This is a genomic window from Salinicola sp. RZ23, assembly GCF_003206675.1.
Classification (GTDB): domain Bacteria; phylum Pseudomonadota; class Gammaproteobacteria; order Pseudomonadales; family Halomonadaceae; genus Salinicola; species Salinicola endophyticus.
The window spans coordinates 1-56,198 of record NZ_PZJK01000012.1 but is presented as its reverse complement, the minus strand read 5'-3'; the positions used below and the strand labels follow the sequence as shown (position 1 = coordinate 56,198).

Below are 56,198 nucleotides of genomic sequence, written 5' to 3'. Positions count from 1 at the left end.
AGACGACTGCGGGGAAATGCAAGCACCGCCGCTCCCTGGCGGTGATCGGCCGGAGACGCGGCGGGGTCAGAGGGTAGCTTCGTCCTTGAGCTTGGCGACCGTGGTGGCGCCGATGCCGTCGACGCGGGTGAGCTCGTCGAGGGACTGGTAGGGGCCATTGGCCTTGCGGTCCTCGACGATCGCCTGCGCCCTGACCTTGCCGATCCCCGGCAGTGTCGCCAGGGTCTCGGCATCGGCCTGGTTGAGGTCAACCGGCTCGGCGAGGGCCGGCAGGCTGGTGGCCATGAACAGCGACAGCAGGGCGATACCGAACAGCTTTTTCATGTCGATCTCCTCTTCTGTGTCGATCTTGTCGTGACGATCTCTCGCGTGATGACGATGCCGGCTGGCCAGTGCGGTGTGGCGTGCCGACGTGGTGGGGCGGCAGGGTGGCCTACCCACCTATCAGCTATCGACGCGATGGCGCCTCCCTTGACGTCGAATTCGCCCTCGATTGACGTAAGCGATCGCCTACGACTTGAGGCTGCCGCCGCTGGCCGCTGAGTCGCGGCAGCGGGGTGGCAACTCCGGTATACTCCGGCGCGAATTCACAATGCCGGAGATTCCGCCCATGGCCGCCACCCAGTCGCCGCTCATCATCGCCCTGGACTACCCGGATCTGGCCTCGGCCACGGCGCTTGCCGATGCGCTCGACCCGGCGCGCTGCCGGGTCAAGATCGGCAAGGAGCTGTTCACTCGGGTCGGGCCACAGGCCATCGAGGCCATGCACCGGCGCGGCTTCGAGGTGTTTCTGGATCTCAAGTTTCATGACATCCCCAACACCGTCGCCGGTGCGGTCGAAGCGGCGGCGGATCAGGGGGTGTGGATGGTCAACGTCCACGCCGCCGGCGGGCGTCGGATGATGGAGGCGAGTGCCGAGCGGCTGCGCCAGCGTGGGCTGTCGACACGGCTGATCGCGGTCACCGTGCTGACCAGCATGGCTGACGACGAACTCCAGGAGATCGGAGTGGCGGGGGACGCCATGAGCCAGGTCGAACGCCTGGCGCGGCTGACCCAGCAGAGTGGGCTCGACGGGGTGGTGTGCTCGGCACGCGAGAGCGAGCGGCTGCGCGCGATCTGTGGCGAGGGGTTTCTCAAGGTGACCCCGGGCATCCGGCCGGCCACCGCGGCGACGGGGGATCAGCGTCGAGTCATGACACCGGAGGCGGCCATGGCGGCGGGTAGTACCCACTTGGTCATCGGTCGCGCGGTGACCCAGGCCGCCGAGCCGATGGTGGCGCTGGCCGAGATCGAACGCGCGCTGGACGCGGGTTGATCACTCGCCTTCGAGACCCGTGATCGGTTTGCTGGTGCCCCAGCTGTGGCAGCTGGGGCACTGCCAGTTGAGCTGCTCGGCAGCAAAGCCGCAGCGCTGGCAGCGGTAGCGCGGGCGGATGCTGAGCAGCTGGTGGGTGTGCTGCTTGAGCAGCTCCAGGCGGTCGCGTTCGCCGGGGTCGCTATCGGCCAGATAGAGATCCATCAGATAGTCGACGCCGCGCAGGCTGGGGTGGTCACGCAGCTGATCGCTGACGAAGGCGCAGGCGATCTCCGCCCCCTGGCGACGGTGCAGTGCGTCGGCGGCCATGATCACCACGCTGGTGGGCGGCGTGCGCTGCAGCTGCTGCTCGAGAAATTGCCACCAGCCGTCATCGTCGTCGAGCAGGCGGTAGGCGTCGCGCAATGGTTCCAGGACCAGCGTGGTGAAGCTCGGGTCCTGTTCGGGCACGCGCTGCCAATAGCGGATCGCGCTGCGGTACTGGCCGATATCCCACTCCAGCTGGCCCAGAATCCAGTTGGCGCGTACGCAGGCCGTGTCGATGTGCAGCGCCTGGCGCAACGCCTTGCGTGCCAGCGACGGGCTGGCGTTGCGGCGGTGCTGGAGCGCCAGCTCGCACAGCCAGTGCGCGGCGGCGCGGCGCATGTCGGGGTCCTGGCGCACCAGCTGCGGCTGGGCGATCTCGAGCGCTTGGCTCCACTCCTTCTCGCGCTGGAACAGATCCACCAGCAGGCGCTTGGCAGCGAGCTTCTGCTCATCGTCGACGTTGGCCTTGTGCAGCGAGAGCAGCAGCCGCTCGGCGCGGTCGAGCAGGCCCAGATTGAGAAAGTCGCGGGAGAGTTCCAGCTGGACCTGGCCGCTCTGGGCGGCGGTCAGTGCTGGACGGGCGAGCAGATTCTGGTGGATGCGCACGGCGCGGTCGGCTTCGCCGCGAGAGCGATAGAGGTTGCCCAGCGCGATATGCGTCTCGACCGTCTCACTGTTGACCTCGAGGGCCTGGGTGAAGGTCTCGATGGCCCGGTCGGGCTGCTCGTTGAGCAGATAGTTGAGCCCCACGAAGTAGTCGCGGGGCAGGGGGGGAGAGGGCGGGGCGCGCTGCGTGCGTTGGCGACTGCCCTCCCAGCGCCCCAGCCACCAGCCAATGGCGATGGCTGCCACCAGCAATGCCAGTAGCAGAACGTTCGCCATATCAGGTGCTTTCCTTGAACTCCTGCGTGCGCAGGCGATCGAGTTCCTTGCGCTGTTGCTGGTTGTGGCGCTGAGCCCGGGTCAGCAGCGTGCGCAGGCGCAGGTACATGCCGGTCATCGCCAGCATGCCGAGGATCACGCCGCTGGCCAGGGCCACCAGCAGCCATAGCGAGAGCGATGCAGGGGGCAGCTCGACCCAGATGAGGTCCAGCGGCAGCGGCTGCTGATTGTTGACGGCGAAGAGAATGCCGAGCAGCAGCACGACGATCAGAACGATGGCGAGGAAGACGCCTTTGAACCAGCGCATAGTGATTTCCAATGACGAGCCGCGATGTCACCTTTGCCCACGGGGGCGGTAGGCGGCGTCACGACGCGGTGACTGATCGATCAATAGCCCAGCGCCCGGCTGGCATTGACCTGCTCGCGCAACTCCTTGCCCGGCTTGAAATGCGGGACGTACTTGCCGTCGAGATCGACGGGGTCGCCGGTCTTGGGGTTGCGGCCGGTGCGTGGCTCCCGGAAGTGAAGCGAAAAACTGCCGAAACCACGAATCTCTACGCGCCCGCCCTCGGCCAGCGCGTGGGTGATATCGTCGAGTATGACGCGCACCGCCGCCTCGACTTCCTTGGCCGATAGTTCGGGTCGGCGAGAAGCAATCTGCTCGATCAATTCAGACTTGGTCATCGACACTCTCCGTGAGCCGTCTGCCCGGCGGTGACGGACGCTGCCCCAAGGGGCATCCGACCTCTATTGTTGTCGCTTCAGCATACTGCGCAAGTTTCGAGAAAACAACGCATTACGCGGCGCAAAAAGCGTATGTCGGCAGCGCCAGAGCAAAAGCCCCGGAGTCCACGGTGGGCAGGGCCTGGCCGCTACCCGCACGGGCCCCGGCGCGGGGCAGAGGTCCGCCAAGGCGTCTACTCACTGGCAGTCGCTCGGTGGCGGTCTCGCTAGTGGCTCGGTGGCGAGCATAGTGGGCGCGCAGCGCCTCGGCTATAATGGCCCTCGACCCCGTCGCCCAGGGCGCCAGATCGTATTGCGGTAGGGTGGCTTCGGCGTGGCAGGCAATTTCAGCAGTAAGGAGCGTTCGTGGCCGATAACGATGAAGACATTGCGCGCAAGCGTCTCTACTGGCACTCGCGTCGCGGCATGTGGGAGCTCGATCTTCTGCTGGTGCCGTTTCTCGAAGCGCGCTACGACGCGCTGAGTGCCGAGGATCAGACCCGCTATCGCGAGCTGATCGCCGAGGAGGATCAGGACCTGTTCGTATGGCTGATGCGTCGCGAGTGGCCCAGCGACCCGGAGCTGCGGCGCATCGTGCAGATGATCGTCGAGCATGCCGAGAACACTGACCGCGATCGGCGTCAGGCGCTCTAGACTGGCGCTGGCACTCGGCGCTGGGTGGGTCGTGGCGCTGACGCTGTTTGCCGTGCGCTTCCTTGCCCCGGAAGTGGCACTGAGCTTGGGGCTCGCCGGGCTGGCGGGATTGGTCTGGGAGTGGCTGCGCCAGCCGCCGTTGTACTATTTACGCTGTCGCGAAGAGTATGGTCGGCAGCAGTGGGAGCTATCGACCGATGCGCGGGAGTGGCGCAGCGTGCATTGTCGCCCGCTGCGGGTGGCCCCTTGGGTGTGTGGTCTGGCGCTCGATGGTCGACACTGCTGGCTATGGCCGGACGCCTGCGATGGCGCAGCGCTGCGCGCCCTGCGTCTGTGTCTGATCGCGGCTTCAGACGCGCGCGACGAGAGCCCGTCGACGACACCGTGACCGCGTTAGCCGCGCCATGCCCTGACACGCTGTCGGCCGCTGTTCGCGGCCGACGTGGGTTCTTGGGTTGCCCTTCGGGCGATACCTGTTGGCCTGCAGGGCTAAGGCGGCCCGGCGACGCTCGTCGCCGGGCCGCGGAGGGCTCAGCGACGGCCGACAAAGAAGCCGATCGCGAAACCGGCCAGCGCAGCGACCCCGATACCGCTCCAGGCGTTGCGGTGAACGTAGTCATCGGTATCCCGCCACGCCTCTCCGGCGTGTTCCATCAGGTCCTGGCTCATGTCGTCGGCGCGCTGGCGCGCGCGCTGCACGCCGGCACGTCCGCGTTGCTTGGCGTCACGGTAGTAGTGACGGGCGTCGTCTCGATAGTGTCTGCTCATGGATCTTCCTTAATCGAAGTGGGTGACTCGCGGGCGAGAGCGTCGCGTTTTCAGTGTAGTTGCAGTTTCATGACGCGCTAGGGGCGAAGCGAATCAGGGCGCGGCGAACACGATGTGGCGAAAAGGGCTCGGCATGGCGTCGCCTGCCGATTCGCCCACGCCGCCGGGCGAATCGGCGTTTCCCTGTTAGAATGCGCGCCCACTCAATGCCGCCGGGAGCCGTCAAGCCATGCCATCTTACGACGTCATCGTGATCGGTGCCGGCGCCGCCGGGCTGATGTGCGCACTCACCGCGGGCTATCGTGGGCAGCGGGTTCGGGTCATCGACCACGCCAACAAGGCCGGCAAGAAGATCCTGATGTCCGGTGGCGGGCGCTGCAATTTCACCAATCTGGCCACCGCGCCACGGCACTTCTTCTCGGGCAATCCGCACTTCGCGATCTCGGCGCTCAAGCGCTATACCCCGCAGCACTTCGTCGAGCTGGTCGAGCGCCACGGCATCGAGTATGTCGAGAAGGCGCCGGGGCAGCTCTTCTGCGCCGACTCGGCCAAGGCGATCGTCGAGATGCTGCTCACCGAGTGCGCCTGGGCGGGGGTCGAGGTCTCGCTCTCGACCACGGTCGAGCGGGTCGAGCGCCTGGGTGAGGGCGTACGCCTGAAGAGCTCCGCCGGCACGTTCGACGCCGGTGCCGTGGTGATCGCCAGCGGTGGGCTGTCGATTCCGACCCTGGGTGCCAGCGGTTTCGGCTACGATCTGGCGCGCCAGTTCGGGCTGGAGGTGACAGCGACCCGGGCGGCGCTGGTGCCGTTCACCGTGACGTCTCAATGGAAGACGGCGCTCGCCGCGCTCTCCGGGCTCTCCTGCCCGGTGGCGGTGAGCTGTGGCGATGGCCACTATCGCGAGCCGCTGCTGTTCACCCATCGCGGACTCTCCGGGCCAGCGATGCTGCAGGCCTCCAGTCACTGGGAGCCGGGCATGGCGCTGACGATCGATTGGCTGCCGCAGCTCGACGTGGCGGAGGCCTTGCGACAGGGTCGGCGCGAATCGCCGCGCAAGCGTCTCGCCGGTTGGCTCGGCGAGCAGTTGCCGCGCCGTCTGGCCCAGGCGCTGGGCGAGTGGCAAGGGTGGCCGGATACATCCCTGGCCGATCTCTCCAACGCTCAGATCGACGCCATCGCCGAGGCGCTGGCGCGGTGGCAGTTCAAGCCCGCCGGTACCGAGGGGTGGCGCACGGCAGAGGTCACATTGGGGGGTGTCGATACCCGTGCGATCTCGTCGAAGACCTTTGCGGTGGAGGGGCTGCCGCAACTGCGCTTCATTGGCGAGGTACTGGATGTCACCGGCCAGCTGGGTGGCTTCAACTTCCAGTGGGCGTGGGCTTCGGGGGTGGCCTGCGGTCAGGCGGTGTGAATCCGGGGATGTGGCACAAGAGACGACGGCCGCCGGAGAGGGGGCCGTCTAAAAACGTGTAGGTGCCGGCGCTGGCCGCGGCTCAGCGTCGGCGCCCACGGGTGGCGCGGTAGAGCGCCTTGCCGCGGTTGTACATCATCAGCCCGGTCAGCGCGCGCCGAAGCATACGGCCGGTCGCGCGTGGCTTGCGCGCGCTGCGCAGGGCGAACAGGCTGCCGGCCGCCATCAGCGGCACCCGCCAGCTCATCAGCTTGTCCCAGGCGTTGTCGATCGGCGCGGTGGCATCGCGCCATTCGCGCATGGCGGCAGTCATCTCCAGGCGCTGCTGCAGAATCTCGTGCTCGAGCGCCTCGATCCGCTGGCGGTGGCTGCGTTCACTCATGATCCGGCCTCAGTGCATCACGGTCGTGTTCGAGGTGTCGCAGCGTCGCCGCCATCAGCTTGCGCCGGCGGGCCACACGACGGGCGGCAAGGATCAACCCGGCGGCAATCACGAACAGAGCGCCGGCGCAGATCGCGATCGCCTGCAGACGATTCTCGTCCCAGTACATCACCACGATCAGCAGCAGCAGCATGCCGATGGCGAAGGAGAGCATGATCAGCCCCGCGCCGGCCAGCAGCAGCAGCGTGAGCAGACGCTCGCGCTCGGCTTCCCACTCGACCACGGCGAGACGCAGGCGCGTCTCGCCGGTATCGATCAGGTTGGCGATCAGTCGCCGCGCCGCACCGATCACATTCTCGGCGGGCCCCGCCATCAACGCCGCCCCAGCAGCAGCCCCAATACGACGCCGGCAGCCGCACCGATCCCGATGCTGGTCCACGGGTTGTCGTGCACATAGCGATCGGTGGCGTCGATCTGCTCCCGGGCGCTGTCATAGAGCGCCTCGCCGCGCGCTTCGAGCCGCTCGCGCGTATCCTGCAGGCGCTGCTGGGCGCGCTCGCGCAGCTCGGCGATATTGCTGCGCGAGTCATCGGCGGTGGCGTGGATCAGCTCCTCGACCGTCTGCGACAGGTGGCGCAGATCTTCCTTGAGCTGTTCGGTGGAGGCTTCGCGCTCACGTCCGGAGTGCTGGCCACCGGTGGGTTGCATGGTCATGGGTGTCTTCCTTTGACGATCGATTGGCGTGGTTATGACGAACAGCAGTCAGCATAGTCAGCCCGACGCCAGGCATCAACGCGTGCCGGGAATTCCGGCGAGGAAGGTGTTGATGCTGAAGCCCAGCCCGAAACGCTGCACGTCATGGTCGTAGTCGATCAGACTCTCGCCGTAGCCGCGGTAGTACTGCACGTAGCCGCGCACCTTGCCGAACAGCGGGAAAGAGTAGTCGAGCTGGCCGCCGTAGTGGGCTTGGCCCGGGTTGCCGCGCACCATCAGTGACACTTCCTGATCGCCGATCGCGCGCACCAGGGTGAAGTCGCCGTAGCCGATGTAGTCCTCGAGATCCGGGTTGTCATCGTCGCGCGCCTTCTCGGGAATGCGCCAGTGAGGCGCCAGGCTGAAGGCCCAGTCGCCGCGCTGGAAGATCGTCTCCGCGTAGAGGCGGTTCCAGCTACGCGACAGCGGGTCGGAGCGGCCATTGGACTGGTGAGCGAAACCGACCCGGTTGATGGTGTTGGTCCAGCCGAGCACGGTCCAGCTGTTGTCGAAGCTCATGAAGGCTTCCGGCTCGTAGTTGGTCTCGCGGAACGGTGATGAGGCCTCGGAGTTGTAGGCCTGCCACCAGCTGCGCTGGGTATAGGCGAAGTAGAGATCGCCATTGTGGCCGAGCACGTCGTCGAGCAGCTTGACCTTGAAGCTGAGCTGGAACTTCACCTCCGAGTGGTCGACGCCGCCATCGGTGGAGATCTCGCGGAAGTCCGCTTCGTCCGGGTTGGTGTTGTAGGTCCACGGCATGACGTAGTTGCGCCGGTAGGCAGTGATGGCCAGCGGATTGTCGGCCGTCTCCGCTTCCAGGTCGCGACGAATCTCCGCCTTCTCGCTCGCCTGCTGGACCGGGTTGGGGGTTGCCTCCGGGGTCTGTGCCAGCGCCAGGGGTGCCATCAGCGTGCCCATGACTACAAGGCTTGAGAAGGAGAGTGAGCGGATTGGCGTCATGAGACTGTCCTGTCGATAGAGTCCTGGTCGCGAAGGTCGGCCATGGCGAGTGCCGAGGCGCTTCGTGGGTCGTCGCGATATCCGGCGGCTGCGGCCCCGGAGTGCCATCGGTGGCGAGCCGGGGCGATCCGCGCATGCATATGATGCGCCACGCCCGGGCTGATGATAGAGCCAAGCGGGTCGGTGTGGCGAGCGGCGCTGGCGATCGTCGCTGAAACCCTGGAAAATCGCCCCGACGATTCCAGGGACGTTTCCCCGGGGGACGGTGTTTACAAGGAGTTGGCATGTCGGATCATCCGCTCGGGTCGCTCGCCGGGCGTGCGGCCCCTGGCGCCGCGCAGCTTATCATGCGCACGCTGCTGGCAGTGTGCCTATTGCTGGCCAGCGTGGTGGCGCTGGCGCAGCAGCCGACGGATCTGCCGTCGCGGCAGCGACTCGAGGCCGAGCTCGATAAGCTCAAGCAGATCGAGACACCGGACGAGCAGCAGAAGGCCGACCTGGAGCAGCTGCGGGCGGCATTGCAGGCGCTCGATGGGCTGGAGGCGACGCGCAAGGATCTCGATACGCTCGAGCGCAACGTGCGCCAGGCGCCCAAGGAGCGGAGCGAACTCCAGCGTCAACTCTCGGCGCTGAGCGATGATCGGCCACCGGATGCTGCGGCGCTCGACAAGCTCTCGGTGGATACGCTGGTCGAGCGCACCACCGGCGCCCTCGACCAGCTCGAGACGCTGCAGAACCAGCTGGCCACGGTCAACGCCCGCTTGATCAGCGCCGAGACGCTGCCGGAGCGGGCGCAGTCGGCGATGGCCGAGGCCATGGACCGGGCCGAGAAGGCGCGGGGCGAGGTGCGGACGCGCAGCGATGACGAGGACGCTGCCTTCGATCCTACCCAGGCGCGCTATCGGCTGGCGCTGGCCCTGGCTGAGCAGCAGACCGAGTACCACCGTCGCGAGCTGGCCAACAACACCCAACTGCGCGAGCTCGACGTGCTGCGCCGGGACCTGCTGGCGCGCCAGGTGGCGGGGGAGGAGGCGCGCCTCGACGCGCTGCAGGCGGCGCTCGACCGCGCCCGTCGGGCACAGTCCGAGCAGGCGGTGGCGGATGTCAGCGAAGAGGACGCCAGCACCATTGCCGAGCATCCGGTGCTGAGCGAGATCCAAGCCACCAATCGCGACCTCAGCGATCGCCTGCTGACGGTGACCGACCGCACCAACCAGCTGATTCGGCGGGCGATCGACGTGCGTTCGCAGCTCGATCGCGTGCGTCAGGTGCGGCGCACCCTCAACGAGCAGATCGAGGCGATTCGCGGCAGCCCCTTGCTCTCGCGCATTCTCAACGAGCAGCGCCACGCGCTGCCCGAGCTGGATACCCTGGGCGGGCTGCAGCAGGAGATCGCGCAGACGCGGCTCAGCCAGTTCGATCTCGTCGATCAGCGTGACGCGCTGCGCCAGCCCGAGGCGCTGGCGAAGAAGAGCCTGGAGGACGCCGGGATCACGGTGACGCCGTCACTGGTCGAGGCGCTGGTCAAGCTGTTCCGCTCGCGCAGCGAGATCCTCAAGCAGCTCGATGCCGAGTACGGCAACCTGCTCACCGTGGCGATCGATCTGCAGCTCAATCAGGAGCAGTTGGCGGGCATCACCACCTCGCTGCGCGGGATCATCGAGGAGCAACTGTTCTGGGTCGCCAGCGCACGCCCGTTGACGCTCTCCTGGTGGCGCGAAATGCCCGTCGACATGGCGCGCCAGGTGAGCCGCGGCGAATGGCAGCAGGCTCTGAAGAGTCTGTGGCAGGTGCCCGATCTGCGCGCCCTGGCGGTGATCCCGGTGGTGCTGATCACCGGCGTGCTGCTGCTGCTGCGCCGGCGCATCAAGGTGCGCCTGCTCAACCTCCATGAGCAGATCGGGCGGCTCAAGCGCGACACCCAGATGCACACCCCGCGGGCGATCTTCTACAACGCCCTGCTGGCGGCCCACGGCCCGCTGCTGCTGGCGGCGGTCGGCGGTCTGCTGCGTCTCGGCGGAGACGATTTCGCCGAACGCCTGGGCAGCACGCTGCTGCAGCTGGCGCTGGCCTGGGGCGTGCTCGGCTGGGCGCGCCGGCTGCTGGTCGCTGATGGCGTCGCCACGCGTCACTTCCACTGGGCCTCGGGCTATGTGGCGCGATTGCGTCGGCTGCTGCTGTGGCTGGGGTTCTCGCTGATCCCGGTGATTCTGATCAGCGGCATCTCGCCGGGCAGTCAGGCCGAGCTCTCGAGCCGTCCGCTGTCGCTGCTGCTGCTGCTCGCTGGACTGCTGGCCATGAGCGCGATTCTGGTGCGCCTGATCCTGGCCCACGTGCCCTATTTCGGGCTCAAGCTGTTCCGCCTGCTGCTGGGGTTGGGGCTGGCGCTGGTGCCGCTGATCCTGGCCGGGATGATCGCGCTCGGCTACGAGTACGCGGCGCTGCGGCTGATCGGACGCTTCATCAATTCACTCTATCTCTTCGGGCTGTGGATTCTGGTCGAGGCGACGGTGGTGCGCGGGCTGGCGGTGGCGCAGCGGCGGCTGGCCTATCGGCGTGCGGTGGCGCGGCGGCGGGCGCAGATCCAGGAGGGCGCCGAAGGCGGGCTCGAGGTGGTCGAGGAGCCGCCGCTGGACATGGAGCAGGTCAACCAGCAGTCGCTGCGACTCTCCAAGCTGATCCTGTTCATCGGCTTCACCTTCGCCTTCTATCTGATCTGGTCGGATCTGCTCGAGGTGTTCTCCTATCTCGATCACGTGCGGGTGTGGGAGATCCAGCACGGCCAGGGCGAGGCGATGACGGTCGATCCGATCACCTTCGCCGATGTGATCATCGCCCTGATCACGCTGGCGCTGACGATGATGATGGCGCGTAACCTGCCGGGGTTGCTCGAGGTGATGGTGCTGTCGCGGCTGAGCCTCAAGCAGGGCAGCGCCTATGCCATCTCGTCGCTGCTCTCCTACACCATCGTCGGCACCGGGGTGGTTGCGGCGCTGGGGACGCTCGGGGTGTCGTGGGACAAACTTCAGTGGCTGGTGGCGGCACTCGGCGTGGGTCTCGGCTTCGGTCTGCAGGAGATCTTCGCCAACTTCATCTCCGGCCTGATCATCCTGTTCGAACGCCCGATGCGGATCGGCGACACCATCACCCTGGGGCAGCTTCACGGCTCGGTCAGCCGGATTCGCATCCGTGCCACCACGGTGACCGACTTCGACCGCAAGGAGATCATCATCCCCAACAAGACCTTCGTCACCGACCAGCTGATCAACTGGTCGCTGTCGGACAACGTTACTCGGGTGGTGCTGACCTATGGGGTCGCCCATGGCTCGGATCTGGACACGGTGCACCAATTGCTGCGCCAGGCGGCCGAGGCCAACCGTCGGGTACTCAAGGACCCCGAGCCGCAGGTGTTCTGTATCAGCTACGGGCCGACCGCGTTCAACTTCGAGCTGCGTATCTTCGTCAATGATCTGCTCGACCGGCTCTACGCCAGCGACGAGATCAACCGCGAGCTCGACCGGCTGTTCCGCGAGCACGGCATTCGCGTCGCCTTCAACCAGATGGATGTGTGGCTGCACGGCGACAACGGCCAGGCGGCCAAGGTCCAGACCCGCCGCCCCGACGAGACGGTGGCGCTGGGCGAGCCCAGCCGGCGCCAGGCGCGCAGCGGCGACGATGGCCACCTGGGTGACGCCGACGTGGGCGGCGCCGGCCCGGATGGCGGGGATGGCGGACGCTGACGCGAGCGCCTGACAGGTGCCATCAGGGCGCGGGTCCGGGCGCCTATGAACAGGGCGCGGGGTCGGGCGCCCAAGTCAAGCGCCCGGCGTTCAGGCGCGCCGGGCGTGGAGCAGGAACTCGCGATTGCCGTCGCCACCCTGGATCGGGCTCTCGCACCAGTGGGTCAACTGCAGCCCGACGGCGCGGCAGTGGGTCTGCAGGGTCTCGGCGACCTGCTCGAAGAGCGCGGCGTCGCGCACGATGCCGCGGTCGTCGACCCGCCCCGGGCCGACCTCGAATTGCGGCTTGACCAACGAGAAGAGCTCGCCGCCCGGCGCCAGCACCTGGGCGATCTGCGGCAGGATCAGCGTCTGCGAGATGAACGAGACATCCATGACCACGGCATCGATGCCGCCGGGCGCCAGCTCGGCGAGCGCAGCGTGGGGCAGGGCGCGGGCATTGACTCCCTCCAGGCAGGTGACCCGCGAATCCTCGCGCAGGCTGGCGTCGAGCTGGCCGTGACCGACCTCGATACCGATCACCCGAGCGGCGCCGAAGCGCAGCGCGCAGTCGCTGAAGCCGCCGGTGGACTGGCCGATGTCGAGCACGCAGAGGCCGTCGAGGCGACGCTCGAGGGCGCTCAGCAGCGCCTCCAGCTTGAGCCCGGCGCGCGAGACATAGCGCTCCTCAGGAGCGGACTCGATCTTCAGTGCGGTCTCCTCGGGGAGCTTCTCGCCGGGCTTGTCGGCGACCCGCCAGCCGCGGCCATCGTCGATGCTGACGTAGCCCTGGCGGATCAGCCGCTGGGCACGGGTGCGTGACCGCAGCTGGGCGGCCACCAGTTGGTCGAGACGTTTCATGGAGAGGGGGATTCCTTGTCGGCGTCAGGCAGTGGCGCGGGGTCGGCCAGCGGCCCGTCGGAAAAGGTGGTGCGGTTGGCAAAGGCCTGCTGCCACTGTTCGAGCAGGGTCTGGCGCTTGAGCGTATCCAGGGTGGCGAGCAGGCCGGGGCCGATCTGGACCGGCCGGATGGCGTCGCCGAGACGTTCGCGCAGGGCGCTGGCGGTGCCGGGACCGCTGACCCCGGGGTCTACCGCACCCAGCGTGGTGCGGGTCGCCAGCAGTGTCTGCGCCGGGCGCCCGAGCAGGAAGTCGATGAAGCGAGCGGCGGCTTCCGGATGCGGCGCGCCACGCTGGCGCATGACCAGGCGCTGCAGTACCAGGGCATAGTCGCGCGGGATCACCATCTCGAGTTCCGGGTGATTCGCCACGTAAGCCTGGGCGTAGGAGCCTATCAGGTTGTAGCCGATCCAGTAGCGGCCCGCGCTCAGCCCCTCGAGCATCGCCGACGTGGTCGCCTCGAGCGCGGTGTGGCTGCGGCCGAGAGCCGCCACCAGGTCCCAGTAGCGCGCCGAGATGCGCGCATCCTCGATGGCATAGGTGTAGCCGGCGCCGCTCAGTCGCGGGTCGTAGGTGACCACCCGACCCTTGAGCAGATCGGTATGCGCGTCCAGCCGCGCCAGCAGTTCGGCGTGGCTCTCGGGCGGCGGCATGTGCGCGGCGAGATCGCGCCGATAGACCATCACGATCGGCTCGAAGGTAAAGCCGAACAGCTCGTGGCGCCAGCGTGCCCAGCGCGGCCAGGCGGCGGTGATGGGGGAGTCGAGCGGGCTGGAGAGGCCGGCGTTGGCCAACTGGTACTGCCACGGCATGGCCGGCGACATGATCACGTCGGCCTGGGGGGTGTCCTGTTCGGCTAGCACCCGCTGATGCAGCGCCAGGGTGTCCATATGGTGATAGACCAGCGCGATCTCCGGATGGCGCTGCTTGAACGCCGCCAGCAGCGGACGCGCCTGGGGCGGATCGAGGACGCCATAGATCGTCAGCGGAGTTGCCGGTGTGGTGCTGGCAGCGAACTCCAGGGTGCCGGCCAAGGCCGGCCCGCCCAGGGCGGCGGTACCCGCCAGGCCCAGCAGAGCGCCGGTCAGGCGGCGTCGGGAAAGGTCAGGGTGATGCATAGGCCAGGGCGTTCCGGGTGAGCGGGGTCGCTGTCCGCGAGGATGAGGCGGCAGCCGTGGGCGCGGGCGATGCTGTCGACGATGGCGAGTCCCAGGCCGGTGCCGCTGCCCCCCTCGCGGCCGCGATGGAAGGGGCGCAGCACCAGCAGGCGCTGCGACTCGGGGATCCCGGGGCCATCGTCTTCGACGCGCAGTCGCGGCGGACCGGCGAGCACGCTGACGGTGACGCGCCGGGCGCCGTAGAGGGCGGCGTTCTCGAGCAGATTGGCTAGTGCTTCCTCGAGCTGCCAGGCGGTGGCGGCGACCACCACCGCCTGGGCCGGTGTCTCCACCCCCAGATCGACCCCGCGCCGGTCGAAGCTGGCGAAACCGCTGCGCACCGCGCGCTGGGCCAAGGCACAGAGGTCGACCGGGGTGTGTGCCGGGGCGGCCTCGGGGTTGTTGAGGCGGGTCAGCGACAGCAGCTGGCCGGCCAGGCGGGCGGTCTGGGCGGCGGCGGCGTGCATGCTGTCGAGGGCGCTGCGCCACTGTGCCGGATCGGTCTGGCGCAGTGCCAGCTCGGCGCGGGCGGAGAGCCCCGCCAGCGGTGTGCGCAGCTGATGCGAAGCGTCGCCGATGAAGCGCTCCTGGTTGGCTCGCACGCGGCGCATGCGGGCCAGCAGCTCGTTCAGGGTCTGGCGCAGTTCGTCGAGCTCTCGCGGTAGCTCGAGCGACAGCGGTGCCAGCGTGCGCGGGTCGCGCTGGCGGATCGCCCGGCGCAGCCGTGTCAGCGGTTCCAGTGCAAAGCGCGCCGAGAGCAGGACCACCACCATCGCCAGCAGCGCGATCAGCGCCACGTTGAGCAGGCTCGCCAGGAACAGGCGGTTGGCCAGCGCCGTGCGCCCCTCCTGAGAGTGGGCCACGCGTACCTCGAAGCGGTCGCTGCGATCCCATCCTTCCAGACGCGAGCGGCGCACGCCCAGGCGCAGTGCCAGGCCGCCAACGTCGACATCGGCGTAGCTCATCTGGCCGCTGGGCGGGGGCGGCAGCGCGGGCAGGGTGCGGTTACCGGTGACGAAATGCCCCTGGGCGTCGTAGAGGGCGTAGAAGACCCGCTCTTCGGCATCCGTCGCCAGCATCTCCAGCGCCGACGGGGGCAGGTCCATCCACAGGCGGCTCTGCTGCCAGCGCACCTGCTCGGCGATCGACAGTGAGGCGGCATCGAGCAGCCGATCGAAGGCGCGGTCGGCGGCGGCCCGCGAGGCGAACCAGCTCTGCCCCAGGATCAGCGCCGCGACCAGCGCCAGCGGACAGAGCAGCAGCACCGTCAGGCGGCGGTAAAGGCTAAGGTGCGCCAGACGAAAAGGCGTGCCGGCGGTCACTGGGTCTCCAGCAGATAGCCGATGCCGCGCACCGTGCGCAGGCCGATGCCCGAGTCGGCCAGACGCCGACGCAGGCGGTGCACATAGACCTCGATGGCGTTGTCGCCCACGGCCTCGCCGGCGAACGCCTCGTCGATCAGGCGCGCCTTGTCCACCGGCTCGCCGGCGTAGCGCAGCAGACAGGCGAGCAGGCGGTGCTCGCGGGGCGGCAGGGGCAGCGGCGTCTCGCCCAGGCTGAAGCGCTGACGCTGCGGATCGAGGCGCAGCGCGCCCAGGCTCGGTGGCTCGTCCGCGCTGCGCCGGCGCAGCAGCGCACGCACGCGCGCCTCCAGCTCGTCGAGTGCGAAGGGCTTGGCCAGATAGTCGTCGGCGCCGAGATCGAGCCCCTTGACCCGGTCCTCGATCGCCGCGCGGGCGGTGAGAATCAGCACCGGTGTATGGCGATCCACCGCGCGCAGGGTGGCCAGCACCTCCAGGCCGCTGCGCGTGGGCAGATTGAGATCGAGCAGCACCAGCGCATAGGTGTGGGGCTCGCCGAGGCGCGCCGCAGCGACCCCGCCGTCAGCGATGTGCTCGACCTGCTGTTCGGGCGTGGCGAGGGTCGCGACGAGGGTGTCGGCGAGCAGCGGATCGTCCTCGACCAGCAGCAATGTCGGCGGCATGGCAGCGGCTCCTGCAGGGCTGTGGCGGTGAGTCTCGGGGCGGCCAGGCGATTGTAAACGATCGTGATGGGTACGCATTCAACTTTAGTTGGCATTTGCCGCTACGCCGTTGACCGGGTGAAAGCGGGGCGCCTAAATTCCGCCTACGGGAACAGGGTTCTGCCTTACAGAATTGTAAGGTTCGCTCGCTCCGCGTCGGGCGTCACGCTGGATGTGCTGCTTCAACGGCAGCGCGGCCTGTGGCATGACGACGTTCGCTCAAGGACAACATTTGCTTCATCACAATGCTTGCTTCATGAAAACAAAGGAGAAGCCATGATTTCCTCCAAACCCTTGAAATGGGTCGCCGCCGCCGCCCTCACTCTGGTCGCCTCCAGCGCCATGGCCTTCCAGCCCTCGGGCAAGGTCGAGTGTATCGCGCCGTCCGATCCAGGTGGCGGCTGGGACTTTACCTGCCGCAGCGTGGGTAACGTGCTCGAAGAGCTCAAGCTGGTGCCGGCCAGCGTCCAGACCATCAACATGGCGGGCGCCGGCGGCGGCGTGGCGTTCGCCCACACCGTGAGCAAGCGCAAGGGCGACGACCAGCTGCTGGTGGCCGCATCCACCGCTACCACCACACGTCTCGCCCAGGGCCAGTTCCCGGGCATGAACGCCGACATGGTCAACTGGATCGGGGCCGTGGGTGCCGACTACGGGGTGATCGCGGTCTCCAAGGATTCGCCTTATCACAACCTCAACGAGCTGATGGACGCGATCAAGAAGGACCCGCGGGCGGTCAAGTTTGCCGGCGGTAGCGCCAACGGCGGCTGGGATCACCTCAAGGTGCTGATCGCAGCCAAGGCGGCCGGGGTCAAGAACCTGCCGCGGATTCCCTATCTCTCCTACAACAACGGCGGCGAAGCGATGACCCAGGTCATCGGCGGCCACGTCGACGCCTTCACCGGTGACGTCACCGAGACCCAGGGCTTCCTGAAGTCCGGCGACCTGCGCGTGCTGGCGGTGCTCTCCGACGAGCGTCTGCCGGGCGATCTGTCCAACATCCCCACTGCCAAGGAGCAGGGCATCGACGCGGTCGGCCCCAACTGGCGCGGTTTCTACATGCCTGCCGGGATCGACGACGACGCCAAGCAGTACTGGGTCGATGCCATGGACAAGCTCTATGCCAGCGATCAGTGGAAAAAGGTCATGGCCAGCAACGGTCTGATGCCGTTCCACCCCAAGGCGGATGAGTTCCAGGCCTTCGTCAAGCAGCAGATCCAGGACATCAAGGCGCTCTCCAAGGAAATCGGGCTGATTCAATGAGCAAACTCAATGACCGTGTCTTCGGCCTGGTCATGCTGGTCGTCGCCGTGGCCTATTTCTACGGCGCTACCCAGTTTCCGGTCCCCTTCGGGGGATCGGAAGCCGTTGGGCCCGAGACGTTTCCCAAGATCCTGGGGGTGGTGCTGGCGATCTGCAGTCTCTACATGATCGTCAAGCCCGATCCCGATAACCACTGGCCCGCGCTGCGTACCTTTGCCGAGCTGTGCATCGCCGTGGTGGTCCTCATCGTCTATGCGCTGCTGCTGGAGCCCCTCGGCTTCATCCTCGCCACCACGCTGGCGGTGGGTACCCTGTGCTGGCGCATGGGCGCCAAGCCGCTCAAGGCCTATCTCACCGGGCTGATCAGTGGCGCCGTGGTCTTCGTGCTGTTCACCTACGGCCTCGAACTGCCGCTGCCGCTGGGCTTGCTGGAGTTGAACTGATGGAAACGCTGCACTATCTGTCGCTTGGCTTCGGTGTCGCGCTGCAGCCAGAGAATTTGATGTTCGCGCTGATGGGGTGCTTCATCGGCACCCTGATCGGCGCGCTCCCCGGGCTCGGCCCGGCCAACGGCGTGGCGATCCTGATCCCGCTCGCCTTCACGCTGGGGCTCAAGCCCGAAACCGCACTGATCATGCTCACCGCGGTCTACGCCGGGGCGATGTACGGCGGACGTATCTCATCGATCCTGCTCAATATCCCCGGTGACGAGCCGGCGATGATGACCTGTCTCGACGGCTATCCGATGGCGCGCAAGGGCAAGGCCGCCGAGGCCCTGGCGATCTCAGCCATCGCCTCCTTCATGGGCAGCCTGATCGCCACTGTCGGTTTGATCCTGCTGGCCCCGATGCTGGCACGCTTTGCGCTCACCTTCGGTCCGGCGGAGTACTTCGCGCTGTTCGTGCTGGCTTTCGCCACCCTGGGTGGGATTACCGGCAAGAACCCGATGAAGACGCTGATGGCCGCGGCCATCGGGCTGATCATCGCCACCGTGGGGATCGACCTCTCCACCGGCACCCAGCGCTACACCTTCGGCGTGCTCGAGCTCTACGAGGGGGTCGATTTCATCATCGCCATCGTGGGTCTGTTCGCGGTTTCCGAGCTGCTGTTCTTCATCGAGGAGAAGGCCGGCAAGGGGCGCGAGATGATCAAGATCAATCCGCTCAAGCTCAACTGGCGCGACATCGCCTCGATCTTTCCGACCACTCTGCGTGGCGGGGTGCTGGGCTTTATCGCCGGGGTGCTGCCGGGGGCCGGGGCGTCGCTGGGCAGCTTCATCACCTACACCCTGGAAAAGAAGATCCTGGGCAAGAAGGGCTACTTCGGCGAGGGGGACCCGCGCGGCGTGGCGGCGCCCGAGGCGGGTAACAACGGTGCCTCCAGCGGTGCACTGGTGCCCATGCTGACCCTGGGCGTGCCGGGCAGCGGCACCACCGCGGTGCTGCTGGCGATGCTGGTGTCGCTCAACATCACGCCCGGGCCAATGATGTTCACCCAGAACGCCGACCTGGTGTGGGGTGTCATCGCCGCGCTGCTGGTGGGCAACTTCATGCTGCTGTTGCTCAACATTCCGCTGGTCGGGGTGTTCGTGAAGATCCTCTCGGTGCCGCCGATGTATCTGCTGCCGATCGTGACCATGGTCGCGTTCGTGGGCATCTACTCGATCAGCCACTCGACCTTCGATCTCTACTTCATGATCGCCTTTGGCGTTGCCGGCTATATCCTGCGCAAGCTGGAGATTCCGCTGGTGCCGGTGATCCTGGGGCTGCTGCTGGGGCCAGAAATGGAGAAGAACCTGCGCCACGCGATGCAGATCTCCGATGGTGACTGGTCGATCCTGTGGAGCAGCGGGCTCTCGATCGGGCTATGGCTGGTGGCGATCCTGGGGCTGCTGTTGCCGGTGATCGTCGGTCCGATCCTGCGCAAGCGCATGCAGGCAGCCAAGACGCAGATCGGCGACTGATGCCGCTGGCCGCACGTCAATCACGCCCCGGTGCTGGTCACCGGGGCCTTTGCGTGGGGGCCGATGAGGCGGGATTTATCCTCACCGGTTGCTGGCGCGCGGATACGCTGATATAGTTTGCGCCGCTCGACAACGCCTCGGCGTTGTCGGCAACGATGCAAGGTGGCGATGGCTGTTCGATCGCGTCGCGATCGGCACCTTCAAGCGCCCAGCATCGCGTTTATGGTGGCCCTTACCGGTCCTCCCGCAACGCTAAACCGCAAACCCCGCCAGGCCCGGAAGGGAGCAACGGTAGTGGTGGCCGCGTGTGCCGGGATGTGGCTGGTCGGGGCCGCCTCCATTTCTGGCCTGTGTTTCACGCCAGTCTGCGTTCTTCTCCCCCGCGTTGATCTAGCCTCTATTTCTCCTGCCCAAGTCTCTCGGGCTCGTCGGTCTGTCTCGAACGTCACTGATCCTCTGCGCACCTCTGTTTCGGCCTTTGCTGCCTGGGCGGGCGTTGTCGCACCGGTTGGCTGTGTTTGCCCGGGTTTTTTGGCTTTCTGAGCGCTGGCACGACCTGCATCGCGTCTCGGGCCGGGTGTTCCCACTGCGCTGGCGCGTGCTTGCGTATGTGTCGGCGCTCGGCGGGGGTGGTCGCCTCGTCACCCTTCGCTCGATCCTGCTAGAATGGCGCGATCATCGCCGCTCCCTGACGCTGGCCGTGCCACCCTCTGCGTGGCCGGGTCGCCGGGAGAGGGTCTCGCCCAGCCCCAAGGAATTTCGCGTCGCATGAGTTATCAGGTTTTGGCCCGCAAATGGCGTCCTCGCACCTTCCACGAGCTGGTGGGGCAGGATCATGTCAGTCGGGCGCTGGTCAACGCACTCGACCAGGGGCGGCTGCACCACGCCTATCTGTTCACCGGGACGCGAGGGGTCGGCAAGACGACCCTGGCGCGTATTCTCGCCAAGTGCCTCAACTGCGAGCAGGGCGTAGGATCGACGCCCTGCGGCGTGTGCCAGACCTGCCGGGATATCGACGATGGCCGCTTCGTCGATCTGATCGAGGTCGATGCCGCCTCGCGGACCAAGGTCGAAGACACCCGCGAACTGCTCGACAACGTGCAGTACGCGCCGACCCAGGGCCGCTTCAAGGTCTATCTGATCGACGAAGTGCACATGCTCTCCACCCACAGCTTCAACGCCCTGTTGAAGACGCTGGAAGAGCCGCCGCCGCACGTGAAGTTCCTGCTCGCCACCACCGATCCGCAGAAACTGCCGGTCACGGTGCTGTCGCGCTGTCTACAGTTCACGCTCAAGAACATGCCACCGGAGCGGGTGGTCGAGCATCTGACCCGGGTACTCGAGGCGGAGCAGGTGGCCTTCGAACCGCCGGCGCTGTGGCTGCTGGGCAAGGCCGCCGATGGCTCGATGCGCGATGCCCTGAGTCTCACCGATCAGGCGATCGCCTTCGGCCAGGGTGAGATCCGTCGCGGCGACGTCGCGGCGATGCTGGGAACGCTCGATCATGCGCACCTGCTGGCACTGGCCGAGGCGCTGGCGGAGGTGGATGCCGAGCGGCTGCTGGCGGAGGTCGCAGCGCTGGCCGAGCAGGGGCCCGATTTCGCCGGGATTCTCGACGAGATCGCCGGGCTGATGCATCGCCTCGCCATCGCCCAGATGGTGCCCAGCGCCCTCGACAACGGCCATGGCGATCGTGATCAGCTGTTGGCCATGGCCTCGCGCTTCACCGCCGAAGATGTCCAGCTCTATTACCAGATCGCGCTGCAGGGTCGCGGCGATATCGACAACGCGCCGGATACCCGCACGGCCCTGGAGATGACCCTGCTGCGGATGCTGGCCTTCCGCCCCCAGGGGGTGCCGACGCCGCCGCAGACCGATCTGCCGCTGCGCGGCGAACAGCCTTCGAGCCAGTCTGGAAGCGCCCCGGCAGCGCCTGCCGCTGCGCCATCGGCTCCTGCCTCGACGGCCAGCTCTCCGGCGCCGACGCCGGCTGTCGATGCATCGGCCCCGACGCCGGCCGTGGAGTCGACGCCCGAGACATCGGCAGCGCCATCTACGCGTGTCGCGCCTCCGGCGCAGACACTCGCCCACGCCGAGCCCGCTGCGGCGTCGCCCCAGCCGGCCCCGGCGGCGGACTCGCCGCCCTGGGCGGTCGAGCAATCGGAAACTGGCGCGCCATCTGCCACGACGCAGGCCGTGGATTCATCGGCCCCGACACCGGCCGTCGATTCACCGGCCCCGATGCCGGCCGTGGATGCAACACCCGAGACCCCGGCGGCGGCGCCGTCTCGAGCCGCCGCACCCCAGGCGCAGGTGCCGGCGTCCGCCGCAACCGCCGCTCCGGCGCCCGGGCAGGCAGGGGATACGCCGCCCTGGGCGGTCGAGCCAGCGTCAGCGGGTGCTTCATCGGACCCAGCACCGGCCGCAGCGTTATCTGCCGCGACGCCGGCTGTGGACTCGTCGGCCTCGACACCAGCTGCAGGGGGAGAGCCGTCGATGTCGTCGGCCGCCCATGAGCCCGCGGTGCCGATCGCCGCGGATGCCGAGCCCGCATCCGAGGGGGCCTGGGATGCCGACCCCGACTTCGACGACGCCGATCTGGCCCAGGACCAGGCCGCCGCCGAAGCCGCCTATGCCGACTGGCAGGCGACGCCTGAGCCAACAGCGGTGGAAGCTGAGGAGGAGCGCCAGCCGGCGGCGGCAAGTGCCACTGCGGCCATGGCGCCCGCCGCGGCGGGGGAGCATCTGACGCATGCGGCCTGGCTCGAGCGCTTCGATACGCTGGAGATCGGCGGTCTGACCCGTAATCTCGCAGCGCACTGCGTGGTGACCCACGACGATGGCAAGACCCTGGCGCTGACACTCGATCCGGGGCAGTCGGCGATTCTCTCCGAGATGCATGTCGAACGCATCACCAAGGCGCTCGCGGCCCAGGGCTTCGCGCGTCGTGTGGCGATCGAGGTGGGGCCGCTCGATGGTCGCCTGGAGACCGCCCGCGACAAGCGCGACCGTGAAGCGCGCGAGCGTCATGCGCAAGCGGTTGAAGCGCTGCGCGGCGACCCGCACGTTCATGAGCTGGAGTCGCGCTTCGGCGCCCGTCTGCTGGAAGAGAGTGTGACCAGCGACCGGGTCTGAACTGATGAGTGGCCGCCGCAACTGCCGGTGTGGCCCGAAGTTTCCCATTTCAATCGATCCCAACGTCGTTCCAAGGAGTGCGAGATGTTCAAAGGTGGCATGGGCAACCTGATGAAGCAGGCTCAGGAAATGCAGGAAAAGATGCAGCAGGTGCAGGAAGAGATCGCCCAGATGGAAGTCTCGGGCGAAGCTGGTGCCGGCATGATCAAGGTCACCATGAATGGTCGGCATGACGTCAGCCGGGTCGAGATCGATCCCTCGCTGATGCAGGAAGACAAGGAGCTGCTCGAGGACCTGCTCGCCGCCGCGGTCAATGACGCGTCGCGCAAGGTGGAGAGCCAGTCCAAGTCACGCATGGAAGAGGTCTCCTCCGGCCTCAATCTGCCGCCGGGCATGAAGCTGCCGTTCTGATGAGCTTTTCGCCGCTGGTCGAACAGCTGCTGGAGAGCCTGCGCGTGCTGCCGGGAGTCGGACCCAAGACTGCCCAGCGTATGGCGCTGCATCTGCTCGAACGTGACCGTGACGGTGGCCGCCGGCTGGCCGAGGCCCTGGTGCAGGCGGTGGAGTCGGTCGGCTACTGCGAGCGCTGCCGCACCCTGACCGAAGAGACGCTGTGCGGCGTGTGTCAGGACGCGCGACGCGACCCGCGGCTGCTGTGCGTGGTCGAGTCGCCGGCCGACATGCTGGCGATCGAACAGGCTGGCGGCTATCGCGGCCAGTACTTCGTGCTGCATGGCCACCTTTCGCCGCTCGACGGTATCGGTCCCGACGACATCGGTCTCGATCAACTGGAGGCACGGTTGGCGGCAGAGACGGTCGATGAGGTGATTCTCGCCACCAACCCCACGGTCGAGGGCGAGGCAACCGCGCACTATATCGCCGAACATCTGGTGGGGCAGGCGGCCAAGCTCTCGCGCCTGGCCTACGGGGTGCCCATGGGCGGGGAGCTCGAGTATGTCGATGGCGGCACGCTCAGTCGCGCCTTCCTCGGGCGCCAGCCCTTCGCCCGCGAGTGAGTCGGGCCCCGTGCGACCCCTCCGCGGGTGCCGCCTGGATGGCGGCGGGGCTTTGCGCCACGCCGCATCTTGCCGTATCCAGCGTCTTCACACGTAACGCGGCCGCGGCCGTGACGCGCTCAACCATGAAAGAGTCCGAATGACTGTCGACACTCCCATTGAATGGATCGATACGCCGGCGGGTCTCGCCGCCGCCTGTGCCGCCCTGGCCGACGCCGAGGTGCTGGCGCTGGACACCGAGTTCTTCCGCGAGACCAGTTTCTACCCGGTGCCGGCGCTGGTGCAGCTCAGCGCCGGCGAGCGTATCTATCTCATCGATCCCCAGGCGGTGGCGGCGGACGAGGCGCTGCGTGCGCTGCTCGCCGGCGGTGCGCCCAAGCTGATCCACGCCTGCAGCGAGGATCTCGAGGTGCTGGCGCTGTGGGCCGGGGTCGAGGTCGCGCCGCTCATCGACACCCAGGTCGCCGAGTCGCTGCTGGGTGAGTCGGCGGCGATCGGCTATCGCGGGCTGGTACAGGCGCGCTGTGGGGTCGATCTGCCCAAGGAGGAGACCCGCTCCAACTGGCTCGAGCGTCCGCTGAGTGCGGCGCAGCTCGACTACGCGGCGCTCGACGTCTATTTCCTGCCCGAGATCTGGTCGCAGCAGCGCCAGGCGCTGGAGGCGCAGGGGCGGCTGGCGTGGCTTTACGAGGAGTGCGCTGCGCTCGGCGCCGGGCGCGACGTCAATGCCGGCGAGCGCTGGTATCTGCGTCAGCGTCAGCTGTGGCGGCTGACGCCGCGTCAGGTCGAGGCCTACCGTCTGATGACGCGCTGGCGCGAGGCGGAGGTGCGCCGTCGCGATACGCCGCGGGGGTGGCTGGCCAAGGATGGACTGCTGTTGGCGATCGCCGAGGCGATGCCCGCCAACCGTTTTGAGCTGGCCGCGGCCGACGGTGTGACGCCGGCGCTGGTCAAGCGTGAAGGGGATGCGCTGCTGGCGCTGGTCAAACAGGCGCAGCACGCCGACGAGGAGACGCTGCCGACACCGCCCCCGGTACCCACCGCGCCGGCCTTCAAGCGGCGCATGAAGGCGCTCAAGCAGGTGGTCGGCGAGCGTGCCGCGGCGCTGGGACTGGCGCCGGAGCGGCTCTCCAATCGCGCCGAGATGGAGGCGATCGCGGCGGCGCACCTCGGTGGCCAGGCGCTGCCGCTGCCCGGCGGCTGGCGGGGTGAATGCCTGGCGGCCCCCTGGCGCACCGCGCTGGCCGAGCTGGAGGGGGCGGCATGAGCGACAGCGAGCGGCATCTGCTGTGTGAAGTGGTCAAGAGCGCCCGCCTCGACGAGATGTATCTTTATCTCGACAAGGCGCAGGGCATGGCGGCGGTGCCGGAGGCGCTGCGCGAGCGCTTCGGCCGCCCGCTGCCGGTGATGACCCTGCTGCTGCGCGCCGAGCGGCCGCTGGCTCGGGTCGATGTCCACCAAGTGATGGCGGCGATCCGCGCTCAGGGTTTCTATCTGCAGATGCCTCCGGCCAAGGAGGGCTATCTGCTCGATCTGTTCACTCCCCGCGATAGGGATGAGCCGCCCCATGCGTGAGCGATTCTGGGAACGGTTCACGCTCGAGGAGCTGACGCCGCAGGAGTGGGAGGCGCTGTGCGACGGCTGTGGCAAGTGCTGCCTGGTCAAGATGGAGCACCCGGAGAGCGGCGACGTGGCCACGCTCAATGTCGCCTGCCGCCTGCTTGATATCGACAGTTGCCGCTGCGGCGACTATGCCCACCGCTTCGAGCGGGTGCCGGAGTGTACCCAGCTCAGTCTCGCCAATCTCGATGAGTTCCACTGGTTGCCGCACAGCTGCGCCTATCGCCGCCTGTCCGAGGGGCGCAAGCTGGCCAGCTGGCACCCGTTGCGCAGCGGCGACGATCGGCGCATGCACGCCCGTGGCATGAGCGTGCGCCACTTCGCGGTGAGTGAGCGCGAGGTCGACGAGGCGGACTACGAAGCGCACATCATCGATATCCTGCCGCTACGCGACTGACCCCTCCCTCAGCATCTCTGGCTGCCCTGCGAACCCACGGGTCATCGCCTCCTGCTGCGGCCGGCCCGTGGGGCCGGCCGTATTCGCATTTCACTCGGCTTCCTGCTGCGGCTCACCCGGTGACACCTGCGGCTCTGCGACGCCCAGGGCCCACAGCAGGAAGGCGTCCTGGCGGGCGTTGTCGCGCCACGCCTTGAAGCGCCCGGAGGCGCCGCCGTGACCGGCTGCCATATCGGTGCGCAGCAGCACCGGGCCGCGGGCGCTGTCGAGCTCGGTCATGCGTGCATAGAGCTTGGCCGGTTCCCAGTAGGGGACCCGGGAGTCGTGCCAGCTGCCCTGCAGCAGCACACTGGGGTAGGGCTGCGGGGTCAGGTTGTCCAGCGGCGAATAGTTGCGAATGCGCCGACGCGCGGCGGGCTCCTCGGGGTTGCCCCACTCGGTGTACTCCGCCGTGGTCAACGGCAGGTCGGGATTCTCCATGGTGCGCAGCACGTCGACGAAGGGTACGTCGAGGACCGCGGCGCAGAACGCGGTCGGCTCCAGGTTGAGGCTGGCGCCGACCAGCAGGCCGCCGGCGCTGGCGCCGTAGGCGGCGATACGCTCGGGGGCGGCGAGGCCTGAGTCGACCAGGGCGTGGCGTGCGGCGAGGAAGTCGCGGAAGCTGTTCTCCTTGTGCTCCAGCTTGCCGGCCAGGTACCAAGGCTCGCCGCGGTCGCCGCCGCCGCGCACGTGGGCCACGGCGAAGGCGACCCCGCGCGCGAGCAGCTCGAGCCGGGCCACCGAGAACCAGGGGTCGAGCACCTCACCATAGGCGCCGTAGCCGTAGAGCAGGGTCGGCATCGGCGTCTGCCCCAGCAGGTCGGCGCGGGCGACCACCGAGACCGGGATGCGCTCGCCGTCGTGGCCCTTCGCCCACAGGCGGCGGCAGGTCAACTGCGCCGGCTGCAGGTCGCCGTGCAGTGTCTGACGCTTGAGCAGGCGCTGCTCGCCGCTGTCGAGATCGTGCTCGACCCAGCGCACGGGGAGTGTGAACGACTCCTCGCGCAGGCGCAGGCGGCGGGCGTGGAAGTCCGGTGTGTCACCCAGTGCCAGGCTGCATGGCGCCTCCGGCAGCGGCAGACGATAGCCGGGTACGTCAGCGGCAGCGCTGGTGTCAGTGCCCGGCGTGAGTTCGATCGCGCGCAGATAGACCTGGGCCTCGTGGTGGTCGCGTTCGGTGAGCATCAGGCCCCAGGCGAAGGCGTCGACGCCCTCGAGGGTGACATCCTCGCGATGCCCCACCAGCGGCTGCCACTGATCGGGCGCACTCACCGGAGCGGTATCGAGGCGGAAGTGGGCAGCATCGCGATTGTGCAGCACATAGAAGGTGTCACCGCGGTGGTCGATGCCGTACTCGATGCCGCTTTCCCGCGGGCGCACGCAGCGCGGTGCGCGCTCGGGCTCGGCGGCGGGGATCAGATGGCACTCGGCGGTGTCCTTGGAGGCGGTCTCGATCACCAGCCACTGGCGCGAGCGGGTCTTGCCCACGCCGACCCAGAACTCGACGTCGGGCTCTTCGAACAGCTTGGCGCAGCGGTCGCTCTCCACGCATAGCCGCCAGACGCTGGCGGGGCGCTGGGTGGCGTCGTAGCGGGTAAAGAGCAGGGTACGATTGTCCTCGGCCCATAAAAGCTCCGGCCCCAGACGCCGGCGCAGCCGGCGCGGTTCGCCGTCCGGCAACTGCTTGAGATAGAGATCGAAGAACTCGTTGCCACTGACGTCCTCGGTCCAGGCCAGCCAGCCTTCGTCGGGGGAGAGCGCCATGTCGCCGAGCTCGAGAAAGGCGTGATCGGCGGCCCGCGCCTGCAGATCGAGGATCAGTTCGGGGCCGACGTCAGCATCAGCGTGGCATGCCTGGCGCCACCAGCGCGGATAGTCGGCGTCGGCGGCGGTCTCGCTCCAGTAACGGTAGTGGCTGAGCGTGGTCGGCAACCCGGTGACGGCGAGTTCGCGGCGCGCCAGATGACCGTCGTAGAGCGCATCCTCGAGGGGCTTCAGCGGCGCGAAGAAGCCGTCGCTCTGGCGGTTGGCGGCGCGCAGGAAGGCCTTCACCTGAGGGTCGTCGCGTGACTCCAGCCAGTGCCAGGCGGGGTCGTCGTCACGGCGGAAGTGGCTGACGGGGGAGGGCTCGGGGGTCTGGGCGCGGGGCATAGGCGATCGGGCTGCTCGGGTGGGTAAGTCGCATGGCGAGAACGCCGCCGCGACCCGACCCTCTGGCACGGACCCCGGGCGGCTGTGCTTTCCAGGCGGGGAGTGTACCATGTCCCAAACCGTTCGAATCGAGAGTCGTCATCATGCTGTTTTCCGATTCCCTGCCGCAGCTGTGGCTGAGCTACGCTGCCCTCTCCTGTGTGGTTCTGGTCACCGGCTATCTGGGGGTGCGGCTGTTGCCGCTGTTGCCGCGTCTGGTGCTGGTCGGCGTGGTCGCCGGGGCGCTGTGGATGGTCGCCCCCTTCACCCTGCCACTGTTGCAGCCGGGGGAGACCTACTCCGGTCTGGCCCCGGCCATCGTGGTGATGGCGGTAGGGGTGCTGCAACACGACAGTAGTCAGGTCTTCGGTGCGCTGCCGCTGCTACTGCTGGGGGCGGCGCTCGGTGCGGTCGTCGGCGCGCTGGCGTGGCGCAGACTGCGTCGCCGCGGCGATGACGAGGATCGCTCCGGTGGCCGCGGCGGCAGACAGCCGTCGGGTGCCACCCGTGCTGCCGCCACGAAAAAGACGGGTGGGCGTGGCAAGGGTGGCGGTCGCCGCGAACCGATGGTCGGCTGATTCGGCCTCGCCTGCGGGGCTTCAGTGGGCGGCCGGGGCGGAGTCGCGCCGGCGCTTTTTTTGGACAGGGTTTCGTGCGCACGCCAGCGTCGGAGCCGGGTGGCAAGAAGGAAGCGCGGCATGCGTGCGTTGAGGGTATGGCTGGTATGTCTGTTCGGTCTGCTGCCGGGCTGGGTGCTGGCGCAGACGGCGCCGGACGTCAGAATCGTGGTCGATGTCTCCGGCAGCATGAAGCAGAACGACCCCAGCAACCTGCGCGCCAACGCGCTGGATCTCGCCGCTATCCTGCTGCCGCAGGAGGCGCGCGGCTCCATCTGGACCTTCGGTACCACCGTGGCCAACCCGGTTCCCGATGCCGGGGTCGACGATGCCTGGCGTCAGCGGGTGAGCCAGCTGATGCCGCAGCTCACCGACTACCAGCAGTTCACCGATATCGAGCGGGCCCTGACCCGCGCCGCCGCCGCGCCGCCCCAGGGGCCCAATCGCCATCTGATCCTGCTCACCGACGGCATGATCGACCTGCCCGCCACCGGCGGCGACAAGCGACAGCAGGACGCGGCCTCGCGGCAGCGGGTCATCACCGAGCTGGCGCCCAAGCTGGCGGCAGAGGGGGTGGCCGTCCATCTGATCGCGCTGTCGCGCAACGTCGACCTGCCGCTGCTCGAGCAGGTGGCGCAGACCACCGGCGGTCTGGCGGTGGTGGCCGATACGCCGGATCAGTTGCTGCGCGCCTTCCTCGACGTGCTCGACCGTATCCTGCCGGGAGACCAGGTGCCCATCGATGCGCAGCAGCGCTTCACCGTCGATGACGATATCCAGGCCTTCAACGCGCTGCTGTTCCACGCGCCGGAGGCCGGCTCGCCGGTACTGATCGGCCCCGACGGCCAGCGCTATTCCCGCGACGACCATCCCGGTCGGGTCGAGTGGCAGAGCAGCGACCGCTACGATCTGATCAAGGTGCCCGATCCGACGCCCGGCGAGTGGCGGATCGAGGGCGCCATCGGCGGCGACAGTCGGATCGGCATTCGTGCCGATATCGCGCTGCGCAGTGCGGCGCTGCCGGCGACCCTCTACCGCGGTTTCACGACGCCGCTGGATGTGTGGCTGGAAGCGCAGGGTCAGCGTCTGGAGGGCGATGCGCTACCGGCCGGGCTCACGGTGCGCGCCGAGCTGCGTGACCTCGATGGCAATCTGCTGGCGCAGACGACGCTATCGCCCCAGGCGGGGCACTTCCGCGGTGAGCTGCCCGGCGCAGCGCAGCTGGGCAACGCGCGCCTGGTGATCACCGCGCGCAGCGATCGCCTGATTCGCCAGCGGGTGCAGGCGGTCAACGTGGTCGCGGCACTCAGCGCCGAGCTCAGCCAGGACGGCTCGCGCATCGTGATCCGTGCCAACCACCCCGACCTCAATGCCGACAACACGCGGCTCAGCGCCGAGCTCACCGGCAGCCCGCTGACGGTCCAGCGCCTCGATGCGCGCACCTGGGCGGTAGAGGTGCCGCGTACCGATCCCAATGCCTCGCTGCCGGTGACGATCTCCGCCGAGGCCGACCTCGATGGTCGTACCTTGCACTTCGACCTGCCCATCGTGCGTTTGAACCCCGATGCCGCGGTGGGGCTCACCGGGGCCGATCTATCAAGTGCGGTGCAGAGCCAGCAGCGGGAGCAGGACGATAGTTTGGGCAGTGGTAGCGACGACAGTTTCACCGATGGCTTGTCGGCGTCGCAGATGGCCGATGCGGCCGTGACCAAGGCGCGCGAAGGCTGGCAGGTTGCGCGCCCCTATGTCGAGCGTTATGCCCAGCGGCCGGTCACCTGGATCGTGATCGCGCTGCTGGTGTTGCTGCTGCTGCTCGAACGCTGGCGCCGCGCCGCCAGCCGGCGACGTCGGGCGCGGCGCTCGGAGCCCTCCCTGTAAAGGCGCTGTTACCACCTTGGTGGCAGCGCCGTCGCGCGGGGAACCTGATATAAGTGAGTTATTCAAGGCTTATCAAGGAGATCCCATGGGTGACAGCGCGAACGCTTACGTCGAGTCCGGAGTGCCCCTGACGGGTCTCGAGACCTTTCACTCGATCAACGACATCATCGCCGATGCCTGTCGCCGCTACGCCGACAAACCGGCGTTCAGCTGCATGGGCAAGACCCTGAGCTATGCCGATATCGATCGCCTCGCCGATCGCTTCGCTGCCTGGCTGCAGACCCACACCGATCTCGAGCCGGGCGATCGCATCGCCATCCAGCTGCCCAACGTGCTGCAGTTTCCGGTGGCGGTGTTCGGCGCGCTGCGCGCCGGCCTGGTGATCGTCAACACCAATCCGCTCTACACCGAGCGCGAGATGCGCCATCAGTTCCGTGACGCCGGGGCCAAGGCGATCGTGGTACTGGCCAACATGGCCCAGAAGCTCGAGAACGTGCTCGACCAGACCGAGATCCGCCATGTGGTGGTCACCGAAATGGGCGACCTGCACGACTGGCCCAAGCGGGCGCTGATCAATTTCGTGGTGCGGCGGGTCAAGAAGATGGTGCCCGCCTACTCGCTGCCCCAGGCGGTCGATTTCCGGCGCACCCTGGCCGGTGGTGGGCCTGCGGCCACGGTCGCGTCGGGGCAGGATGAAGAGATCGCCGTGCTGCAGTACACCGGCGGTACCACCGGGGTGGCCAAGGGCGCGATGCTGACGCACCGCAACCTGATCGCCAACATGCTGCAGACCCAGCAACTACTCGGCGACACGCTGGAGAACGGTCGCGAGACGATCATTGCGCCGCTGCCGTGCTATCACATCTACACCTTCACCGTGAACTGCCTGTATGCGATGACCACCGGTCAGCACAACGTGCTGATTCCCAACCCGCGGGACATTGCCGGCTTCGTCAAGACGCTCTCCCAGACGCCGTTCAGCGTCTTCGTCGGGCTCAACACCCTGTTCAACGCCCTGTGCCAGCGCGACGACTTCAAGGCGCTCGACTTCTCGCAGCTCAAGTTCACCATCTCCGGCGGCATGGCGCTGACCCAGGCCGCGGCCAAGCGCTGGCAGGAGGTGACCGGCAACGGCATCGTCGAGGGCTACGGCTTGACCGAGACCTCGCCGATCGCCCTGGTCAATCCGCCCGAGGCGCCGCAGATCGGCACTATCGGCCGGCCGGTGGCGGGCACCGAGGTGCGAGTGGTCGATGACGAAGGTCGCGCGCTGCCACCGGGGGAGAGTGGCGAACTGTGCATCAAGGGGCCGCAGGTGATGAAGGGCTACTGGAATCGCCCGGAGGATACCGCCAAGACGCTCAGCGATGATGGCTGGCTGCGCACCGGTGACATGGCGGTGGTGCAGGAGGATGGCTACGTCAAGATCGTCGACCGCAAGAAGGACATGATTCTGGTCTCGGGGTTCAACGTCTACCCCAACGAGATCGAGGAAGTGGTCGTGGGGCACCCGGACGTGCTCGAAGCCGCCGCGGTGGGGGTGCCCGACGAGGAGAGCGGCGAGGCGATCAAGCTGTTCGTGGTGGCGCGTCATGAGGGGCTCGATCCCCAGGCGCTGCGTCAGTGGTGCAAGAAGGAGCTGACCGGCTACAAGGTGCCGAAGTTCGTCGAACTGCGCGACGAGCTGCCCAAGAGCAACGTCGGCAAGGTACTGCGGCGCGAGCTGCGCGATGGCCATCAGGCTGCCGATAGCGGGGCCTCGACGTGAGTTAGTGCAGTTTCGGCGCTACAATGGTGGGTTCGCCGTGGTCTAGCGTGGTGTCCCACAAGTAACGCAAAGACATATCGGATGCATGGTGTTGTCAGGCCAGGCGTGAGGAGGCGTCATAGTGGGGTCTATGGCAACGACGAGCAACGCCGCATGGCGGCGCCATGGGCCGATATGATTGGATGATATTTGTGGGGGCACCACACTAGCGGCGGACTTCACCGGACTGTCGATGTCGAGGATCTCTTGAGCGCCACCGCTGCCAACGCTTCCCAAGCTCTGACTCAATTGCAGGCACGGCTCGACGCCTGTCTGCTGCACGATGCCCATGCCCTGCGCGGGCGCCTGGCGCGGCTCGAACGGCGCGCCCGCGAGGGCAAGCCGATCGACCGCTCGTTGGGCGAGATCGAGACCCGGGTCGAGGCCTCACAGTCGCAGGCCGAGCGCCGGCGCCAGCAGCGCGTCACCCTCGACTATCCGGAGTCGCTGCCGGTGGCGGCGCGGCGCGAGACGATCCTCGAGGCGCTGCGCGAGCATCAGGTGGTGGTAGTGGCCGGCGAGACAGGCTCGGGCAAGACCACTCAGCTGCCCAAGCTGTGTCTTGAGCTGGGCCTGGGCCGGCGCGGCATGATCGGGCATACCCAGCCGCGGCGGCTGGCGGCGCGCTCGGTGGCTACCCGGCTGGCGGAGGAGCTCGAGGTGCCGTTGGGCGAGCAGGTCGGTTATCAGGTGCGCTTCACCGACCAGAGCAGCGACACCACCCTGGTCAAGCTGATGACCGACGGTATTCTGCTGGCCGAGACCCAGCACGACCCCGACCTGCTGCGCTACGATGCGATCATCATCGACGAGGCCCATGAGCGCAGCCTCAACATCGACTTCCTGCTCGGTTATCTCAAGCGCCTCAGCGCGCGCCGGCCCGATCTCAAGATCATCATCACCTCCGCCACCATCGACGTCGACCGGCTATCGCGCCACTTTGCCCGCGAGGTCGACGGCAAGCCGTGTCCGGCGCCGGTGGTCGAGGTCTCCGGGCGTGCCTACCCGGTCGAGGTGCGCTACCGCCCACTGGTGCGAGAAGCCCGCGACGAGGAGGATCTGACGCTGCAGGAGGGTATCTTGGCGGCGGTCGAGGAGATCGAGCAGATCGAGCGCGACAAGCGCTGGTACTCGGGGCCGCGGGATATCCTGATCTTCCTGCCCGGGGAGCGCGAGATTCGCGAGACCGCCGATCTGCTGCGCCGGCTAGAGCTCAAGAGCACCGAGATCCTGCCGCTCTACGCGCGGCTCTCCAACGCCGAGCAGAACCGTGTCTTCCAGAGCCATGCCGGGCGCCGTATCGTGCTGTCGACCAACGTCGCCGAGACCTCGTTGACGGTGCCGGGCATCCGCTATGTGATCGACCCGGGGCTGGTGCGCATGAGCCGCTACAGCTTCCGCGCCAAGGTGCAGCGGCTGCCGATCGAGCCGGTGAGCCAGGCCAGTGCCGATCAGCGCAAGGGGCGCTGCGGGCGTGTCGCCGAGGGCGTGTGCATTCGTCTCTACAGCGAAGAGGACTTCCTCTCCCGGCCCGAGTTCACCGAGCCCGAGATCCAGCGTACCAACCTGGCGGCGGTGATCCTGTCGATGCTCTCGCTCAAGCTCGGCGAGGTGCTCGACTTTCCCTTCGTCGACGCCCCCGATCCGCGCGTGGTCAAGGATGGCTACCGGCTGCTGTTCGAACTCGGCGCGGTGGACGGCGGCGAGCGTCTGACCGACACCGGGCGACGCCTGTCGCGGCTGCCGATCGATCCGCGGCTGGGACGCATGGTACTGGCCGGCGAACAGTTCGGCTGTCTGCGCGAGGCGCTGATCGTGGTCAGTGCGCTGGCCACCCAGGATCCGCGTGAGCGCCCGGCCGAGAAGCGTCAGGCCGCCGACCAGAAGCACCGCCAGTGGGATGACCCCGATTCGGACTTCGTCGCCTGGCTCAATCTGTGGCAGGGCTTCGAAGCGGCCCGCGACGATCTCTCCGGCAGCCAGCTGCGGCGCTGGTGTCGTGACCAGTACCTGAGTTATCTGCGCCTGCGCGAGTGGCACGATACCTATCGCCAGCTGCGCCAGCTGGTGCGCGAGATGAAGCTCGAACCGAGCAGTGCCATGCAGCCCGGCGAGGGGGAGGAGGCCGCACCTAGGGTGGACGCGGCGCGCCTGCATCAGGCGCTGCTCGCCGGGCTGCTCTCGCATCTCGGCCAACTGCAGCCGGAGAGCCGTGAGTTCCTCGGCGCGCGCAATCGCAAGTTCATGCTCCATCCCGCCTCGGGGCTGGCCAAGAAACCGCCCAAGTGGGTGATGGCCGGTGAGCTGGTCGAGACCAGTCGGCTGTTTGCCCGTGACTGTGCGCGCATCAAGCCGGAGTGGATCGAGCCCCAGGCGGGGCATCTGGTCAAGCGTGCCTACAGCGACCCACACTGGGAGCGCAAGCGCGCCCAGGTGGTGGCGCTGGAGCAGGTCACCCTGTTCGGGCTGCCGATCGTCAGCGGCCGGCGCGTCGACTACGCCAAGGTGGCGCCGGCTGAGGCGCGCGAGCTGTTCATCCGACGCGCACTGGTGGAGGGCGACTTCGAGACCCGTGCGGCGTTCTTCGCTCACAACCGCTCGATGGTGGCGGAGGTCGAGGAGCTGGAGGACCGCGCGCGCAAGCGTGACATCCTGGTCGACGAGGAGACCCTGTTCGCGTTCTACGATGAGCGGATTCCCGCCGAGGTCGCCAGCGGGCGCGACTTCGAAGCCTGGCGCAAGCGCGCCGAGCGCGAGACGCCCGAGCTGCTGAAGCTCGACAAGGCGGCGCTGATGGCGCGCGAGGCCGATGACGTCAGCGTCGAGCAGTACCCCGACGAGCTGGTGTTCAATGGCGTGCGCTATCCGCTCAGCTATCACTTCGCCCCGGGGGCGAGCGACGACGGCGTGACCCTCACGGTGCCCGCGGTGATGCTGGCCCAGCTGCCGGAGGGGCGGCTGTCGTGGCTGGTGCCGGGGCTGTTGCGCGACAAGTGCATCGCGCTGCTCAAGGCGCTGCCCAAGCCGTTGCGGCGCCAGGTGGTGCCGATCCCCGATTGGGTCGATGCGGCGCTGCAGACGCTGACCCCCGATGCGCGTCCGGTGGAGGTCGCACTGGGTGAGTTCCTGAGGATCAAGACCGGGGTGCGTCTGGAGCCCTCGGCATGGCGGCTCGATCAGCTCGAACCGCATCTGGTGATGAATCTGCGGGTGGTCGACCACGAGGGCCAGGTACTGGGCGAGGGGCGCGACCTGGCCGCCCTGCGTGAGCGCTTCGGTGATGCCGCGGCGGCCGGCGCGCGCGCCATGGCGCAGCAGCAGGAGACGCCCAGCGAGACCCTGGAGGCACTGCCGCAGACGCCGCTGCCCGACTCCAGTACCAGCCGCCAGGCGGGGATCCAGGTCGAAGTCTATCCGGCCCTGGTGCCTGCTGGCGAAGCGCTCCAGATCGCCTGGTTCGACCACGCCGAGCGCGCCGCAGCGGCGCACCGGGATGGCGTGGTGGCGCTGGCGCGCCGCCGCCTTCCGGAGCTGGTGCGCTACCTGCAGCGGGAGCTGCCGCAGCTCAAGGCGTGTGCGCTGCTGTTCACCAAGGTGGGCACGCGCGAGCAGCTCACCCAGGACGTGATCGATGCGGTGCTGGCGCAGACCGTCGCGGCTGACCCGCTGCCGCGTTCGAGCGAGGCTTTCGATGCGCGCCTCGAGCAGTGGCGGGGTGATCTGGTGGGCTACGCCGAGCGGCTGCTCGATGACCTGCACAAGGCGCTGAAGGGGCATCTGGCGGTGACCAAGCAGCTCAAGGGTAATGTCAGTTTCGCCCTGGCCCTGAGCTACAGTGACCTCAAGGCGCAGATGCAGCGCCTGGTCTATCCGGGCTTCGTGCGCGATGCCGGGCCCTGGCTCGAACACTATCCGCGCTACATGCAGGCCGCCGAGATCCGGCTGGAGAAGGCGCCACGCGACCGCCGCCGCGATCAGCTGGCGATGCAGCAGGTGCAGGAGTGGGAGAGCCGACTCGATGCCCGCTGCCAGGCGGCCCAGCGCGAAGGCGTGGTGGCCGCCGAGCTGATCGAGTTCGGCTGGTGGCTGCAGGAGTTTCGGGTCTCGCTGTTCGCCCAGCAGTTGGGCACGCTCGAGAGCGTCTCGGAGAAGCGCCTGGCGCGGCGCTGGCGGGAGATCACCGGGCAGGCGGTATGAGGCCGCTGCATCCCGGCACTGGCCTCCGGCGTATCATGCCTTGCAGGGGTTGGCGCGGGGTACAGGCGCTAGAAGGTGCTGGCCGCACGATATCGACAGGGAGCGCGGGGTTCGCCGCGCCATCGAGAGGGATTGCGGCGCTCGCCGCACTACTGAGAGGGACTGCGGCTATCGCCGCATAAGGAGCGAGTCATGACGCAAGCCGTCATTACGGCGACGGGCCTGTTCACGCCGCCGGAGTCGATCGACAACGCGGCGCTGGTCGCCAGTTTCAACACCTGGGTGGATGCCGAGAACGCCCGCCACGCCGAGGCCATCGCCCGCGGCGAGCGCGAGCCGCTGGCCCACTCCAGCGAGGCGTTCATTCTCAAGGCGTCGGGCATCGAGAGCCGCTACGTCATGGAGGCGAGCGGTATCCTCGATCCCGCGCGGATGCGCCCGCGGATCGAGGAGCGCGACAACGCGGCGCTCTCGCTGCAGGCCGAGATGGGCCTGGCGGCGGCGCGCCAGGCGCTCGAGCAGGCCGCCATCCGCGCCGATCAGCTCGATCTGATCATCGTCGCCTGCTCCAATCTGCAGCGCCCCTATCCGGCGGTGGCGGTCGAGCTGCAGGCGGCACTGGGGGCCGGTGGCTATGCCTTCGACATGAATGTGGCCTGCTCCAGCGCCACCTTCGCCATCGACATGGCGACCAATGCCATTCGCGCCGGGAGCCTCGAGCGGGTGCTGGTGGTCAATCCCGAGATCTGCTCGGCGCATCTCGATTTCCGCGATCGCGATAGCCACTTCATCTTCGGCGATGCCTGCACCGCGGTGCTCCTGGAGGCGGACCATCTGGCTCGCGAGCGCGAGCACTTCACCGTGCTCGGCACGCGCCTGACCACGCGCTTCTCCAACGCCATCCGCAATAATTTCGGTTTCCTCAACCGGCTGGCTGACAGCAGCGCCGATGACAAGCTGTTCGTGCAGGAGGGGCGCAAGGTGTTCAAGGAGGTTTGCCCGATGGTGGCAGAGCTGATCCTCGAGCATCTGGAGAGCCAATCTCTCACCGGCGAGTCGGTCACCCGGCTGTGGTTGCACCAGGCCAACCGCCACATGAACGATCTGATCGCGCGTAGGGTGCTGGGACGCGAGGTGAGCGAGCATGAGGCGCCGATCATCCTCGATCGCTACGCCAATACCAGCTCGGCCGGCTCGATCATCGCCCTGCATCTGCATCGTGACGACCTCGAGGAGGGCGATGTGGGGGTGGTGTGTTCGTTCGGCGCGGGCTACAGTGCGGGCAGTGTCATACTGCGTAAAGGGAATGCGTGTTGATGAAATCGATCCATTGGCTGAGCGGCGCCGCTGTCGCTTTGGCGCTGGGGGGCTGTGCCTCCAGCGGTGAGAACAGCAACCCACAGGATCCGTGGGAAGGGTTCAACCGTGGCGTCTATCAGTTCAACGACACGCTCGACCGCTATGCGCTCAAGCCGGTCGCTCAGGGCTACAAGGCGGTAACCCCCGAACCCGTGCGCGACAGCGTCGGCAACTTCTTCTCCAACCTCGGCGAGATCCGCACCGCGTTCAACAGCGTGCTGCAGTGGGAGTGGGGCAATGCCGGGACGGCGTCGGGCCGCTTCGTCATCAACACCATCCTGGGTGTCGGTGGTCTGCTCGATCCGGCCACGCGCATGGGGCTCGACGAGAACGAGGAGGACTTCGGTCAGACGCTGGCGGTGTGGGGTGTCGATTCCGGCCCCTATCTGGTGCTGCCCGTGCTCGGTCCGAGTACGGTGCGCGATACCAGCGGTCTGCCGCTCGATATCTACACCTATCCGGTGACCTACGTCGAAGATGACAAGGTGCGCTACGGTCTGACCTTCCTGCGCTACGTCGACCTGCGCGCGAGTCTGCTCGATCAGGAGTCGCTGATTCAGGGCGATCGCTACAGCTTCATCCGCGATGCCTACCTGCAGCGGCGTCAGTTCCTGATCAGCAACGGCAAGGCGGGCAAGGACCCGTTCGCCAACGGTGACTTCGGCAACGATTTCAAATACAGCGAAGACGACTTCGCCGAGTGACCTCGTGTCCAAAACGTTGAGCGATGAGCCCGTGATCGGCGTGATCGACCTGCCGGGACGGGAGCGCGAGATGCTGGTGGGCGAGATCGCCCGCCTTGGCGTGCGCGTGGTGGCAGCGCACTCCCTGGCGGCGCTGCCGGGCGCCTGCGATCTGATCGTGGCGCACGTGCGTGCGGTCTCGCACGACGGCTGGCAGCTCCTGAGCCAGGGGCAGCCGACCATCGTGGTCAGCGAGAGTCGCCGCGACGGCGATCTGCACAAGGCGATGGATGCCGGGCTGATCGACTATCTGGTCGAGCCGCTGGCGCATGCCGACATTCTGCGCCGGCTGGTGTGCCGAGCACTCGATCTCGACCGCCTGGCGCGCGCCCACGCCGAGAGCCGGGCAGAGCTTCAGTCGCTCAACGACCGTCTCGAGCAGCATCTGGAGATCCTGCGCGAGGATCAGCGCGCCGGTGGTCACGTGCAGCGCAAGCTGCTGCCGCCACCGGGTATGACCCACCGCGGCGTGCGCTGCGACTACTGGTTTGCGCCTTCGCTCTATCTCTCCGGGGATTTTCTCGATTTTCAGCGCTGCGACGAGCGCTACAGTTTCTTCTATTTTGCCGACGTCGCCGGACACGGTGCCTCCTCGGCATTCGTCACCGTCCTGCTGAAGTATCTCTGCAACCGATGGCTGTCACAGTGGCGCACGCTGCTGCCGGAGGCGTTTCCTTCGCGCTGGCTGGGTGAGCTCAATCGCGAGCTGCTGGAGACCGGTATCGGCAAGCACGCGACGATCTTTGCCGGGGTACTGGACCATGAGCGCCATTTTCTGCACTATGCGCTCGGCGCTCAGCTGCCCATGCCGATCCTCGTCAGCGAGGAAGGGGCGAGCTACCTGGGCGGAGAAGGACCGCCGGTGGGGTTGTTTCCGGATGTCGAGTACCCCATCTATGGTTGTCCGCTACCCGAGCGATTCCAGCTCTGGTTCTGTTCCGATGGTGTGCTGGAGTGCCTGCCGGCGGCTTCACTGGATGCGCGGCTCAAGGAACTCGAGCGTCGCGTGACACGTTGTACCCGCGTCGATGATCTGAAGGATGGATTGGCGCTGGGAGATCAACTGCCGGATGATCTCAGCATGATGACACTGAGTGGTTTCGAGCATGATTGAAGGGCGAATCAAGGCGGCCTTCGACTCGGGCGTATTCGTGCTCAAGCTCTGCGGCGACGTCCGCTTGACGCTGTGCGCGACGCTCGATGCCGAGGCGCAGCGGCTGGCGGATCTGCCGGGCCTGCGTGCGGTCATGATCGATCTGCGTGAAGCGACCAACGTCGACTCTACCGCCCTGGGCTTCCTGGCCAAGGTGGCACTGGCGGTGCGCGGGCGGCTGGAGCAGCCGCCGACGATCGTGGCCGAGCATCCCGACGTCCGGCGCATGCTGGACGTGATGGGCTTCGCGCGCTACTTCACCCTGGTGGAGGCGCCGCTCACCGAGCCGGCCGAGCTCGCCGAGCTGCCCCATGTCGAGGCTGACGAGAAAGCCATTCAGCAGCGCATTCTCGAGGCCCATCGTATTCTCATGCACATGAGCGAGCACAATCGGCACGAGTTCCAGCCGCTGATCGAGCTGCTCGAGTCCCAGCACGCCAAGGCTTCCCCGCACTGACTCGGTGAGTCCGCGGGGCTCGGGGCTGTCGCGCGCGCCTGCGCCGGTGTCACTGGCCTGGCAGGGATGCTGACCGTGTCTCTCTTCCTGCGCCCCCGCGACCCCGTCTCGGGTGAGCGTGATCATCGCTCCGGCATTCCGGCCGGGGCCTGGCGGCAGTCGCCGTCATCTTCAGGTGTCGTCATCGACCGTGCCAGCGGCATCGCTGGCCGTTGGCCGCAATGGCTGGCTTGGTGCTACCGCCGCCCGCGGTCGTGTGTCTCTCATCCGCTCGCCGCAAGGAGGAAGTCGTGTTGTCGAGGAGTCTAATGTGACGCCGCTGAGCGCGCGTCGTCTGGCGCTGCTGGTGGCCGCCAATACTGCCCTGGCGCCGCTGGCGATCGATGCCTATCTGCCCGCCATGCCGGCGCTGGCGGCCTCCGTCGGCGCCAGTGTTCACCATACCGAGCTATCGCTGAGCGTGTTCCTGCTCGGCTTTGCCCTGGGGCAGCTGGTATGCGGGCCGCTCTCCGACCGGTTCGGCCGCAAGCCGGTGCTGATGGCGGGGTTGGGGGTCTTCCTGCTCGCCAGCCTGGCGCTGACCCAGGTCGGCTCGCTGGCCACGCTGTGGGGCTGGCGCTTCGTCCAGGCCCTGGGAGGAGGCGCCTGCGTGGTCAACTCCGCGGCTATCGTGCGTGACCGCTTCAGCGGGCGCGAGGCGGCCAAGGTGATGTCGACCATGGTGATGATTCTGATGATGGCGCCGCTGGTGGCGCCCGCCCTGGGCAGCGCGCTGCTGCACCTGGCCGACTGGTGGCTGATCTTTCTGTTCCTGGCACTCTATGCGGCCTTCGTGCTGTGGCTGCTGGGACGCTTTCTGCCCGAGACCCACGGGCGTGATCCCGAGGCGCCCTCGGTGGGGCTGATCCTGGGCAACTACCGCAGCGTGCTGCGTCATCGTGAGGCGATGGGCTATATCGGTGCGGTATCGATGTCATTCGCCGGGATGTTCGCCTTCATCACCGGCTCGCCTTATCTCTATATGGAGCACTACGGGCTTTCGACCACGCTCTATCCCTTCGTGTTCGGTGCCAACATTCTGATCATGGCCTCCTCCAGCCGGCTCAACATTCGTCTGCTCAAGCGCCGCACGCCGCAGCAGAACCTGCTGCTGGGGCTCGGCGTGCAGTTGAGTGCAGGCATCGGTTTGGTGGCGCTGGTCGCCTCGGGGCTGGATTCGATCTACAGCGTGGCGCCGCTGATGGTGGTGTTCGTCGGCATGCAGGGGCTGATCAGTCCCAACGCCATGTCATCGATGCTCGATCATTTTCCGCGCATGAGTGCTACCGCGACGGCGCTTCAGGGCTGCTTGCAGTTCACCTGCGGGGCGGTCGCGGGGGCGCTGGTCGGGGCTTTCGAACTGGCCAGCGCCTGGCCCACGGTGTTGACCATGCTCGGTGCGACCCTGCTGGGTAACATCGGCGTTCGCGTGCTGTCGGGGCCGGCGCTCAAGCAAGCGTCGTCGCCCGCCGCCTGAAAGGCAGTTGGTGCCGGCTGTCGCCCTGTGCCTTGGCGACGGATCGTTCATCATCCCGCCTCTGATCCTCCCTCCCCAGATCGCTCGGCCACGCCTGCGCGGCCGATCCTTCTCTCCTCCAACGCTGTTTACCCAATACGTGCAAGCAGTTACGTGGCCTGACGCTTGTCATCCTGTTGTCATCTAGGGTTGGCAGTGTGGGTGCCGCGAAGGTTGCAGCCGGTAGGCGAGGCTGCTCTCTAGACCATCGGCGATCGCCAGCGGGCTGCGGTCGTACGGTGGTTTTTCGCGCTCCTGACGCATCGATGTCGTCGAATGTCACTTTTCAGAACGATGACAGGGCTGTCATAAAAGTGTCACGCATCCGACGTAACGTGGCGTCCTGAGAGTGCTGACAACCTTCGCAACGTCGTTATCGCACACGCATCCATCCAAGGTGGAAACAGGATATCGCTATGCTCAAACATGTCTTCGCTACGCTCGTTTCCGGGTCCCTGATTCTGGGCGCCGCCGCTGCCCAGGCCCAGGAAGCCATTACTGGCGCCGGCGCGACCTTCCCGTATCCGGTCTACTCCCAGTGGGCGGATGCCTATCAGGACAAGTCCGGCGTTGGCCTCAACTACCAGGCCATCGGTTCCGGCGGCGGCATTCAGCAGATCACCGCCAAGACCGTGACCTTCGGGGCCAGCGATGCGCCGATGACCAAGGAAGAGCTGGACAAGAACGGCCTGCTGCAGTGGCCGATGGTCATGGGCGGTGTGGTCGCGGCTTTCCACGTCGATGGCATCGACGGTGCGATCAATCTGGACGGCAAGACGCTGGCCGACATCTACCAGGGCAAGATCAGCCGCTGGAACGACGAAGCCATCGCCAAGCTGAATCCGGACATGGAACTGCCCGACACCAAGATCACCCCGGTCTACCGTGCCGAAGGGTCGGGTACCAACTTCCTGTTCACCCACTACCTGTCGCAGGTCAGCCAGGACTTCGCCAATACCGTGGGTGAGGGCAAGTCGGTGGCATGGCCGGCGGGCGTCGGTGCCAAGGCCAACGCTGGCGTCGCCAGCCAGATCGCCAACACCAATGGCGCCATCGGCTACGTCGAGTTCGCCTACGCTGCCCAGAACGACCTGCACCTGGTGCACCTGAAGAACAAGGCCGGCAAGACCGTGGCACCCGACATGGATTCGTTCATGGCCGCTGCCGCCAACGCCGACTGGAAGAACGCGCCGGGCATGTACCTGGTGCTGACCAACCAGCCGGGCGACAACAGCTGGCCGATCACCGGTGCCTCTTTCATCCTGATGCACAAGCAGGTGCAGAACGTGGATGCCGCACGCCAGGCGCTGGAGTTCTTCGACTGGGCCTACAGCAACGGCGACAAGATGGCCAAGGAGCTCGACTACGTGCCGATGCCGAAGAACGTGGCCGACATGGTTCGTGAGAGCTGGAGCGAGATCAAGGGTCCGAACGGCGAGGCCGTCTGGAAGCAGTAATCCCTTGAGTCCCGATCGCGACGGCGAGTGGTCCGCTGCTCCCGTCGCGATCGTGTATCGAACGAGCATCCATGCAACAAGCGCGTTAGCAACCAACGCGCATGCAAAGACACAGTACTGCCGCTACCTCCGGCGGCAGCGTGGCAAGCCGACGAGGAACTGACATGGCCACCCCCCAAGCGATTCAAACCGGCGGCGGTCTGGGCGGACTGAGCGAGGCCACCCGTAAGCGGCTCCAGCGCAAGGCGCGCATCGATGTATGGTTCGAGCGCGTACTGTTCGCCTTCGCCTTCGCGGTGCTGCTGCTACTCGGGGCGATCATCGCCTCACTGATCGCTTCCAGCTGGCCGGCGCTCGAGCGCTACGGTCTGGAGTTCTTCACCGAGAATCGCTGGGCGGCCAACGTCGAAGTGTTCGGCGCCTTGCCCGCCATCTACGGAACCCTGCTGACCTCCTTCATCGCGATCGTCATCGCGGTTCCCATCTCATTCGGCATCGCCATCTTCCTGACCGAACTCTGTCCGAACGTGCTGCGCCAGCCCCTCAGTACGCTGATCGAGCTGCTGGCCGGTATTCCTTCGATCATTTACGGCATGTGGGGGATGGAAGTGATGGCCCCACTGCTGCGCACCTGGTTCCCCTCGGTATTTCCTGCCGGGACCGGACTGGCCACGGCCGGTATCATTCTGGCGGTGATGATCATCCCGTTCATCACGGCAGTGAGTCGCGACGTCATCAATACGGTGCCGGCGGTGATGCGTGAATCCGCCTACGGCCTCGGCTGCACCACTTGGGAAGTCGCCCGCCGGGTCATCCTGCCTTCGGTCAAGCATGGCCTGGTGGGGGGTGTGGTGCTCGGGCTGGGACGGGCCCTGGGCGAGACCATGGCAGTGACCTTCGTGATCGGCAACAACCTGTTCCTGAACCCCACGCTCACGGGACAGGGCACCTCGATCGCGGCCCTGATCGCCAACCAGTTCTCCGAGTCGGACGGTACCCAGCGCTCGGCGCTGCTGGCGCTGGGCCTGATTCTGTTCCTGATCACCTTCGCCGTGCTGGCGTTCGCGCGCTATCTGCTGCGCAACAGCACCGGTCGCCACGCCTGAGCCGAGAGGAGAGAGACGATGCAGACCCAAATGACGCCGCTCTATCGCCGGCGCAAGCTGCTCAACCGACTGGTCATGGCCGCCTGTATCGGCGCCACCCTGATCGGGTTCGTGTTCCTGTTCGCGATCATTCTGACCCTGGTGACCAAGGGGCTCGGCGCGATCTCGCCGTCGATCTTCATCGAACGGACACGCATGAATGGTGGCGGCCTGGGCAACGCGATCTGGGGCACCTTCATGATGACCTCGCTGGCCACCATCCTGGGCACCGTGATCGGCGTGGCCGCGGGTACCTGGCTGGCGGAGTACGGCAACAAGGGCCTGCTGCCCAAGGTGATCCGCTTCATCAACGATATCCTGCTGTCGGCACCCTCGATCATCATCGGCCTGTTCATCTACGCGGTGGTGGTGGTGCCCATGGGCAGCTTCTCCGGCTGGGCTGGGGTGCTGTCGCTCACGGTGATCATCGTGCCGGTGGTGATCCGGTCCACCGAGGACATGCTGCGCCTGATTCCCAATTCGCTGCGCGAGGCGGCAGCGGCGTTGGGTGCCCACCGCTGGTGGATCATCGTGCGCGTCTGCTACAGCGGCGCACGTGCCGGTATCCTGACCGGTATCCTGCTCGGGTTCGCGCGTATCAGCGGCGAGACGGCGCCGCTGCTGTTCACCTCGCTGAACTCCAACCAGTGGAACTTCTTCAATCTCGACAACGAGATGGCCAACCTGCCGATGACCATCTACCAGAACATGACGATCAACGCTTTCATTCCCGATTTGGTATCGCTGGCCTGGGGTGGGGCACTGATACTGACGGCCGCCATTCTGATTCTCAACATCGCGGCGCGTTACTTCTCGCGTCAACGCTCCTGACTTTCCGCTAAGAGACTGCCATGACCGTCGATTTCAATCTCAACGCTAACCCGAACGCTGCCGAGGCGCCGAGTGCGTCCCAGGCACGGGCCGCGTCCAAGCTTCGTGTCAAGGACCTGAACCTCTACTACGGCCAGTTTCAGGCGCTCAAGGACATCACCATGGAGATCCCCGAGCGCCAGGTGACGGCGTTCATCGGTCCCTCCGGGTGCGGCAAGTCGACCCTGATCCGCTGCTTCAACCGGATCCACGATCTCTACGAGGGAATCCGCACCGAGGGACAGATTCTGCTCGACAGCCACGACATCTATGGCTCCGGGGTCGACCTGAACCTGCTGCGTGCGCGCATCGGCATGGTGTTCCAGAAGCCGACGCCGTTCCCGATGACGGTGTTCGACAATGTCGCCTTCGGGATTCGTCTCTACGAGAAGCTTTCCCAGCGCGAACTGGAGGAGCGGGTCGAGTGGGCGCTGCGCAAGGCGGCACTGTGGGAGGAGGTCAAGGACAAGCTCAAGCAGAGCGGTCAGGCGCTCTCCGGTGGTCAGCAGCAGCGTCTGTGCATTGCGCGCACCATCGCGGTGAAGCCGGAGGTGATCCTGCTCGACGAGCCGACCTCCGCCCTCGATCCGATCTCCACCGGTTATATCGAGGATCTGATCAACGAGCTCAAGAAGGACTACACGATCGTCATCGTGACCCACAACATGCAGCAGGCGGCGCGAATTTCCGATATCACCGCCTTCATGTATCTGGGTAGCCTGATCGAGTGCGACGATACCACCAAGATCTTCACCCAGCCCAAGGAGAGCCGCACCGAGGACTACATCACCGGCCGTTACGGCTAAACCTCGCTGGCATGGCCTTGCGCCCCGGTCGTCTGCGGCCGGGGCGCTTGCGTTTCTGGTCCTCGCGGTCGTAGCTCCCTTCGGCCTGTGGCAGCGGTACCCGAGGTCGTTCTCGAGGTCGGGCCCGAGAGTTGACCTGAGTCAGCGAACGCCACGACGGTTCGTGGTAGTGTCTGGCGACACAGGACGTGCCACAAGGATGGGCTGACCATGTCGCCAGGGCAGGAACCGGCGTTTCGCAACATACCCTTTCATCTGATGCTGACACTGGCATCACTGACGATCATCGTGTCGGGCCTGCGCGCGGCCGAGGCGCTGATCATTCCCATATTGCTGTCGATCTTCATCGCCGTGATCTGCGCTTCGCCGGTGCACTGGCTCTATCGCCGCGGCATGAATTCCTACGCCGCGGTGCTGATCACGCTGCTGATCCTGGGCGGATTGCTGGCACTGTTCGGCACGCTGCTGGGCAACAGTGTCGCCATGTTCATGGAGCGCTGGCCCGAGATGCAGCAGGAGCTGCAGGGGCACTATCTGAATCTGCTCGAGTGGCTGGCGCACCAGGGGATGTCGGTCTCGCCGCGGGAGCTCTCCAGTATGATCGACGACTCCCAGGATCAGGGCTGGATCTCGGCCTTTCTGAGCGGGCTGGGGGTGGTGCTGTCGCAGAGCCTGGTGATTCTGCTGATGGTCAACTTCATGCTGTTCGAGACGCTCGACTTCCGCCAGAAGGTGGCGCGTGCGCTGGCCAATCCGGGGCCCAGTCTGGAGCGCTTCACCGAGTTCAGCTACAACCTCAAGCGCTACATGGCGGTCAAGACGGTGGTCAGCCTGATCACCGGGGCACTGGTGACACTGGCGTCCTGGCTGGTGGGGGTCGAGTTCGCACTGTTGTGGGGCTCGCTGGCCTTCATTCTCAACTACATCCCCAACATCGGCTCGGTGATCGCTGCAGTGCCGCCGGTGCTGCTGACCCTGGCGACGCCCGGCGGTGGCATGGTCGAGGCGCTCACGCTCTCGGGCGCCTATCTGGCGATCAACTTCGTTCTCGGCAACCTGGTCGAGCCGCGGGTCATGGGGCGCACCATGGGGCTGTCGACGCTGGTCGCCTTCCTTTCGCTAGTGGTATGGGGCTGGATTCTGGGGCCAGTGGGGATGCTGCTCTCGGTGCCGCTGACGATGACGCTGAAGATCGCGCTGGACAGCCATCCCGAGACGCGCTGGATCGCCAAGATGCTGGGGCCTTCCGAGCGCCGCCGGCGGCGGCTGCGCAAGACCCAGCAGGCGCTGGATGAGCTAGAGGAGGAGCTCGATCCCTAGTCTTTGACGAGACGTACGGACAACCAAAAAGCCGCCCCGGGGAGGGCGGCTTTTTGTCGAGCGCTGCTGATTTTCATCCAGCGCTGCTGCTTTCTATCCAGCACGGCTGGTGCTGGCTGGGGATCAGCCGTTCTGCTCGATGAACTGGGTCAGCTGCGACTTGGACTGTGCGCCGACCAGCGAAGCGACCTTGGCGCCGGACTTGAACAGCATCACCGTGGGCACGCCGCGCACACCATGTTCGGAGGCGATCTCCGGGGCATCGTCGACGTTGACGCTGACCACCTTGATGTCGTCGGCCTTCTCATCGGCCACCTCATCGACCACCGGGGCCATCATCTTGCACGGGCCGCACCACGGGGCCCAGAACTTCAGCAGTACCGGCTTGTCGGACTGGAGCACTTCCTGTTCGAAATTCGCGGTGGTGACATCGACGTTGTTGGACATGCGGTAACTCCTGTAGACATTGCGCTCGCGAGAGAGCGTATGGGTGCGATGTTAGCCCTTGGCCAGGGTGCTGGCAAATCGCCGTGGTTATGGCATCGATAGCGTCAGGTTATTAAAGCTTCGTTTTTCATGCCCGAAAAACGTGTGCGATCGCCGCTTCACCCCTCGTCACTTATAGCGTAAAGTAATCGCAAACCATTTTCTTATGCCATTGTGCGTTACGCATCGTCACGAGGTCGCTCATGAAGCTCCAGCAACTGCGCTACATCTGGGAAGTGACGCGCCACCAGCTCAATGTGTCGGCCACGGCACAGAGTCTGTTCACCTCGCAGCCGGGGATCTCCAAGCAGATCCGGCTGCTGGAAGACGAACTCGGTGTCGAGATATTCGCGCGCAGCGGCAAGCACCTGACCCGGGTAACGCCGGCGGGGGAGGCGATCGTCGAACTCGCCGGCAAGGTGCTGCGGACGGTCGACGATATCAAGCATGTGGCCCAGGAGCACAGCGACGAACGCCGCGGCAGTCTGGCCATCGCCACCACCCATACCCAGGCGCGCTACGTGCTGCCCGGGGTGATCGGCGAGTTCCGCCAGCAGTATCCTGACGTGGCGTTGCACATGCAGCAGGGTACGCCCAAGCAGATTGCGCAGATGGTCAGTGAGGGGACGGCGGACTTCGCTATCTGCACCGAGTCCCTCGAGCTCTTCAACGATCTGGTGCTGCTGCCCTGCTATCGCTGGAATCGCTGCGTGCTGATGCCCAAGGATCACCCGCTGGCGAGTGGTGAGCTGACTCTGGAGCGCGTGGCGGAGCATCCGCTGGTCACCTATGTGTTCGGCTTCACCGGGCGCTCCCAGCTCGACGACGCTTTCAAGTCCCGGGGCCTGACGCCCAACGTGGTACTGACGGCAGCCGACTCGGATGTGATCAAGACCTATGTGCGGCTGGGGCTGGGGGTCGGCATCGTCGCCCATATGGCGGTCGACCCGGAGGCCGATGCCGATCTGGTCGCGGTGGACGCTTCGCATCTGTTCGAGAGTTCGACCACCAAGATCGGCATCCGCCGCGGCACCTTCATGCGCAGTTACATGTACGACTTCGTCAAGCGTCTGGCGCCGCATCTCGACCGCGACACCGTCGAGGCGGCGCTGGCGGCGGGGCCTCGCCATGAGGGGGAGCTGTTCAGGGATGTGGAGCTGCCGGTGCTCTAGGCACCAAGACCCACAGCACGCATAGCAGGAGCCCGCCATTCGGCGGGCTCCGTCGTTTGGGGCAGGGGTGCCGTGGGTGGCACCGACACTCAATGCTGCAGGTGCAGCCCGCACTCACGCTTGTCTTCCACCTTGGTCGGGTCGAAGTAGTCGAAGTTGTTGGGCAGGTCGTGCGCCTGCAGGTATTGATACATCTGCTTGGCGTTCCAGTGCAGCACCGGGGCTACCTTGAGCAGGCCATCGGCGTTACGCGAGAGCGGCTGCATGCGCGAACGCTCCGGGGTGTCTTCGGCGCGCAGGGCGGTGAACCAGACGTCGGGCGCGGCTTCCGCGAGCGCGCGGCGGAAGGGTTCGAGCTTGACCTCCTCGGTGAAGGCGGCATGGCCAGGATCGTCGATGGTCGGCATCGGCCCTTCGAGCGACTCGCGGTGGGCGCGCGAGCGACGCGGGTGATAGATGCTCAGATTGAGGTCGAGCAGACGGGTCAGCTCGTCGGCGAAGCGATAGGTCGCCGGGGTGTTATAGCCGCTGTCCATCCACACGACCGGGATGTCGGGTCGCACCCGGGTGACCAGATGCAGGATGACCGCCTCGAAGGGGCGGAAATTGGTGGTGCAGATCGCAGTCTGATCCAGACCCAGTGCGAATTCGGTGATCGCCAGCGGGTCGTGGCCGATATCGCGGTTGAGGGCGTCGAGGTCCAATGCCATGGCAAGCTCCTGGGCCGGCGGGCCGGTCGCTCGAGCGGCGCCGCACGGGGTATATAGAAGAGGTAAAACGAATGCTGGCACTCTAGCAACGCGGGTTTTGCATTGACCAATACCGTTTGGTTAGAACGATATATAACGCTTTTGCCATATGTGCGTGCACATCTAGATGTTTTGGTTATTGAGTCGCGGGCCCTCGGCTACCCCCGGTCGGGGAGCTGTGCAGTCGTCGCCCGCGGGCCCCAGGGCGGCCATCAGGCGCCCGATCTTGGCCAGTGTCTCGCGGTACTCCTCCTCCTCGTCGGAGTCCGCCACCACACCGCCGCCGCCCCATAAGTGCAGCGTGTCGCCATCCGCCACCAGGGTGCGGATGGCGATCGAGGTGTCCAGATGTCCGCGGCGGTCGACATAGCCGAGGCTGCCGCAGTAGACGCTGCGCTGGCTGGGTTCGAGCTCGTCGATGATCTGCATCGCCCGCCGCTTGGGGGCGCCGGTGATCGAGCCGCCGGGGAAGGCGGCCGCCAGGAGATCCAGCGCGCTGGCTTCTGGTCTCAGCTCGCCGCGTACCACGCTGACCAGATGGTGGACGTTGGCGTAGCTCTCCAGGGCGCACAGGTGCGGCACATGTACGCTGCCGAAGCGGCACACTCGTCCCAGATCGTTGCGCAGCAGATCGACGATCATCACATTCTCGGCGCGATCCTTGGGGCTCTCTTGCAGTGCCTGTGCCAGTGCCGCATCGGCTTGCGGCGTCTCGCCGCGTGCCCGCGTGCCCTTGATCGGGCGTGTTTCCACCTGCCCGCCGGTGACCCTGACGAAACGCTCCGGGGAGAGCGAGGCGATCGCCTTGTCGTCCCAGCGCAGGTAGCCGCCGTAGGGCGTGGGCGTTGCCTGGCGCAGGCGGCGGTAGGCGTGCCAGGTGTCACCGCGAAAGCGCGCGGTGAAACGCTGGGCAAGATTGACCTGGTAGCAGTCGCCGGCGTGGAGATAGTCGATCACACGACGGAAGCGCTCGCCGTAGCCTGCGCGGTCGATATCGCCGGTGAATGGCTGCGTCAGTGCGATGTCTTCTCCCTGTGGTGGGGGCGTTGCGAGCCAGCGTTCGACCTGGCGGCGACGTTCGAGGCTGGCCACCAGCCAGCTCCGCTGGGCCTGATGGTCCTGGATCAGGGCCCAGTCGTAGAGTCCCAGGCGGGCATGCGGCAGATCGGGGCCGGGGCGTGGCTCGGGCGGGTTGCTCTGGGGCTGATGGGCGCGCGCCAGGGTGTAGCTCCAGTAGCCCAGCAGCCCGCCGATGAACGGCAGCTCGTCGAGGGTGCTGGCGAGGGCGTCCGGGATCTGGGGCAGGTCATGCCTCAGGGCATGGGCGAGCAGCTCGCGCTGCGCTGCGAATGGCTCCGAGGAGAGGGGCGGCATGCTGTCATCGCCATGCACGCCGGCGTCGTCCACGCTCAGGGTGTAGAGCGGATCGCTGGTCAGAATGTCGAAACGTCCACCCGGTGCGGCTGGGCGGCCGCTGTCGAGCAGCACGGCGCCCGGCCGCTGGCGCAGCGCGGCGAAGTGGTGGGCAGGGTCGCTGGCGTAGGGGAGCTCGGTGATATCGAGTCGGGGTCGCGCCTCTGGCATGCCTGGGATACTCGGTGCTCTGGGGCTTGCGTGCTTCGCGGGGGCGACGCTAGCCCGGGTAAAAGAAGGGTTAGGCGCGAGTGTATCGGGCGCGGCACGGATGAGCGAGACCCGGCGCGCCCGGTGTGCTCGCCGCCGCCGTATTACCCGCGTGTCGCCATAGGCACTCTCAACCGGCGGCAGTGAGAGTGTGGTTAGAGGAGGCGCTGGGGCGCTGTGGTGGGGGGCGTCATGGCGAGGCGTTAGGGTAGCGCTGTGTTGGATACAGTGAAGACAGAGCATTTTCTGCTTGATTGTAGACAATGGTTGTTGGGCGCTTTCTTGTCCTGCGACTAAAGTGGTGTTTCTATGGGCTGTTTCTGATTGCCCTTGCCAGAAATTCTCCCTACCATGATCCTTATTCCAGGTAATTGTTAACAATCAACATGGCTGAAGATATTTCACCAACACCCCAGGGCGATACCGACCTGCCTGAAGTCAGGACGCTGGCCGAGCGGGTGTTTCATCAACTGCAGCGGGCGATCGTGCGCGGGGAGCTACCCCCGGGGACACGCATCACCGAGCCCGAGCTCTCGTCGCGCTATGGCATTTCACGCGGCCCTCTGCGTGAAGCGATGCGCCGCCTCGAGACCTATCGCCTGATCGAGCGCGTGCCGCATGTCGGGGCGCGGGTGGTCAAGCTGTCGATGGACGAGCTGCTGGAGCTGTTCGACGTGCGCGAGGCGCTCGAGAGTATGGCGGCGAGACTTGCTGCCCAGCATATGACAGCGGAAGAGATCGCGGGGTTGCGCGAGGTGCTGGCGGTCCACGAGCGGCAGGGCGACCTGGCCAGCGGTGAGGCCTACTACCAGCGCGAAGGCGACCTCGATTTCCACTACCGGATCGTACAGGGCAGCCACAACCGCATGCTGATGACGATCCTGTGTGACGACCTCTACTACCTGGTGCGCCTCTATCGCACCCAGTTCAGCGCCAGCGGCAAGCGCCCGCAGCGCGCCTTCGTCGAGCACCACCGCATCGTCGATGCGATCGAAGCGGGGGATGCCGAACTCTCCGAGCTGCTGATGCGGCGCCATGTCAGCGCCTCCCGCGAGAACGTGGCGGCGAGCTATGCGCTGACGCTGGACCAGGAAAAGACGGCGCCCGCTGATGCCACGGCGACGTCGGCTCTCCGGCCCGGTCGTTGACGTGGACGTCGGATAGCCTGCGGTGAGCGGTGGAATATGGCGGGTCGCGGATAACGGGCAGCGAGTAGCCGGATCGATATAGAGATGCCAATGACGAAGGAGAGCGAGATGTCGCAATTGACGCCGGGTGCACGTTTCCGTGCCGCCCTCGACGCCCACCGCCCGCTGGCGGTAGTGGGGACGATCAACGCGTATAGCGCCATGATGGCCCAGGCCGTGGGGCATCAGGCGATCTACCTGTCCGGCGGCGGCGTCGCCAATGCTTCTTTCGGGTTGCCCGACCTGGGCATGACGACGCTCAACGACGTCGTCGAGGACGCCCGGCGAATCACCGGCGCCAGCGATCTCCCGCTGCTGGTGGATATCGACACCGGCTGGGGCGGCGCTTTCAATATCGCCCGGACCGTCAAAGAGATGGAGCGGGCCGGCGTTGCCGCGGTGCATCTCGAGGACCAGGTGGCGCAGAAGCGCTGTGGGCATCGTCCCAACAAGGAGATCGTCTCCCAGGGCGAAATGGTCGACCGCATCAAGTCGGCGGTGGATGCGCGTCAGGACGCCGCGTTCTATCTCATCGCGCGCACCGACGCCTTCCAGAAGGAGGGGCTGGCGGCAGCGGTCGAGCGTGCCAACGCCTGCGTCGAGGCGGGGGCAGATGCGATCTTCGCCGAGGCGGTGCACACGCTGGATGACTATCGCGCTTTCTGTGAGGGCGTCGATGCGCCGATTCTGGCCAATATCACCGAATTCGGCGCCACGCCGCTGTTCACCCAGCAGGAGCTGGGGGAGGTGGGGTGTCGTCTGGTGCTCTATCCGCTGTCGGCGTTCCGCGCCATGAACGCTGCGGCGCTCAAGGTCTATCAGGACATTCATGCCAAGGGGCATCAGCGCGACGTGGTCGACATGATGCAGACCCGCGAGGAACTTTACGACTTTCTCGACTACCACACCTATGAGCGCAAGCTCGATGCCCTGTTCGACAAAGGGAATACCGAATAGCTCGATGAGCGCGCCGCGTCCGCACGGGTATGGATGCAGCGTTCCCCACACGCACGCAAGACGAGGGCCGCGGCCGAGCGGCGGGAGAGTGTCATGGCAGAAACGATCAAGAGTACTGGGCTGCGCGGGCAGAGCGCCGGCAACACCGAAATCTGCACGGTGGGCAAGAGTGGCTCGGGGCTGACCTATCGCGGCTACGACATCCAGGAGCTGGCGGAGAAGGCGCGCTTCGAAGAGGTCGCCTATTTGCTGCTCAAGGGTGAACTGCCGACACGCCAGGAACTGGACGACTACATCTCGCAGCTGCAACGTTCGCGTGGGCTGCCCGAGGCGCTGAAGAAAGTGCTGGAGCAGATTCCTTCCGATGCCCACCCGATGGACGTGCTGCGCACCGGCACCTCGATGCTGGGCAACCTCGAGACCGAGCAGCGGCTCGAAGAGCAGCAAGCGCACGCCGACCGTCTGTTGGCGGTAATGCCCTCGGTGCTCAACTACTGGTATCGCTATTCGCATTTCGGCGAGCGGATCGAGACCGAGACCGACGATACCTCGGTGGGCGGACACTTCTTGCACCTGCTGCACGGCAAGCCTGCCTCCGACCTGCATGCGCGGGTGATGAACGTCTCGCTGATTCTTTATGCCGAGCACGAGTTCAATGCCTCGACCTTCACCGCGCGGGTGTGCGCTTCCACGCTCTCCGATCTGCACAGCTGCGTCACCGGCGCGATCGGTTCGCTGCGCGGGCCGCTCCACGGCGGCGCCAACGAGGCCGCGATGGAGATGATCAGCCGCTGGTCATCGCCCGACGAGGCCGAGCGTCAGATCCTCGGTATGCTCGAGCGCAAGGACAAGATCATGGGCTTCGGCCATGCCATCTACCGTGAATTCGATCCGCGCAGCGCGATCATCCAGGCATGGGCGCGTCAGCTCGCCGAAGACGTCGGCGATACCCATCTCTACGCGGTCTCCGAGCGGGTCGACGAAGTGATGTGGCGGGAGAAGAAGCTCTTCCCCAATGCCGACTTCTACCACGCCAGCGCTTACCACTTCATGGGCATCCCGACCAAGCTGTTCACGCCCATCTTCGTCTGCTCGCGGCTGACCGGGTGGTGTGCACATATCTTCGAGCAGCGCGCCAACAACCGCATCATCCGCCCGAGTGCCGACTATGTCGGTCCCGAGAAGCGCGCCTGGCTACCCATCGAGCAGCGCTGAGACGCTGCCAGCCACGGATCTTCGAGGCGGCGTGTCGGCGTCGCCCTCTTTCCCTCTCCCCCTCTTCTGACGAGGACGCCACTGCATGAGTGCCAATGTCGATCTCAACCAGCGCCCGGATTACGATCCCGAACTGCAGGCCATCGCGGACTATGTACTCGACTACCGGGTAGAGAGCCGCGAAGCGCTGGATACCGCGCGCAACTGTCTGATGGATACCCTGGGTTGTGGCCTGCTGGCGCTGCGCTTCCCCGAGTGCACCAAGCATCTGGGGCCGCTGGTCGAAGGCACGGTGGTGCCCAATGGGGCACGGGTACCCGGGACTCGGCTGACGCTCGACCCGGTCAAGGCGGCATGGGATATCGGCTGCATCATCCGCTGGCTCGACTACAACGACACCTGGTTGGCGGCGGAGTGGGGGCACCCCTCGGACAATCTGGGCGGCATTCTGGCGGTGGCGGATTCGCTCTCTCAGACACGCCTGGCGCGAGGAGATACACCGCTGACCATGCGTGACGTGCTGGAAGCCATGATCATGGCGCACGAGATTCAGGGCGTACTGGCGCTGGAGAACTCGTTCAATCGTGTCGGGCTCGACCACGTGGTGCTGGTCAAGGTGGCCTCTACCGCGGTGGTGGCCAAGCTGATGGGGGCCGATCGCGAGCAACTGCTGTCGGCACTGTCGCACGCCTTCGTCGATGGCCAGAGTCTTAGAACCTATCGTCATGCACCCAATGCCGGTTCACGCAAGAGCTGGGCGGCGGGGGATGCGACCTCGCGGGCCGTACGTCTGGCCGATATCGCGATGCGTGGAGAGATGGGCATACCCAGCGTGCTTTCGGCACCGCAATGGGGCTTCTACGACGTCCTTTTCAGTAAGACCAACAAGGATCAGGCGCTCAAGCCCGAGAGGGAGCGGCGCTTCCAGGTCAGCCAGGACTATGGCAGCTACGTCATGGAGAACGTGCTGTTCAAGATCAGCTTCCCAGCGGAGTTCCACGCCCAGACCGCCGCCGAGGCTGCGGTGACGCTGCATCCGCAGGTGCGTGACCGGCTCGATGAGATCGACCGTATCGTCGTCACGACTCACGAATCGGCGATCCGCATCATCTCCAAGGTGGGGGAGCTGGCCAACCCGGCCGACCGCGATCACTGTCTGCAGTACATGATCGCGGTGCCGCTGGCGTTCGGTGATCTGATCGCCGAGCACTACGAGGACGACTTCCACCGCGCGCATCCGATCATCGATGAGCTGCGCGAGAAGATGACCATCCAGGAGGAGCCGCGCTACACCCGCGAGTATCTGGAAGCGGACAAACGCTCCATCGCCAATGCCATTCAGGTCTTCTTCAAGGATGGCTCGCACACCGAGCCGGTGGCGGTGGAATATCCGATCGGTCATCGCCGCCGGCGGGAGGCGGGAATCCCGCTGCTCGAGAAGAAGTTTCAGCGCAATCTGGCCACGCGCTTCCCGGCCGCGCGCTGCGACACCATATTCAACTTGTGCAAGGATCAGTCGGCACTGGAATCGACCTCGGTTGCCGCCTTCATGGACCTCTGGGTCATCTGAAGCCACCGTCTACCGGGGCGTGACGACGCCCCGGTCTCCCGGGAAACAATGACAGCTTGATGAAGGTGGCGACATTTTTCGCCGCCAGGGGTTGTCAGGCGCCGCCACGCGCCGTAAAGTACACACCGCTGACGCCGAGACAGGTTCTCGGGGTTGGTGGAAAAGCTAGTTAAGCTGTTGAAAAGATTGGATAAGTCGATTGACAGCTGGCGATGAGAGCGGCAAAATACGCCACTCGCTTTTCCAGGATCGGTTCTCCGGCAGCAACGAGAATCGGGCAGAGGTCGACAAGAAAGACG

General features: G+C 66.5%; 50 protein-coding genes and 1 other RNA gene. 34 read left to right on the top strand and 17 right to left on the bottom strand.

Annotated features, from left to right (window positions below; all coding sequences use genetic code 11):
• Positions 1 to 66: 66 nt before the first annotated feature.
• Positions 67 to 324: a ComEA family DNA-binding protein gene (locus DOM67_RS12155; protein WP_110676214.1), complete on the bottom strand. Its 258-nt coding sequence runs from the start codon at positions 322 to 324 to the stop codon at positions 67 to 69.
• Between the two features lie 286 nt (positions 325 to 610).
• On the opposite strand from DOM67_RS12155, the gene pyrF reads away from it, so the two are divergent.
• The gene (gene pyrF, locus DOM67_RS12150) at positions 611 to 1,315 is read left to right on the top strand and encodes an orotidine-5'-phosphate decarboxylase (RefSeq protein WP_110676212.1); all 705 of its coding nucleotides are present in this window, start codon (positions 611 to 613) and stop codon (positions 1,313 to 1,315) included.
• Here pyrF and lapB read toward each other — a convergent pair whose 3' ends face one another.
• From lapB to DOM67_RS12135, 3 genes are all read right to left on the bottom strand, one after another.
• Positions 1,316 to 2,503: a lipopolysaccharide assembly protein LapB gene (gene lapB / locus DOM67_RS12145; RefSeq protein ID WP_110676210.1), complete on the bottom strand. Its 1,188-nt coding sequence runs from the start codon at positions 2,501 to 2,503 to the stop codon at positions 1,316 to 1,318. It lies immediately after the preceding gene.
• Position 2,504: 1 nt separating this feature from the next.
• A complete protein-coding gene (locus DOM67_RS12140) occupies positions 2,505 to 2,810 on the bottom strand; it encodes a LapA family protein (protein WP_110676208.1) in 306 nt (101 codons plus the stop codon).
• An 80-nt stretch (positions 2,811 to 2,890) separates the two neighbouring features.
• The gene (locus DOM67_RS12135; RefSeq protein ID WP_035473690.1) at positions 2,891 to 3,187 is read right to left on the bottom strand and encodes an integration host factor subunit beta; all 297 of its coding nucleotides are present in this window, start codon (positions 3,185 to 3,187) and stop codon (positions 2,891 to 2,893) included.
• A gap of 465 nt (positions 3,188 to 3,652) precedes the next feature.
• Here DOM67_RS12135 and DOM67_RS12130 point away from each other — a divergent pair, with 465 nt between their 5' ends.
• Complete coding sequence (locus DOM67_RS12130) at positions 3,653 to 3,880, top strand: succinate dehydrogenase assembly factor 2 (RefSeq protein ID WP_232825242.1); 228 nt, start codon at positions 3,653 to 3,655, stop codon at positions 3,878 to 3,880.
• Positions 3,840 to 4,268, top strand: coding sequence for a hypothetical protein (locus DOM67_RS19825; RefSeq protein WP_157958854.1), 429 nt, complete (start codon positions 3,840 to 3,842; stop codon positions 4,266 to 4,268). Before DOM67_RS12130 ends, DOM67_RS19825 begins: the two co-directional genes overlap by 41 nt.
• 143 nt (positions 4,269 to 4,411) lie before the next feature.
• Here the strand turns inward: DOM67_RS19825 and DOM67_RS12125 are convergent, their stop codons facing one another.
• A complete protein-coding gene (locus tag DOM67_RS12125) occupies positions 4,412 to 4,648 on the bottom strand; it encodes a DUF883 family protein (RefSeq protein ID WP_106420455.1) in 237 nt (78 codons plus the stop codon).
• A 229-nt stretch (positions 4,649 to 4,877) separates the two neighbouring features.
• Here DOM67_RS12125 and DOM67_RS12120 point away from each other — a divergent pair, with 229 nt between their 5' ends.
• Positions 4,878 to 6,059, top strand: coding sequence for an NAD(P)/FAD-dependent oxidoreductase (locus DOM67_RS12120; protein ID WP_110676205.1), 1,182 nt, complete (start codon positions 4,878 to 4,880; stop codon positions 6,057 to 6,059).
• Positions 6,060 to 6,141: 82 nt separating this feature from the next.
• On the opposite strand, the gene DOM67_RS12115 is transcribed toward DOM67_RS12120, so the two are convergent.
• From DOM67_RS12115 to DOM67_RS12100, 4 genes are all read right to left on the bottom strand, one after another.
• Positions 6,142 to 6,441: a YqjK-like family protein gene (locus tag DOM67_RS12115; RefSeq protein WP_110676203.1), complete on the bottom strand. Its 300-nt coding sequence runs from the start codon at positions 6,439 to 6,441 to the stop codon at positions 6,142 to 6,144.
• Positions 6,434 to 6,814 carry a phage holin family protein gene (locus tag DOM67_RS12110; RefSeq protein WP_188115179.1) on the bottom strand — a complete coding sequence of 127 codons (381 nt, stop codon included), beginning with the start codon at positions 6,812 to 6,814 and terminating at the stop codon, positions 6,434 to 6,436. Before DOM67_RS12110 ends, DOM67_RS12115 begins: the two co-directional genes overlap by 8 nt.
• The gene (locus DOM67_RS12105; RefSeq protein WP_110676199.1) at positions 6,814 to 7,155 is read right to left on the bottom strand and encodes a DUF883 family protein; all 342 of its coding nucleotides are present in this window, start codon (positions 7,153 to 7,155) and stop codon (positions 6,814 to 6,816) included. The genes DOM67_RS12110 and DOM67_RS12105 overlap by 1 nt, the downstream gene beginning before the upstream one ends.
• 75 nt (positions 7,156 to 7,230) lie before the next feature.
• Entirely contained in the window at positions 7,231 to 8,154 is a 924-nt protein-coding gene (locus tag DOM67_RS12100) for a phospholipase A (protein ID WP_110676197.1), read from the bottom strand.
• Positions 8,155 to 8,438: 284 nt separating this feature from the next.
• Here DOM67_RS12100 and mscK point away from each other — a divergent pair, with 284 nt between their 5' ends.
• Positions 8,439 to 11,894: a mechanosensitive channel MscK gene (gene mscK / locus DOM67_RS12095; RefSeq protein WP_110676195.1), complete on the top strand. Its 3,456-nt coding sequence runs from the start codon at positions 8,439 to 8,441 to the stop codon at positions 11,892 to 11,894.
• 90 nt (positions 11,895 to 11,984) lie between these two features.
• Here the strand turns inward: mscK and DOM67_RS12090 are convergent, their stop codons facing one another.
• Genes DOM67_RS12090 through DOM67_RS12075 form a run of 4 tightly spaced genes read right to left on the bottom strand, consistent with a single transcriptional unit; the run spans position 11,985 to position 15,914 of the window.
• A complete protein-coding gene (locus tag DOM67_RS12090; protein ID WP_110676194.1) occupies positions 11,985 to 12,734 on the bottom strand; it encodes a TlyA family RNA methyltransferase in 750 nt (249 codons plus the stop codon).
• Positions 12,731 to 13,891, bottom strand: a complete 1,161-nt coding sequence (locus DOM67_RS12085) for an extracellular solute-binding protein (RefSeq protein ID WP_110676356.1) — start codon at positions 13,889 to 13,891, stop codon at positions 12,731 to 12,733. Before DOM67_RS12085 ends, DOM67_RS12090 begins: the two co-directional genes overlap by 4 nt.
• The gene (locus DOM67_RS12080; RefSeq protein WP_232825237.1) at positions 13,858 to 15,252 is read right to left on the bottom strand and encodes a sensor histidine kinase; all 1,395 of its coding nucleotides are present in this window, start codon (positions 15,250 to 15,252) and stop codon (positions 13,858 to 13,860) included. Before DOM67_RS12080 ends, DOM67_RS12085 begins: the two co-directional genes overlap by 34 nt.
• A complete protein-coding gene (locus DOM67_RS12075; protein WP_110676192.1) occupies positions 15,249 to 15,914 on the bottom strand; it encodes a response regulator transcription factor in 666 nt (221 codons plus the stop codon). The genes DOM67_RS12080 and DOM67_RS12075 overlap by 4 nt, the downstream gene beginning before the upstream one ends.
• Positions 15,915 to 16,229: 315 nt before the next feature.
• Between DOM67_RS12075 and DOM67_RS12070 the strand changes: the two genes are divergently transcribed.
• The 10 genes from DOM67_RS12070 (at position 16,230) to DOM67_RS12025 (ending at position 25,347) form a co-directional block, all read left to right on the top strand.
• Positions 16,230 to 17,216, top strand: a complete 987-nt coding sequence (locus DOM67_RS12070; RefSeq protein WP_110676190.1) for a tripartite tricarboxylate transporter substrate-binding protein — start codon at positions 16,230 to 16,232, stop codon at positions 17,214 to 17,216.
• Positions 17,213 to 17,659, top strand: a complete 447-nt coding sequence (locus DOM67_RS12065) for a tripartite tricarboxylate transporter TctB family protein (RefSeq protein WP_110676188.1) — start codon at positions 17,213 to 17,215, stop codon at positions 17,657 to 17,659. The genes DOM67_RS12070 and DOM67_RS12065 overlap by 4 nt, the downstream gene beginning before the upstream one ends.
• Positions 17,659 to 19,179, top strand: coding sequence for a tripartite tricarboxylate transporter permease (locus DOM67_RS12060; RefSeq protein WP_110676186.1), 1,521 nt, complete (start codon positions 17,659 to 17,661; stop codon positions 19,177 to 19,179). Before DOM67_RS12065 ends, DOM67_RS12060 begins: the two co-directional genes overlap by 1 nt.
• A gap of 233 nt (positions 19,180 to 19,412) precedes the next feature.
• An RNA gene (gene ffs / locus DOM67_RS12055) (signal recognition particle sRNA small type) lies at positions 19,413 to 19,509 on the top strand.
• A 438-nt stretch (positions 19,510 to 19,947) separates the two neighbouring features.
• Positions 19,948 to 22,314, top strand: a complete 2,367-nt coding sequence (gene dnaX / locus DOM67_RS12050; RefSeq protein WP_110676184.1) for a DNA polymerase III subunit gamma/tau — start codon at positions 19,948 to 19,950, stop codon at positions 22,312 to 22,314.
• A gap of 84 nt (positions 22,315 to 22,398) precedes the next feature.
• Positions 22,399 to 22,725: a YbaB/EbfC family nucleoid-associated protein gene (locus DOM67_RS12045; RefSeq protein WP_035473656.1), complete on the top strand. Its 327-nt coding sequence runs from the start codon at positions 22,399 to 22,401 to the stop codon at positions 22,723 to 22,725.
• Entirely contained in the window at positions 22,725 to 23,330 is a 606-nt protein-coding gene (gene recR, locus DOM67_RS12040; RefSeq protein WP_110676182.1) for a recombination mediator RecR, read from the top strand. Before DOM67_RS12045 ends, recR begins: the two co-directional genes overlap by 1 nt.
• Before the next feature lie 139 nt (positions 23,331 to 23,469).
• Positions 23,470 to 24,597, top strand: coding sequence for an HRDC domain-containing protein (locus DOM67_RS12035; RefSeq protein ID WP_110676180.1), 1,128 nt, complete (start codon positions 23,470 to 23,472; stop codon positions 24,595 to 24,597).
• Positions 24,594 to 24,905, top strand: a complete 312-nt coding sequence (locus DOM67_RS12030; protein ID WP_110676178.1) for a YcgL domain-containing protein — start codon at positions 24,594 to 24,596, stop codon at positions 24,903 to 24,905. The genes DOM67_RS12035 and DOM67_RS12030 overlap by 4 nt, the downstream gene beginning before the upstream one ends.
• Positions 24,898 to 25,347: a YcgN family cysteine cluster protein gene (locus tag DOM67_RS12025; protein ID WP_232825236.1), complete on the top strand. Its 450-nt coding sequence runs from the start codon at positions 24,898 to 24,900 to the stop codon at positions 25,345 to 25,347. Before DOM67_RS12030 ends, DOM67_RS12025 begins: the two co-directional genes overlap by 8 nt.
• 90 nt (positions 25,348 to 25,437) lie before the next feature.
• On the opposite strand, the gene DOM67_RS12020 is transcribed toward DOM67_RS12025, so the two are convergent.
• Positions 25,438 to 27,537, bottom strand: coding sequence for a prolyl oligopeptidase family serine peptidase (locus DOM67_RS12020; protein WP_110676174.1), 2,100 nt, complete (start codon positions 27,535 to 27,537; stop codon positions 25,438 to 25,440).
• Positions 27,538 to 27,680: 143 nt separating this feature from the next.
• Here DOM67_RS12020 and DOM67_RS12015 point away from each other — a divergent pair, with 143 nt between their 5' ends.
• The 14 genes from DOM67_RS12015 (at position 27,681) to DOM67_RS11950 (ending at position 46,940) form a co-directional block, all read left to right on the top strand.
• Positions 27,681 to 28,154, top strand: a complete 474-nt coding sequence (locus DOM67_RS12015) for a hypothetical protein (protein ID WP_110676172.1) — start codon at positions 27,681 to 27,683, stop codon at positions 28,152 to 28,154.
• 120 nt (positions 28,155 to 28,274) lie between these two features.
• A complete protein-coding gene (locus tag DOM67_RS12010) occupies positions 28,275 to 30,071 on the top strand; it encodes a vWA domain-containing protein (protein ID WP_110676171.1) in 1,797 nt (598 codons plus the stop codon).
• 85 nt (positions 30,072 to 30,156) lie between these two features.
• Positions 30,157 to 31,839, top strand: coding sequence for an AMP-binding protein (locus DOM67_RS12005; protein WP_110676170.1), 1,683 nt, complete (start codon positions 30,157 to 30,159; stop codon positions 31,837 to 31,839).
• A gap of 246 nt (positions 31,840 to 32,085) precedes the next feature.
• Complete coding sequence (gene hrpA / locus DOM67_RS12000; RefSeq protein WP_110676168.1) at positions 32,086 to 36,075, top strand: ATP-dependent RNA helicase HrpA; 3,990 nt, start codon at positions 32,086 to 32,088, stop codon at positions 36,073 to 36,075.
• 192 nt (positions 36,076 to 36,267) lie between these two features.
• Positions 36,268 to 37,392 (top strand): beta-ketoacyl-ACP synthase III, encoded by a 1,125-nt coding sequence (locus DOM67_RS11995; RefSeq protein ID WP_110676166.1) that lies wholly within the window; start codon positions 36,268 to 36,270, stop codon positions 37,390 to 37,392.
• Complete coding sequence (locus DOM67_RS11990; RefSeq protein ID WP_110676164.1) at positions 37,392 to 38,138, top strand: VacJ family lipoprotein; 747 nt, start codon at positions 37,392 to 37,394, stop codon at positions 38,136 to 38,138. Before DOM67_RS11995 ends, DOM67_RS11990 begins: the two co-directional genes overlap by 1 nt.
• A 70-nt stretch (positions 38,139 to 38,208) precedes the next feature.
• Positions 38,209 to 39,291: a PP2C family protein-serine/threonine phosphatase gene (locus DOM67_RS11985; protein WP_110676354.1), complete on the top strand. Its 1,083-nt coding sequence runs from the start codon at positions 38,209 to 38,211 to the stop codon at positions 39,289 to 39,291.
• Positions 39,284 to 39,787 (top strand): STAS domain-containing protein, encoded by a 504-nt coding sequence (locus tag DOM67_RS11980; protein WP_110676162.1) that lies wholly within the window; start codon positions 39,284 to 39,286, stop codon positions 39,785 to 39,787. Before DOM67_RS11985 ends, DOM67_RS11980 begins: the two co-directional genes overlap by 8 nt.
• A 310-nt stretch (positions 39,788 to 40,097) precedes the next feature.
• Complete coding sequence (locus DOM67_RS11975) at positions 40,098 to 41,303, top strand: Bcr/CflA family multidrug efflux MFS transporter (protein ID WP_110676160.1); 1,206 nt, start codon at positions 40,098 to 40,100, stop codon at positions 41,301 to 41,303.
• A 455-nt stretch (positions 41,304 to 41,758) separates the two neighbouring features.
• Positions 41,759 to 42,799, top strand: a complete 1,041-nt coding sequence (gene pstS, locus DOM67_RS11970; RefSeq protein ID WP_110676158.1) for a phosphate ABC transporter substrate-binding protein PstS — start codon at positions 41,759 to 41,761, stop codon at positions 42,797 to 42,799.
• Positions 42,800 to 42,963: 164 nt separating this feature from the next.
• Positions 42,964 to 43,905 carry a phosphate ABC transporter permease subunit PstC gene (gene pstC / locus DOM67_RS11965; protein WP_110676156.1) on the top strand — a complete coding sequence of 314 codons (942 nt, stop codon included), beginning with the start codon at positions 42,964 to 42,966 and terminating at the stop codon, positions 43,903 to 43,905.
• 18 nt (positions 43,906 to 43,923) lie between these two features.
• The gene (pstA, locus tag DOM67_RS11960; protein ID WP_232825235.1) at positions 43,924 to 44,775 is read left to right on the top strand and encodes a phosphate ABC transporter permease PstA; all 852 of its coding nucleotides are present in this window, start codon (positions 43,924 to 43,926) and stop codon (positions 44,773 to 44,775) included.
• 20 nt (positions 44,776 to 44,795) lie between these two features.
• On the top strand, positions 44,796 to 45,620 hold the full coding sequence (gene pstB, locus DOM67_RS11955) for a phosphate ABC transporter ATP-binding protein PstB (protein ID WP_110676154.1): 825 nt from the start codon (positions 44,796 to 44,798) through the stop codon (positions 45,618 to 45,620).
• Between the two features lie 210 nt (positions 45,621 to 45,830).
• The gene (locus tag DOM67_RS11950; RefSeq protein ID WP_110676152.1) at positions 45,831 to 46,940 is read left to right on the top strand and encodes an AI-2E family transporter; all 1,110 of its coding nucleotides are present in this window, start codon (positions 45,831 to 45,833) and stop codon (positions 46,938 to 46,940) included.
• A 123-nt stretch (positions 46,941 to 47,063) separates the two neighbouring features.
• Here DOM67_RS11950 and trxA read toward each other — a convergent pair whose 3' ends face one another.
• Positions 47,064 to 47,387, bottom strand: a complete 324-nt coding sequence (gene trxA, locus DOM67_RS11945) for a thioredoxin (RefSeq protein ID WP_110676150.1) — start codon at positions 47,385 to 47,387, stop codon at positions 47,064 to 47,066.
• 242 nt (positions 47,388 to 47,629) lie between these two features.
• Between trxA and cysB the strand changes: the two genes are divergently transcribed.
• Entirely contained in the window at positions 47,630 to 48,598 is a 969-nt protein-coding gene (gene cysB, locus DOM67_RS11940) for an HTH-type transcriptional regulator CysB (RefSeq protein WP_110676148.1), read from the top strand.
• An 89-nt stretch (positions 48,599 to 48,687) separates the two neighbouring features.
• On the opposite strand, the gene DOM67_RS11935 is transcribed toward cysB, so the two are convergent.
• Both DOM67_RS11935 and pabB read right to left on the bottom strand, forming a co-directional pair.
• On the bottom strand, positions 48,688 to 49,308 hold the full coding sequence (locus DOM67_RS11935) for a phosphoadenosine phosphosulfate reductase family protein (protein WP_106420432.1): 621 nt from the start codon (positions 49,306 to 49,308) through the stop codon (positions 48,688 to 48,690).
• A 162-nt stretch (positions 49,309 to 49,470) separates the two neighbouring features.
• On the bottom strand, positions 49,471 to 50,931 hold the full coding sequence (pabB, locus tag DOM67_RS11930) for an aminodeoxychorismate synthase component I (protein WP_110676146.1): 1,461 nt from the start codon (positions 50,929 to 50,931) through the stop codon (positions 49,471 to 49,473).
• A gap of 425 nt (positions 50,932 to 51,356) precedes the next feature.
• Between pabB and DOM67_RS11925 the strand changes: the two genes are divergently transcribed.
• The 4 genes from DOM67_RS11925 (at position 51,357) to prpD (ending at position 55,899) form a co-directional block, all read left to right on the top strand.
• Positions 51,357 to 52,118, top strand: coding sequence for a GntR family transcriptional regulator (locus DOM67_RS11925; protein ID WP_110676144.1), 762 nt, complete (start codon positions 51,357 to 51,359; stop codon positions 52,116 to 52,118).
• Positions 52,119 to 52,226: 108 nt separating this feature from the next.
• Positions 52,227 to 53,114, top strand: a complete 888-nt coding sequence (gene prpB, locus DOM67_RS11920) for a methylisocitrate lyase (protein ID WP_110676142.1) — start codon at positions 52,227 to 52,229, stop codon at positions 53,112 to 53,114.
• A gap of 93 nt (positions 53,115 to 53,207) precedes the next feature.
• Complete coding sequence (gene prpC, locus DOM67_RS11915) at positions 53,208 to 54,329, top strand: 2-methylcitrate synthase (protein ID WP_110676140.1); 1,122 nt, start codon at positions 53,208 to 53,210, stop codon at positions 54,327 to 54,329.
• Between the two features lie 85 nt (positions 54,330 to 54,414).
• Entirely contained in the window at positions 54,415 to 55,899 is a 1,485-nt protein-coding gene (gene prpD, locus DOM67_RS11910) for a 2-methylcitrate dehydratase (protein WP_110676138.1), read from the top strand.
• Positions 55,900 to 56,198: the final 299 nt, after the last annotated feature.

Coding starts and splice junctions, on each gene's coding strand:
- DOM67_RS12015 (WP_110676172.1), top strand. CDS start 27,681: ATGCTGTTTTCCGATTCCCTGCCGCAGCTGTGGCTGAGCTACGCTGCC.
- DOM67_RS12155 (WP_110676214.1), bottom strand. CDS start 324: ATGAAAAAGCTGTTCGGTATCGCCCTGCTGTCGCTGTTCATGGCCACC.
- DOM67_RS12105 (WP_110676199.1), bottom strand. CDS start 7,155: ATGACCATGCAACCCACCGGTGGCCAGCACTCCGGACGTGAGCGCGAA.
- recR (WP_110676182.1), top strand. CDS start 22,725: ATGAGCTTTTCGCCGCTGGTCGAACAGCTGCTGGAGAGCCTGCGCGTG.
- pyrF (WP_110676212.1), top strand. CDS start 611: ATGGCCGCCACCCAGTCGCCGCTCATCATCGCCCTGGACTACCCGGAT.
- DOM67_RS12100 (WP_110676197.1), bottom strand. CDS start 8,154: ATGACGCCAATCCGCTCACTCTCCTTCTCAAGCCTTGTAGTCATGGGC.
- prpC (WP_110676140.1), top strand. CDS start 53,208: ATGGCAGAAACGATCAAGAGTACTGGGCTGCGCGGGCAGAGCGCCGGC.
- dnaX (WP_110676184.1), top strand. CDS start 19,948: ATGAGTTATCAGGTTTTGGCCCGCAAATGGCGTCCTCGCACCTTCCAC.
- DOM67_RS12065 (WP_110676188.1), top strand. CDS start 17,213: ATGAGCAAACTCAATGACCGTGTCTTCGGCCTGGTCATGCTGGTCGTC.
- DOM67_RS12030 (WP_110676178.1), top strand. CDS start 24,594: ATGAGCGACAGCGAGCGGCATCTGCTGTGTGAAGTGGTCAAGAGCGCC.
- pabB (WP_110676146.1), bottom strand. CDS start 50,931: ATGCCAGAGGCGCGACCCCGACTCGATATCACCGAGCTCCCCTACGCC.
- trxA (WP_110676150.1), bottom strand. CDS start 47,387: ATGTCCAACAACGTCGATGTCACCACCGCGAATTTCGAACAGGAAGTG.
- DOM67_RS12115 (WP_110676203.1), bottom strand. CDS start 6,441: ATGAGTGAACGCAGCCACCGCCAGCGGATCGAGGCGCTCGAGCACGAG.
- DOM67_RS12125 (WP_106420455.1), bottom strand. CDS start 4,648: ATGAGCAGACACTATCGAGACGACGCCCGTCACTACTACCGTGACGCC.
- pstS (WP_110676158.1), top strand. CDS start 41,759: ATGCTCAAACATGTCTTCGCTACGCTCGTTTCCGGGTCCCTGATTCTG.
- DOM67_RS12120 (WP_110676205.1), top strand. CDS start 4,878: ATGCCATCTTACGACGTCATCGTGATCGGTGCCGGCGCCGCCGGGCTG.
- DOM67_RS12045 (WP_035473656.1), top strand. CDS start 22,399: ATGTTCAAAGGTGGCATGGGCAACCTGATGAAGCAGGCTCAGGAAATG.
- mscK (WP_110676195.1), top strand. CDS start 8,439: ATGTCGGATCATCCGCTCGGGTCGCTCGCCGGGCGTGCGGCCCCTGGC.
- DOM67_RS12075 (WP_110676192.1), bottom strand. CDS start 15,914: ATGCCGCCGACATTGCTGCTGGTCGAGGACGATCCGCTGCTCGCCGAC.
- prpB (WP_110676142.1), top strand. CDS start 52,227: ATGTCGCAATTGACGCCGGGTGCACGTTTCCGTGCCGCCCTCGACGCC.
- lapB (WP_110676210.1), bottom strand. CDS start 2,503: ATGGCGAACGTTCTGCTACTGGCATTGCTGGTGGCAGCCATCGCCATT.
- DOM67_RS12060 (WP_110676186.1), top strand. CDS start 17,659: ATGGAAACGCTGCACTATCTGTCGCTTGGCTTCGGTGTCGCGCTGCAG.
- pstA (WP_232825235.1), top strand. CDS start 43,924: ATGCAGACCCAAATGACGCCGCTCTATCGCCGGCGCAAGCTGCTCAAC.
- DOM67_RS11990 (WP_110676164.1), top strand. CDS start 37,392: ATGAAATCGATCCATTGGCTGAGCGGCGCCGCTGTCGCTTTGGCGCTG.
- pstB (WP_110676154.1), top strand. CDS start 44,796: ATGACCGTCGATTTCAATCTCAACGCTAACCCGAACGCTGCCGAGGCG.
- DOM67_RS11980 (WP_110676162.1), top strand. CDS start 39,284: ATGATTGAAGGGCGAATCAAGGCGGCCTTCGACTCGGGCGTATTCGTG.
- DOM67_RS11935 (WP_106420432.1), bottom strand. CDS start 49,308: ATGGCATTGGACCTCGACGCCCTCAACCGCGATATCGGCCACGACCCG.
- DOM67_RS12025 (WP_232825236.1), top strand. CDS start 24,898: ATGCGTGAGCGATTCTGGGAACGGTTCACGCTCGAGGAGCTGACGCCG.
- DOM67_RS11925 (WP_110676144.1), top strand. CDS start 51,357: ATGGCTGAAGATATTTCACCAACACCCCAGGGCGATACCGACCTGCCT.
- DOM67_RS12035 (WP_110676180.1), top strand. CDS start 23,470: ATGACTGTCGACACTCCCATTGAATGGATCGATACGCCGGCGGGTCTC.
- DOM67_RS12135 (WP_035473690.1), bottom strand. CDS start 3,187: ATGACCAAGTCTGAATTGATCGAGCAGATTGCTTCTCGCCGACCCGAA.
- DOM67_RS12085 (WP_110676356.1), bottom strand. CDS start 13,891: ATGCATCACCCTGACCTTTCCCGACGCCGCCTGACCGGCGCTCTGCTG.
- DOM67_RS11995 (WP_110676166.1), top strand. CDS start 36,268: ATGACGCAAGCCGTCATTACGGCGACGGGCCTGTTCACGCCGCCGGAG.
- pstC (WP_110676156.1), top strand. CDS start 42,964: ATGGCCACCCCCCAAGCGATTCAAACCGGCGGCGGTCTGGGCGGACTG.
- DOM67_RS11985 (WP_110676354.1), top strand. CDS start 38,209: ATGCTGGTGGGCGAGATCGCCCGCCTTGGCGTGCGCGTGGTGGCAGCG.
- cysB (WP_110676148.1), top strand. CDS start 47,630: ATGAAGCTCCAGCAACTGCGCTACATCTGGGAAGTGACGCGCCACCAG.
- prpD (WP_110676138.1), top strand. CDS start 54,415: ATGAGTGCCAATGTCGATCTCAACCAGCGCCCGGATTACGATCCCGAA.
- DOM67_RS12010 (WP_110676171.1), top strand. CDS start 28,275: ATGCGTGCGTTGAGGGTATGGCTGGTATGTCTGTTCGGTCTGCTGCCG.
- DOM67_RS12140 (WP_110676208.1), bottom strand. CDS start 2,810: ATGCGCTGGTTCAAAGGCGTCTTCCTCGCCATCGTTCTGATCGTCGTG.
- DOM67_RS19825 (WP_157958854.1), top strand. CDS start 3,840: ATGCCGAGAACACTGACCGCGATCGGCGTCAGGCGCTCTAGACTGGCG.
- DOM67_RS12090 (WP_110676194.1), bottom strand. CDS start 12,734: ATGAAACGTCTCGACCAACTGGTGGCCGCCCAGCTGCGGTCACGCACC.
- DOM67_RS12005 (WP_110676170.1), top strand. CDS start 30,157: ATGGGTGACAGCGCGAACGCTTACGTCGAGTCCGGAGTGCCCCTGACG.
- DOM67_RS11950 (WP_110676152.1), top strand. CDS start 45,831: ATGTCGCCAGGGCAGGAACCGGCGTTTCGCAACATACCCTTTCATCTG.
- DOM67_RS12130 (WP_232825242.1), top strand. CDS start 3,653: ATGTGGGAGCTCGATCTTCTGCTGGTGCCGTTTCTCGAAGCGCGCTAC.
- DOM67_RS12110 (WP_188115179.1), bottom strand. CDS start 6,814: ATGGCGGGGCCCGCCGAGAATGTGATCGGTGCGGCGCGGCGACTGATC.
- DOM67_RS12070 (WP_110676190.1), top strand. CDS start 16,230: ATGATTTCCTCCAAACCCTTGAAATGGGTCGCCGCCGCCGCCCTCACT.
- DOM67_RS12020 (WP_110676174.1), bottom strand. CDS start 27,537: ATGCCCCGCGCCCAGACCCCCGAGCCCTCCCCCGTCAGCCACTTCCGC.